The sequence below is a fragment of the Amycolatopsis sp. NPDC059027 genome, from assembly GCF_042739735.1.
Lineage (GTDB): Bacteria > Actinomycetota > Actinomycetes > Mycobacteriales > Pseudonocardiaceae > Amycolatopsis.
This window is the reverse complement of sequence record NZ_JBHYIK010000035.1, coordinates 45,333-97,131: the sequence shown is the minus strand read 5'-3', so window position 1 is coordinate 97,131 and position 51,799 is coordinate 45,333. Positions and strand designations below refer to the sequence as shown.

Annotated in this window: 51 protein-coding genes; 30 read left to right on the top strand and 21 right to left on the bottom strand. The window is 69.4% G+C overall.

Annotation, left to right across the window (positions count from 1 at the left end; genetic code table 11):
• Window positions 1-307: 307 nt before the first annotated feature.
• The 5 genes from ACFWY9_RS24390 (at window position 308) to ACFWY9_RS24370 (ending at window position 5,038) form a co-directional block, all read left to right on the top strand.
• Window positions 308-517 carry a heavy-metal-associated domain-containing protein gene (locus ACFWY9_RS24390; RefSeq protein ID WP_378325722.1) on the top strand — a complete coding sequence of 70 codons (210 nt, stop codon included), beginning with the start codon at window positions 308-310 and terminating at the stop codon, window positions 515-517.
• A gap of 48 nt (window positions 518-565) precedes the next feature.
• Entirely contained in the window at window positions 566-1,477 is a 912-nt protein-coding gene (locus ACFWY9_RS24385; protein WP_378325723.1) for a hypothetical protein, read from the top strand.
• Window positions 1,478-1,502: 25 nt separating this feature from the next.
• Window positions 1,503-3,758 carry a heavy metal translocating P-type ATPase gene (locus ACFWY9_RS24380; protein WP_378340006.1) on the top strand — a complete coding sequence of 752 codons (2,256 nt, stop codon included), beginning with the start codon at window positions 1,503-1,505 and terminating at the stop codon, window positions 3,756-3,758.
• Window positions 3,759-4,005: 247 nt separating this feature from the next.
• Window positions 4,006-4,584 (top strand): hypothetical protein, encoded by a 579-nt coding sequence (locus tag ACFWY9_RS24375; protein ID WP_378325731.1) that lies wholly within the window; start codon window positions 4,006-4,008, stop codon window positions 4,582-4,584.
• A gap of 94 nt (window positions 4,585-4,678) precedes the next feature.
• Window positions 4,679-5,038, top strand: coding sequence for a YciI family protein (locus tag ACFWY9_RS24370; protein WP_378325725.1), 360 nt, complete (start codon window positions 4,679-4,681; stop codon window positions 5,036-5,038).
• A 39-nt stretch (window positions 5,039-5,077) separates the two neighbouring features.
• On the opposite strand, the gene ACFWY9_RS24365 is transcribed toward ACFWY9_RS24370, so the two are convergent.
• From ACFWY9_RS24365 to ACFWY9_RS24350, 4 genes are all read right to left on the bottom strand, one after another.
• Entirely contained in the window at window positions 5,078-5,962 is an 885-nt protein-coding gene (locus ACFWY9_RS24365; protein ID WP_378340005.1) for a sigma-70 family RNA polymerase sigma factor, read from the bottom strand.
• Window positions 5,963-6,114: 152 nt separating this feature from the next.
• Window positions 6,115-7,098 (bottom strand): S1 family peptidase, encoded by a 984-nt coding sequence (locus ACFWY9_RS24360; protein WP_378340004.1) that lies wholly within the window; start codon window positions 7,096-7,098, stop codon window positions 6,115-6,117.
• Window positions 7,099-7,323: 225 nt separating this feature from the next.
• Window positions 7,324-8,337, bottom strand: coding sequence for a S1 family peptidase (locus ACFWY9_RS24355; RefSeq protein WP_378340003.1), 1,014 nt, complete (start codon window positions 8,335-8,337; stop codon window positions 7,324-7,326).
• A 270-nt stretch (window positions 8,338-8,607) separates the two neighbouring features.
• Complete coding sequence (locus ACFWY9_RS24350) at window positions 8,608-9,330, bottom strand: dienelactone hydrolase family protein (protein ID WP_378340002.1); 723 nt, start codon at window positions 9,328-9,330, stop codon at window positions 8,608-8,610.
• Between the two features lie 220 nt (window positions 9,331-9,550).
• Here ACFWY9_RS24350 and ACFWY9_RS24345 point away from each other — a divergent pair, with 220 nt between their 5' ends.
• A complete protein-coding gene (locus ACFWY9_RS24345) occupies window positions 9,551-9,931 on the top strand; it encodes a peptidase inhibitor family I36 protein (RefSeq protein WP_378328314.1) in 381 nt (126 codons plus the stop codon).
• Window positions 9,932-9,957: 26 nt separating this feature from the next.
• Here the strand turns inward: ACFWY9_RS24345 and ACFWY9_RS24340 are convergent, their stop codons facing one another.
• Together ACFWY9_RS24340 and ACFWY9_RS24335 are read right to left on the bottom strand one after the other, a co-directional pair.
• Window positions 9,958-10,629: an MFS transporter gene (locus ACFWY9_RS24340; RefSeq protein ID WP_378328315.1), complete on the bottom strand. Its 672-nt coding sequence runs from the start codon at window positions 10,627-10,629 to the stop codon at window positions 9,958-9,960.
• A gap of 81 nt (window positions 10,630-10,710) precedes the next feature.
• The gene (locus ACFWY9_RS24335) at window positions 10,711-11,079 is read right to left on the bottom strand and encodes a MerR family transcriptional regulator (RefSeq protein WP_378328316.1); all 369 of its coding nucleotides are present in this window, start codon (window positions 11,077-11,079) and stop codon (window positions 10,711-10,713) included.
• Window positions 11,080-11,200: 121 nt separating this feature from the next.
• Here ACFWY9_RS24335 and ACFWY9_RS24330 point away from each other — a divergent pair, with 121 nt between their 5' ends.
• Both ACFWY9_RS24330 and ACFWY9_RS24325 read left to right on the top strand, forming a co-directional pair.
• On the top strand, window positions 11,201-11,521 hold the full coding sequence (locus ACFWY9_RS24330) for a DMT family transporter (RefSeq protein ID WP_378328317.1): 321 nt from the start codon (window positions 11,201-11,203) through the stop codon (window positions 11,519-11,521).
• A gap of 52 nt (window positions 11,522-11,573) precedes the next feature.
• Window positions 11,574-11,954: a DMT family transporter gene (locus ACFWY9_RS24325; RefSeq protein WP_378328318.1), complete on the top strand. Its 381-nt coding sequence runs from the start codon at window positions 11,574-11,576 to the stop codon at window positions 11,952-11,954.
• A 173-nt stretch (window positions 11,955-12,127) separates the two neighbouring features.
• Here the strand turns inward: ACFWY9_RS24325 and ACFWY9_RS24320 are convergent, their stop codons facing one another.
• Window positions 12,128-12,862, bottom strand: coding sequence for a hypothetical protein (locus ACFWY9_RS24320; protein WP_378328319.1), 735 nt, complete (start codon window positions 12,860-12,862; stop codon window positions 12,128-12,130).
• A gap of 580 nt (window positions 12,863-13,442) precedes the next feature.
• On the opposite strand from ACFWY9_RS24320, the gene ACFWY9_RS24315 reads away from it, so the two are divergent.
• From ACFWY9_RS24315 to ACFWY9_RS24250, 14 genes are all read left to right on the top strand, one after another.
• Window positions 13,443-14,636: an MFS transporter gene (locus ACFWY9_RS24315; RefSeq protein ID WP_378340008.1), complete on the top strand. Its 1,194-nt coding sequence runs from the start codon at window positions 13,443-13,445 to the stop codon at window positions 14,634-14,636.
• A 521-nt stretch (window positions 14,637-15,157) separates the two neighbouring features.
• Entirely contained in the window at window positions 15,158-16,573 is a 1,416-nt protein-coding gene (locus ACFWY9_RS24310) for an alanine racemase (protein WP_378340001.1), read from the top strand.
• Window positions 16,574-16,602: 29 nt separating this feature from the next.
• A complete protein-coding gene (locus ACFWY9_RS24305) occupies window positions 16,603-17,580 on the top strand; it encodes an ornithine cyclodeaminase (protein WP_378340000.1) in 978 nt (325 codons plus the stop codon).
• 31 nt (window positions 17,581-17,611) lie between these two features.
• A complete protein-coding gene (gene hisC, locus ACFWY9_RS24300) occupies window positions 17,612-18,754 on the top strand; it encodes a histidinol-phosphate transaminase (protein WP_378339999.1) in 1,143 nt (380 codons plus the stop codon).
• The gene (locus tag ACFWY9_RS24295) at window positions 18,751-19,854 is read left to right on the top strand and encodes a PLP-dependent cysteine synthase family protein (protein ID WP_378328323.1); all 1,104 of its coding nucleotides are present in this window, start codon (window positions 18,751-18,753) and stop codon (window positions 19,852-19,854) included. Before hisC ends, ACFWY9_RS24295 begins: the two co-directional genes overlap by 4 nt.
• Window positions 19,855-19,957: 103 nt before the next feature.
• The gene (locus ACFWY9_RS24290; protein ID WP_378328324.1) at window positions 19,958-21,670 is read left to right on the top strand and encodes an ABC transporter ATP-binding protein; all 1,713 of its coding nucleotides are present in this window, start codon (window positions 19,958-19,960) and stop codon (window positions 21,668-21,670) included.
• Window positions 21,667-23,505: an ABC transporter ATP-binding protein gene (locus tag ACFWY9_RS24285; protein WP_378328325.1), complete on the top strand. Its 1,839-nt coding sequence runs from the start codon at window positions 21,667-21,669 to the stop codon at window positions 23,503-23,505. Before ACFWY9_RS24290 ends, ACFWY9_RS24285 begins: the two co-directional genes overlap by 4 nt.
• A gap of 58 nt (window positions 23,506-23,563) precedes the next feature.
• Entirely contained in the window at window positions 23,564-24,328 is a 765-nt protein-coding gene (locus ACFWY9_RS24280) for a class I SAM-dependent methyltransferase (protein WP_378328326.1), read from the top strand.
• 55 nt (window positions 24,329-24,383) lie between these two features.
• The gene (locus ACFWY9_RS24275) at window positions 24,384-25,364 is read left to right on the top strand and encodes an ABC transporter substrate-binding protein (RefSeq protein WP_378328327.1); all 981 of its coding nucleotides are present in this window, start codon (window positions 24,384-24,386) and stop codon (window positions 25,362-25,364) included.
• Between the two features lie 68 nt (window positions 25,365-25,432).
• Complete coding sequence (locus tag ACFWY9_RS24270) at window positions 25,433-26,434, top strand: FecCD family ABC transporter permease (RefSeq protein WP_378328328.1); 1,002 nt, start codon at window positions 25,433-25,435, stop codon at window positions 26,432-26,434.
• Window positions 26,431-27,186, top strand: coding sequence for an ABC transporter ATP-binding protein (locus tag ACFWY9_RS24265; RefSeq protein ID WP_378328329.1), 756 nt, complete (start codon window positions 26,431-26,433; stop codon window positions 27,184-27,186). The genes ACFWY9_RS24270 and ACFWY9_RS24265 overlap by 4 nt, the downstream gene beginning before the upstream one ends.
• A 109-nt stretch (window positions 27,187-27,295) precedes the next feature.
• The gene (locus ACFWY9_RS24260) at window positions 27,296-28,282 is read left to right on the top strand and encodes an ABC transporter substrate-binding protein (protein ID WP_378328330.1); all 987 of its coding nucleotides are present in this window, start codon (window positions 27,296-27,298) and stop codon (window positions 28,280-28,282) included.
• A gap of 13 nt (window positions 28,283-28,295) precedes the next feature.
• Window positions 28,296-29,393: a FecCD family ABC transporter permease gene (locus ACFWY9_RS24255; protein WP_378328331.1), complete on the top strand. Its 1,098-nt coding sequence runs from the start codon at window positions 28,296-28,298 to the stop codon at window positions 29,391-29,393.
• The gene (locus ACFWY9_RS24250; RefSeq protein WP_378328332.1) at window positions 29,393-30,205 is read left to right on the top strand and encodes an ABC transporter ATP-binding protein; all 813 of its coding nucleotides are present in this window, start codon (window positions 29,393-29,395) and stop codon (window positions 30,203-30,205) included. Before ACFWY9_RS24255 ends, ACFWY9_RS24250 begins: the two co-directional genes overlap by 1 nt.
• A 49-nt stretch (window positions 30,206-30,254) precedes the next feature.
• On the opposite strand, the gene ACFWY9_RS24245 is transcribed toward ACFWY9_RS24250, so the two are convergent.
• From ACFWY9_RS24245 to mpaB, 12 genes are all read right to left on the bottom strand, one after another.
• Window positions 30,255-31,961, bottom strand: coding sequence for an alpha/beta hydrolase (locus ACFWY9_RS24245; protein WP_378339998.1), 1,707 nt, complete (start codon window positions 31,959-31,961; stop codon window positions 30,255-30,257).
• A gap of 271 nt (window positions 31,962-32,232) precedes the next feature.
• Window positions 32,233-32,517, bottom strand: coding sequence for a hypothetical protein (locus tag ACFWY9_RS24240; RefSeq protein WP_378339997.1), 285 nt, complete (start codon window positions 32,515-32,517; stop codon window positions 32,233-32,235).
• Window positions 32,517-33,413 (bottom strand): hypothetical protein, encoded by an 897-nt coding sequence (locus ACFWY9_RS24235; RefSeq protein WP_378339996.1) that lies wholly within the window; start codon window positions 33,411-33,413, stop codon window positions 32,517-32,519. The genes ACFWY9_RS24240 and ACFWY9_RS24235 overlap by 1 nt, the downstream gene beginning before the upstream one ends.
• 166 nt (window positions 33,414-33,579) lie before the next feature.
• On the bottom strand, window positions 33,580-34,254 hold the full coding sequence (locus ACFWY9_RS24230) for a hypothetical protein (RefSeq protein ID WP_378339995.1): 675 nt from the start codon (window positions 34,252-34,254) through the stop codon (window positions 33,580-33,582).
• A 148-nt stretch (window positions 34,255-34,402) separates the two neighbouring features.
• Window positions 34,403-35,134 carry a hypothetical protein gene (locus ACFWY9_RS24225; RefSeq protein ID WP_378339994.1) on the bottom strand — a complete coding sequence of 244 codons (732 nt, stop codon included), beginning with the start codon at window positions 35,132-35,134 and terminating at the stop codon, window positions 34,403-34,405.
• On the bottom strand, window positions 35,127-35,846 hold the full coding sequence (locus ACFWY9_RS24220) for an ABC transporter ATP-binding protein (RefSeq protein ID WP_378328338.1): 720 nt from the start codon (window positions 35,844-35,846) through the stop codon (window positions 35,127-35,129). The genes ACFWY9_RS24225 and ACFWY9_RS24220 overlap by 8 nt, the downstream gene beginning before the upstream one ends.
• A gap of 16 nt (window positions 35,847-35,862) precedes the next feature.
• Window positions 35,863-37,491, bottom strand: a complete 1,629-nt coding sequence (gene mpaP, locus ACFWY9_RS24215; protein WP_378339993.1) for a daptide biosynthesis intramembrane metalloprotease — start codon at window positions 37,489-37,491, stop codon at window positions 35,863-35,865.
• Window positions 37,491-38,750 carry a YcaO-like family protein gene (locus ACFWY9_RS24210; protein ID WP_378339992.1) on the bottom strand — a complete coding sequence of 420 codons (1,260 nt, stop codon included), beginning with the start codon at window positions 38,748-38,750 and terminating at the stop codon, window positions 37,491-37,493. The genes mpaP and ACFWY9_RS24210 overlap by 1 nt, the downstream gene beginning before the upstream one ends.
• The gene (gene mpaC / locus ACFWY9_RS24205) at window positions 38,738-39,937 is read right to left on the bottom strand and encodes a daptide-type RiPP biosynthesis dehydogenase (protein WP_378339991.1); all 1,200 of its coding nucleotides are present in this window, start codon (window positions 39,935-39,937) and stop codon (window positions 38,738-38,740) included. Before mpaC ends, ACFWY9_RS24210 begins: the two co-directional genes overlap by 13 nt.
• Window positions 39,934-41,175: a daptide-type RiPP biosynthesis aminotransferase gene (gene mpaD, locus ACFWY9_RS24200; protein ID WP_378339990.1), complete on the bottom strand. Its 1,242-nt coding sequence runs from the start codon at window positions 41,173-41,175 to the stop codon at window positions 39,934-39,936. Before mpaD ends, mpaC begins: the two co-directional genes overlap by 4 nt.
• A complete protein-coding gene (gene mpaM / locus ACFWY9_RS24195) occupies window positions 41,172-42,023 on the bottom strand; it encodes a daptide-type RiPP biosynthesis methyltransferase (protein WP_378339989.1) in 852 nt (283 codons plus the stop codon). Before mpaM ends, mpaD begins: the two co-directional genes overlap by 4 nt.
• On the bottom strand, window positions 42,020-43,057 hold the full coding sequence (mpaB, locus tag ACFWY9_RS24190; RefSeq protein WP_378339988.1) for a daptide biosynthesis RiPP recognition protein: 1,038 nt from the start codon (window positions 43,055-43,057) through the stop codon (window positions 42,020-42,022). Before mpaB ends, mpaM begins: the two co-directional genes overlap by 4 nt.
• Window positions 43,058-43,341: 284 nt before the next feature.
• Between mpaB and ACFWY9_RS24185 the strand changes: the two genes are divergently transcribed.
• The 8 genes from ACFWY9_RS24185 (at window position 43,342) to ACFWY9_RS24150 (ending at window position 49,441) form a co-directional block, all read left to right on the top strand.
• On the top strand, window positions 43,342-43,467 hold the full coding sequence (locus ACFWY9_RS24185) for a daptide-type RiPP (RefSeq protein ID WP_378328345.1): 126 nt from the start codon (window positions 43,342-43,344) through the stop codon (window positions 43,465-43,467).
• Window positions 43,468-43,552: 85 nt separating this feature from the next.
• A complete protein-coding gene (locus ACFWY9_RS24180) occupies window positions 43,553-43,711 on the top strand; it encodes an LxmA leader domain family RiPP (protein ID WP_378328346.1) in 159 nt (52 codons plus the stop codon).
• An 89-nt stretch (window positions 43,712-43,800) separates the two neighbouring features.
• A complete protein-coding gene (locus ACFWY9_RS24175) occupies window positions 43,801-45,081 on the top strand; it encodes a M16 family metallopeptidase (RefSeq protein ID WP_378328347.1) in 1,281 nt (426 codons plus the stop codon).
• Window positions 45,078-46,811, top strand: a complete 1,734-nt coding sequence (locus tag ACFWY9_RS24170) for an ABC transporter ATP-binding protein (RefSeq protein WP_378339987.1) — start codon at window positions 45,078-45,080, stop codon at window positions 46,809-46,811. The genes ACFWY9_RS24175 and ACFWY9_RS24170 overlap by 4 nt, the downstream gene beginning before the upstream one ends.
• Window positions 46,808-47,815: a class V lanthionine synthetase subunit LxmK gene (lxmK, locus tag ACFWY9_RS24165; RefSeq protein WP_378339986.1), complete on the top strand. Its 1,008-nt coding sequence runs from the start codon at window positions 46,808-46,810 to the stop codon at window positions 47,813-47,815. Before ACFWY9_RS24170 ends, lxmK begins: the two co-directional genes overlap by 4 nt.
• Before the next feature lie 3 nt (window positions 47,816-47,818).
• Entirely contained in the window at window positions 47,819-48,697 is an 879-nt protein-coding gene (locus tag ACFWY9_RS24160) for a T3SS effector HopA1 family protein (RefSeq protein ID WP_378328350.1), read from the top strand.
• Between the two features lie 80 nt (window positions 48,698-48,777).
• Entirely contained in the window at window positions 48,778-48,906 is a 129-nt protein-coding gene (locus tag ACFWY9_RS24155; protein ID WP_378328351.1) for a hypothetical protein, read from the top strand.
• 328 nt (window positions 48,907-49,234) lie between these two features.
• Complete coding sequence (locus tag ACFWY9_RS24150; protein WP_378328353.1) at window positions 49,235-49,441, top strand: hypothetical protein; 207 nt, start codon at window positions 49,235-49,237, stop codon at window positions 49,439-49,441.
• Window positions 49,442-49,446: 5 nt separating this feature from the next.
• Here ACFWY9_RS24150 and ACFWY9_RS24145 read toward each other — a convergent pair whose 3' ends face one another.
• Together ACFWY9_RS24145 and ACFWY9_RS24140 are read right to left on the bottom strand one after the other, a co-directional pair.
• Window positions 49,447-50,139 (bottom strand): response regulator, encoded by a 693-nt coding sequence (locus ACFWY9_RS24145; RefSeq protein ID WP_378339985.1) that lies wholly within the window; start codon window positions 50,137-50,139, stop codon window positions 49,447-49,449.
• Window positions 50,136-51,332, bottom strand: coding sequence for a sensor histidine kinase (locus ACFWY9_RS24140; RefSeq protein ID WP_378328355.1), 1,197 nt, complete (start codon window positions 51,330-51,332; stop codon window positions 50,136-50,138). Before ACFWY9_RS24140 ends, ACFWY9_RS24145 begins: the two co-directional genes overlap by 4 nt.
• Window positions 51,333-51,799 lie beyond the last annotated feature (467 nt).

Below are 51,799 nucleotides of genomic sequence, written 5' to 3'. Positions count from 1 at the left end.
GTGGGTGGTGTGGGGGGGTGCGGGGGGGTGGGCGCGGTTGGGGGTGTCCGGGGGGGCTGTGCCGCTCGCGTTGGTTATGGCCTTCTCGCTTGTGGCCCACCCCCCCCCCATTCAGGGGTGGCAGTCGCGTTGTGACCTAGTGCACGTGGCTACCCCCTGGGGGTACTTGCGCAACGCGTGTCCCCGGGCATAGTGTCCTCTCTGTCAGGTACCCCTAGGGGGTATGAGGACGGGAGGGGCCGGGCATGTGCTGAGCAGTGAAGTCGTGCACCCCGGGAACGCCATCGAGTACGAGAAGGAGCCAGTCATGGCAGGGACCACCACCTACACCGTCACCGGCATGACCTGCGGCCACTGCGTCCGCGCGGTGACCGACGAGGTCGGCGCCATCGAGGGCGTCACCGACGTCGCCGTCGACCTGGCCACCGGCGCGGTCACCGTGAGCAGCACCCGGGAACCCGCGCTCGCCGAAGTGCGCGCCGCGGTCGAAGAAGCCGGATACGAGCTCGCCGCCTGACCCGGCGGCAGTTCCCCTACCCGCGGGCGATGCCCCGCTGAGGAAGACATGAACACAGCAGCGAAGCTCTCCGCCTACGGTGCGGCGCTCGTCCTGGTCGCCGGTGGCGCCTGGGCACTCGGCGCGGCCGTCGGTCCCTTCGCCGGTGCCGCCGGTACTCCCGGCCGCACCGGAGCGCACGGTGGCGAGGACACCGGGCACGGGGACGCTCACAGCGGCACCGTCGCGGAGGCCACGCGTTCCGACCAGCCCGGCGGGCTGGCGTCGTCCAGGGGCGGCTACACCCTCACGCCCACCACCACGACGCTCGCACCGGGAACCACCGAGCCCTTCACCTTCCGCATCACCGGACCCGACGGCCGCCCGGTCACCGCGTTCGACGTGGCGCACGACAAGCGGCTGCACCTGATCGTGACCCGCCGGGACACCGCGGTCTTCCGGCACGTGCATCCCGAACTCGCCGCCGACGGGACCTGGTCCGTTCCGCTGGACCTGCCGTCGGCGGGCAGCTACCGGGCCTTCGCCGACTTCACGCCGACCGGCGGGGAGAGCATGACCCTCGGCGTCGATCTGGCGGTACCCGGCGACTTCCGGCCGGTCGAGCGGCAGCCGTCGCGTGAGTCCTCAGTGGACGGTTACCAGGTGCGCCTTGACGGCGACCTGATCCCGGGACAGCCGTCGAAGGTGACGCTGACCGTGCGCAAGGACGGCCGCCCCGTCACCGACCTGCAGCCCTACCTCGGCGCCTACGGGCACCTGGTCGCGTTGCGCGGCGGCGACCTCGCCTACCTCCACGTCCATCCCGACGGCGCGCCCGGGGACGGCACAACCCCGGCGGGCCCCGGCATCACGTTCCACGCCGAGACGCCGTCGGCCGGAACCTACCGGCTGTTCCTGGACTTCCAGCACGCCGGAACGGTCCGCACCGCGGAGTTCACCGTCCACAGCGGACAGCGCTGAAGCCATGAGCGGGAAGGAGAGTTCGATGACCGCGTCCTTGGCCGGTCCCACTGGTGAGATCGAACTGGCGATCAGCGGGATGACCTGCGCTTCCTGCGCGATGCGCATCGAAAAGAAGCTCAACAAGCTGGACGGCGTCACCGCGACGGTCAACTACGCCACCGAGAAGGCCAAGGTCGTCTACGCCGACGGCGTCCAACCCGAGCAGCTCGTCCAGCAGGTCGAAGCCGCCGGCTACACCGCGACGCTGCCGACGCCGAAAAGCGCTGAACAGTCCGCCGAAAGTGAGTCCGCCGAAGACGATCCGACGCGATCCCTGCGACAGCGGCTGATCGGCTCGGCGGTGCTCTCGGTGCCGGTGATCGCGATGGCCATGGTGCCCGCGCTGCAGTTCACCTACTGGCAGTGGATTTCGCTGGTGCTGGCCGCGCCGGTGATCGTGTGGGCGGCCTGGCCGTTCCACCGGGCGGCGTGGGCGAACCTGCGGCACGGCGCGGCGACCATGGACACGCTGATCTCGCTCGGCACGCTGGCCGCGTTCCTGTGGTCGCTCTACGCGTTGCTGTTCGGCAGCGCGGGTGTGCCGGGGATGACCCATCCGTTCGAGCTGACCATCGAGCGGATGTCCGGCGACGGCAGCATCTACCTCGAGGTCGCCGCCGGGGTGACCACGTTCATCCTTGCCGGGCGGTACTTCGAGGCGCGGTCGAAGCGCCGGGCCGGAGCGGCCTTGCGTGCCCTGCTGGAGCTGGGCGCGAAGGACGTCGCGGTCCTGCGTGACGGCCGGGAACACCGTGTCCCCATCGACCAGCTGGCGGCGGGGGACCGGTTCGTGGTCCGGCCCGGCGAGAAGATCGCCACCGACGGGGTCGTCGAGGAAGGCGGTTCCGCGGTCGACGCGAGCATGCTGACCGGCGAGTCGGTGCCGGTCGAGGTCCGGCCGGGCGACGCGGTGACCGGGGCGACGGTCAACGCCGGCGGCCGCCTGGTCGTGCGCGCGACCCGGGTCGGTTCGGACACCCAGCTGGCGCGGATGGCCAAGCTCGTCGAGGAGGCGCAGACCGGCAAGGCACAGGTGCAGCGGCTGGCCGACCGGGTCTCGGCGATCTTCGTACCGATCGTGATCGCGCTGGCCGCCGGGACGCTGGCGTTCTGGCTCGGCGCCGGCGGAACGGTGTCGGCGGCCTTCACCGCCGGGGTCGCGGTGCTGATCATCGCCTGCCCCTGCGCGCTCGGGCTGGCGACGCCGACGGCGTTGCTGGTCGGTACCGGCCGCGGTGCCCAGCTCGGCATCCTGATCAAGGGGCCGGAGGTGCTGGAGTCGACCCGGCGCGTCGACACGATCGTGCTCGACAAGACCGGCACCGTCACCACCGGTCAGATGTCCCTTGTGGACGTTCACCTGGCCGAAGGCGTTGCGCGGCACGAGGTGCTGCGGTTGGCCGGTGCACTGGAGAACGCGTCGGAACACCCGATCGCGCAAGCCATCGCCCGCGGTGCCCGCGAGCGGACCGGGGAACTGCCCGAGGTCGAGGGCTTCACCAACATCGAGGGTCTCGGCGTACAGGGCATTGTGGACGGACGGGCGGTTCTGGCCGGCAGGACGGCGTTGCTCGAGGAGTGGAGCCAGCAGCTGCCCGCCGGCCTCGCGCGGGCGAAGGCCGACGCCGAGGCGCGGGGCCGCACCGCGGTCGCGGTGGGCTGGGACGGCGAGGCGCGCGCGGTACTGGTCGTCGCGGACACGGTGAAACCGACCTCGGCGGACGCCGTCGTCCGGTTCCGTGAACTGGGGCTGACCCCGGTGTTGCTGACCGGGGACAACGAAGCCGTCGCCAGGACCGTCGCCGCCGAGGTCGGAATCGACGAGGTGATCGCGGAAGTCCTGCCGAAGGACAAGGTGGACGTCGTGCGGAGAATGCAGGCCGAGGGCAAGGTCGTGGCCATGGTCGGGGACGGGGTGAACGACGCCGCCGCGCTCGCGCGGGCCGATCTCGGCCTGGCCATGGGCACCGGCACCGACGTGGCCATCGAAGCGAGCGATCTCACGCTGGTCCGCGGTGACCTGCGCGCGGCCGCCGACGCGATCCGCCTGTCCCGCCGGACATTGCGCACCATCAAGGGAAATCTGTTCTGGGCGTTCGCCTACAACGTCGCGGCGTTGCCGCTCGCGGCGGCCGGGCTGCTGAACCCGATGATCGCGGGCGCGGCGATGGCGTTCAGTTCGGTTTTCGTGGTGAGCAACAGCCTCCGGCTGCGTGGCTTCCGCGGCGTGAGTGCATGAGGTGACCGAGGGATGCCGTTGGCCCCTTGCCGCGAACGCTCCGTCCGGGACGTTGATCGTCTCGAACGGAGCGTTCGCGACAGGGCGTCGCTCGGTTCGCCGGGCGAAAACACCATGATGACAAGGTTTTCGTCCCTTACGACGTCCCTCGATCTGTGCTAATTTCCCTCGAATGCGCGTAGGTTCGGAACACGGTCGTGCGAGGAACATTTTCCGCTGGAGGCGCGTGGCTTTCGCGCTCGCGCTGGTGGTTTCGCTCAGCGGGACGACAACCGTCGCCCACGCGAACACCGTGACGGCCGGGCGCTGTGGTGAGTGCGCGACGCCGTCGATCGACCGGTTGCAGCAATGGCTTGCCAGCGGCGAGGGCACCACTGTACCGGCCACCGGGAGCCTGCTCGTGCGCGAAGGCGACCGTTATGCGGCCAAAGTGGTGTTCCTCAAGGCCGAGTGGCATGTGATCGTCGTCTGGCTCGGCAATCGGTTCGAGGCGCAGGCCGACCTTTCGGCGTCGTCCGGTTTCTGGCTGACCTACAGCGCGACCGACGATCTCTACGTGCAGTTGCGCCCGGCTTCGCACTGGAGCGGCGGCGACAAGTGGCTCACGAAGGTGCCGTCGACGGGCGGGAAGCTCGTGACGAAGTTCTTCGGCTTCGCGCCCGACGCGTGGACCTGGCTGCCCGAGCTGGGCAAGCCGTCTTACTCGTTCGCGTCGGCGCTGCGCGAGGCACGCGGCCTGGTCTTCGTCGGCAAGACCCCGAACACGCTCGACTTCCGCGGGCTGCGCATCGACGGCTACACGCCGCCGTGCCGCGACGTCCGCTGATCGAAGAATCCGCGTCCCCGGCGGTCACATCGTCGCGTCGTCCGGGCTCATGGGTGTGTGCGCCGAGCACACCAAGCCGATGAGGAGGACGACGATGCAGTTCGTACTGGTCATTCACCAGGGAAGCTATCCGTTGCCGGGTACGCCGCAGGCCGAGACGGTTTCCGACGAGGACGTGAAGGCGGCTTACGCGGACTGGGCCGCGCTCAGCGCGATGGAGAACTGGAAGGGCGCTCCGCCGATGGGGCTGCCCGCGGACGCGACGACGGTGCGGGTGGAAAACGGTTCGGCCGTCACCACCCAGGGGCCGTACCTGGACGGCGAAAACGCGGTCGGCGGGTTCGCGGTGGTCGAGGCCGAGGACCTCGACGCCGCGATCGCCCTCGCGGCTCGCGTCCCGCAGGCGAGACTCGGCGGCGCGGTCGAGATCCGGCCGTCGGCCAAGTACTGGTGAGGCCCGGGCCCGGCGTGTCACGCGCGCCGGGCCCGGCGTTCACCACCCGGGCTGGTCGAGTACCGCGGCGGCGAGGCGGCGGACGCGGCCGGGGTCGCGGAGGACGTCGATCCGGACGATCCGGTCGCCCGCGACGGTGAAGGCCATGACGGAGAACGGCTGCCCGTCCTGGGTGATCACCGCGCCGATCATGCCGTTGACCAGAGCGGGACGCAGTTGCCCGCCGCGCGGGGCCTGAGCCTGCCCTGCCACGGTCGCCGCGCCCCGGACGACGGTCGGCGGGCGACCGGCACCGAAGTCGGTGCACAGGACGACGTCGGGATCGAGGATCTGGACGAGGGCGTCGAAACCGCCGGACCGCGCGGCCGCGTAGAAGGCGTTGACGACCTTTCGCTGGCGCGTCAGATCGGGGTCCGCCTCGGGGATTTCGGCACCGCTCACACGGCGTCGTGCCCGGCTGGCGAGCTGCCGGGTGGCCGCCGGCGTGCGGCCCACGATGCCCGCGATGTCGTCGAAGGGCAGCTCGAACATGTCGTGCAGCACGAACGCGAGCCGTTCGGCCGGAGTGAGCCGGTCGAGCACGACGAGCAGTGCGAGGCCGACCGAGTCGGCCAGCAGCGCCTCCTGCTCCGGATCGAGGTCACCGTCCGGAACGACCACCAGATCGGGCAGGTGCGTGTCGAACGGGGCCTCCCGGCGGCGCCGCCGCGTCCGCAGCGCGTGCAGGCACTCCCTGGCGACGACCGTGGTCAACCAGCCACCCAGATTGTCGATCTCCCCGGCGTCGGACCGGCGCAGCCGCAGCCAGGCGTCCTGCACGGCGTCCTCCGCCTCGGCCGGCGAGCCGAGCATGCGGTAGGCCACCGCCCGCAGCCGGGGCCGGTGCTGCTCGAACCGCTCGGCCAGCCACTCGTTCTCGTTCATCGATCACACCATCCCATCACCCAGGCTCTCCCGGATGAGCCCGCCGCGACGGCGAATGTGACAGCCCGCGGGCGCGCAGTGCCGGTAAGGCCACCTTGAGGGCGTTGGACCCCCTCAAGGTGGCCTTACCGGCATCTGGGTCCTCTGTGGACTCAGGACTGGGGAAGGGTCACGCCGTATCGCTTGGCGGACAGCGTCGTCGGGAAGAAGCACGACGTCTGGGTGTCGCCGCCGGAGAGGGTGCCGAGGCCCTTTCCGCCGTCGTAGGCCGGGCCGCCCGAGTCACCGTGGTCGGAGTGCGCGGTCGTGCAGAACTCGTGGTAGACGGTGTATCCCTCGGCTTCGAAGGTGTAGTCGACCTTGGTGACCTTGCCCGAGGTCACGCCGGACGTCCGCCCTGCCCGCTTCATCTGCTCGCCGACCGTGGCGTCGGCGAACGAGGTGATCTTGGTGCCGTCGTTGATCTCGCTCGGTCCTTCGCCCGACGCGTTTTCCACGATCATGTTGTCCTCGGTGGGGAACACCGCGTCGACGGTCTTGCCGTCGTTCCACGGCCCGCCGCCGCCGAGTACCTCGCAGTGGCCCGCGGACAGCAACAGCTTCTGGCCGTCCTTCTCCACGTTGAACCCGTTGGAGCAGGCCGCTTGGCCGTTGCTGATCTCGTCGCCGCCCCTGATGAACAGGGACATGGCGCCGGGATGGTGCTCGACGCGCACCATGTCGCCGTACTGGATGACCGTGTCGAGCAGAGCCCGCCGCTGTGCCTGGGGAGTGGCGTCGTAGACGTCGACGACGACCTGGTTGTGCGCGATGTCGAGACCCCAGCCCGCGCTGGGCACGCTGCCGGCGGCGTCGAGGCGCTGTTTCACCTGGGTGAGCTGGTTCAGGCTGTAGCGCACCACTTTCGCCGTCAGACCGGAGGCCCGTACCTTGGCCGCGTCGGCGTTGTTCACCACGGTGACCACGGAATTGCCCGCGTCGTCGAGGTAGTGGCCGCCGGTGGCGGTGCCGAGGCCGTCCAGCACCGCTGCCGGGGTCATCGCGGCGGACGCCGCGGGCAGGGCGGTCATGCCGAGTGCCAGTGCGCCGAACGAGGCGACACCGAGGACGCCGAGCCGGGAACGTGTCGATCGCATGCTTACCTCCTGAGCGGAACATGAGCGAAACGGATCGCGCGGATGAAGAGCCCGCGTTCGGATCGAGGCCATGGCTTCAGCTCAGGAGATGCGGTCCGTTTCGCCGTTGAAACGGGCCGCGATCGCCCTGAGGTGAGTTATTCTCGAACATTTCCGACGCGTTCGACACCGACGAAGGTCGTGGCCTCGCGAGAACGTCTCGCAAGGCCACGACGTGGTGGGCGATCAGGCCAGGGACAGCCCGTAGGACTGCAGTTCCAGTGTCAGCGGGTAGAAGTAGCTGGTGACGCCGTCGCCGCCGGACAGCGTGCCGAGCCCGGCCGAGCCGTCGTAGGCCGGGCCGCCCGAGTCGCCGTGGTCGGTGTGCGCGGTGGTGCCGAACTCGTGGTTGAGCACGCCGACGTCGAAGTTCACCGACTGGTCGACCGAGGTGACCTCGCCGCTGCCACCGCCGGTGGTCGACCCCTGTTTCTGCATTTGCTCGCCGACGGTCGGCTCCCCGGCGCTGGTGATGGGCTGACCGGTGTTGACCTCGCCGGGGCCGGTGCCGTTGGGGCGGGTCAGCAGTCCGGAGTCGGCCCCGGGGCAGTCGCTTTCCACGATCTGGGCGCCGGAGACGTCGCCGCCGCTCCAGGTGCCGCCGAGGTTGGTGCAGTGCCCGGCGGTGAGCAGATAGGGCGAGCCGCCCCGGGTGACGTTGAAGCCGAGCGAGCAGCGGTTCGTGCCGTTCTGGATCGCGTCGCCACCGGCGATGTACAGCTCGAGCTTGCCGGTCCTGTGCTCGACGCGGACGCTGTCGCCGTACTGGGCCGCCGCCGCGCGCACAGTGTCCGAAGTGGACTGTGACGCCGCGGAGTAGATCGTGACGACGACCTGGTTGGCACGGGTGTCGATACCCCAGGCGGTCTGCGGGACGCCGCGGATCCGGTCGAGCGAGTTCTTGACGCCGGTCAACGCCGCGAAACTGTGCTTGACCTTCTTGGCCGTCAGCCCTGCCGCCTCGACTCTGTGCGCGGAGGCGTCGTCGAGGACGTTGATCACCGCCTTGCCGTGTTCGAGGTAGTAACCGCCGGAGGCCGTGCCCAAGGTCTGCGCGACCTGCGAGGCGTGACGGACCGATGTCTGCTGCGGCTGGGCGAGGTTCGTCGGACGCGCGGCTGCCGGTTGTGCGCAGACACCGCCGATCAGGGCGGCGGTGGACACCGCGGCCAGCAGGGTGAGGGATTTCCGGGTCGACACGAGTTGCTCCTCTTCGCCAGGTGAGGCGCTGATGTGACGAGGAAACTGTCGGTTCGGCAAGCACTGACCACCAGCGACTAAAGTCGGTGATCAATTTGACGACACCGGCGAAAACGCCCGAATAGGCATTTCGGCGCATGAAACGACGCGTCGGCGAATACCTATTAGTCAAACCCGGTAGGGGAAGAACATCCTCGGTCGCCGAGCGAAACATCCTCGGTACCCGCTTCCCCGGCGTGCCCGGCGGGGAAGCGGGCGACCGGTTCGCGCTCAGGCGAGGACTTCGTCGAAGAGGTCGAGCATCGCTCGCCAGGATCGTTTCGCCGACGCTTCGTGGTAGACGATTCCCGGCATCGGCGCGTTGGCCGGATCGGCGTCCGGGTTCGTGAAGCTGTGCTGGGCACCGCCGTAGAGATTCATGCGCCAGTCCACCCGGGCCGCGCGCATCTCCTCCTCGAACGCGACGCGCTGGTCGAGCGGGATGATCGGGTCGTCCGCCCCCATGCAGACCAGCACGCTTCCGGTGATGTTCGCGGCATCCCCTGGCGTCGGTGTGCTCAGGCTGGCGTGGAAGCCGACGACGGCTTTCAGGTCCTTGCCGGCCCGGGCGAGTTCCAGCGCCACCGCGCCGCCGAAGCAGTAGCCGATCGCCGCGACCTTCGCCGGATCCGTCCGCGGTTCGGCCAGGAGCACGTCGAGCCCGGCCGCGCCGCGCGCCCGGGTCAGCGCCTGATCGCTCTGGATTTCGGTGAAGTGCCGGAGCATTTCGTCCCGGTCGGTGAGGAGCCGTCCGCCGCCGTAGTAGTCCAGCGCGAACGCGACGTAGCCGAGTTCGGCCAGCCGCTCGGCGTTCGCCCGCTGGCGATCGCTGAGGCCGTTGCCCTCGTGCGCGATCAGGACAGCGGGCCGTTGGTCCGTGCCGTCGGGCAGTGCGAGCCGTCCCACCATCGTGACTTCGCCGACGATGTATTCGATGTCCTTCGTGGTCACCATGACCCGAACGTAGCGAACCCCGCGGTCCCCGGGCACCCGATTCGCCCCTGACGGTCAGCCGTTCCGAGCCGATCGCGATCAGGTGACCCATGGGCCGGTGAAGCCGCCCGTTTCCGCTGTCGGGCACGGGTCGAGTCGAGCAGCCTTGGCGTGGGGCCTCGATCCTCAGAAGAGCTTCCCCTGGCGCGGTCGTGACCGCGGACACGAAAGGAAACGGCGAATGACTCCGAGACAAGCCACGGCCTCCGCAGCGGTTCTCGCACTCGTCGGCGCATCAGTACTCACGGGAACGGCCGGAGCCGCGACAACCGCGGAGTGTCCCATCGGCGCCTTCTGTGTGTGGACGAACGCCAACTTCACCGGGCACCGGTTCGTGTTCCGGGGAGACGACCCCGAGTGGGAGGACGGCCTCGCCAGGAACGATTCCTCCTGGGTCAACCACGCGGACTCCAAGCCGGGTGTGGCAGACCACGTCAAGGTGTTCGACGGGGAGAACCGCACCGGTCACGTCACCATCTGCCTTGCCCCCGGCCAGAAGGTCTCCACCGACAAGGCAGCCAACGACCGGGGACGTTCCCACGCGTTCACCAAGCACTGCTGACCACCGGGCCGCGGTCCGCTGTCGCGTCAGGCGGGCGGCGGACCCTGCGGCGGGTACGGCACACCGTGGGGCATCGGCGGGGCCGGTGGCTTCGCCGACATCAGCGTGACGATGCCGGTGACCGCGGCGGCGACGAGCGCGACGAACACGAACAGCGCGGCTATCAGGTACACGATGCGGAAGCTGAGGGCGTCGGAGATCAGTCCGCCGAGGAACGGCGCGATCACCAGGGCGAGAACACCGAGGCCCGCTGTCACCCCGGCCGCGGCGGCGCGACCGGTGCGGAGCCGCCGGATCAGCGCGGCGGTCACGCCGAGGGCCGCACCCGCGCCGAGTCCGTTGAGCACCCGCCCGACCAGGAGCAGTCCGCTGTCCGGGACGAAGGCGACCAGCAGCACGCCGAGGAGCATCAGGCAGATCGCGGGCACGGTCACCGAGGTCGGGAAGCGCGCGCCGAGCAGCAGACCCGCGGGGAAGGCGAGCACGGCCGCGACGAGGTAAGCGACGAGGCCGATCAGGAGCAGCGACTGACTGGACATCCCCAGATCGGCCTGCAGCGCCGAAACGCCGTCGAAGCGGTAGATCACGGTGAGCAGGAACAGGCCGATGAGCGCGGCGAGCCCGGGTCCGATGACCAGCCACCAGGGTGGTCCTCCGGCCGGGCGTGGGTCGTTCCGCATGGGCGGCGTCACGTACATGCGCACACCGTATAGCGTCCGGCGATGCGGAGAGGCCACATCGCTGAGAAGCCGTCTCCTAGGGAAACCTCATCGCGGCGGTCATGGGTTTCGGACGCGCGCGTCCGGAAGAGCGACGTCGCTTCGTAGTGCCCGCAGGGTTTCCAGCTCGCGCTCGATGTCGCGGCGCTTGGCCTCCAGACGGTCGACCTCCTGGGCGAGCAGCCGCTCCATGACTCCCGTGCGTTCCTCGGGCGGCGCCTCCAGACACGGCAGCAGCTCGTTGATGGTGCCGCTGCCCAGGCCGGCGGCGAAGAGGTGCTGGATCATCACGACGCGCTCGATCATCGCGGTGTCGAAGTCCCGCCACCCGCCGACGGTGCGCTGGGACCTGATCAGCCCCTGCTGCTCGTAGTACCGCAGCGAGCGGGTGCTGACACCACTGGCCTCCGCCAGCTCACCGATCCGCATGAAGTCCTCCTGCTCCTGTCCCGCGGGCTCCCGTTCTTGCACTTGACACCGGTGTCAGGTTCCACGATCGACAGGCCGGCGCCCACCGGGGGTGCCCTGGCGAATCGATCAGAGGACCATCATGCACTGGCTCTACCTCGGCATCGCCGTCATCTTCGAGATCACCGTAGCCGTCGCCGCCGGCAAGGCCCAAGGCTTCACCCGCCCCGTCTGGACCGTGGCGACGCTGGTCAGCGGTGGCGTCGCCACCTACTTCCTCAGCCTCGCGCTGCTCACCTTCCAGGTCGGTGCCGGCTACGCCATCTGGACCTCCATCGCCGGCGTCGGGATCGTCGTCCTCGGCGCGCTCCTCTTCGGCCAGCGCCTCGGCTGGCGCAAGCTGCTGGGCATCGCCGTCGTCATCGCCGGGGTCATCGGCCTCCAGCTCAGCGGAGCGGCCTGAACCCCGCGGCAGTCCGGACAGGCCAACGACATCACCACGAAAGGAACCAGACATGAACAACTCCACGACCCGCACCGGCACGCGTGCGCGAGCATGGCTCGTCCTCCTGCTCGCCGGCGTCTTCGAGGTGGGCTACGCACTTTCCGTCGGCGGCAGTCACGGCTTCACGGTGGTGCCGTGGTCTCTCGTCGCCGTCGTCTTCTTCCTGCTGACGCTGTTCGCTCTCAGCGTCGCACTCCGTACCATCGACGTCGGCATCGGCTATGCCGTCTGGGCCGGCATCGGTGCCGTGGGAGCGGCCGTACTGGGGCCGGTGTTCTTCGACGAGAGCCTCACCCCGGCGAAGGCCTTGTGGCTGACCGTGATCATCGCCGGCGTCATCTGGCTGAAGCTCGCCGACCGGCCCCAGCGCGCCGAACCGAGCGCGGCGTAGCGGGCCAGTGTGCATTCGGCATCAGCAGCTCTCAACAGAATGTGGGGCAGCCGAGGCGCGTTACGTCCACTGTAGACAGACGGCGGGTGTGGCCCGAAGGGAAAGCGTGGCACGGGCCGGTGTCGTGCCCACCCTTTGCGGCACGACACCGGCTGTTCGGAGAAACCTGTCTGTCAGGGGATTACGCGGTTGCGCAGGTTGCTCGGGTAGGGGCCTTCGCCATGGATACGCAGTTCGTTGGCGACGTCGAAGGTGTAGAAGGGGTGCGAAGTGAAGTAGCCGTTGAGGTCGGTGATGGTGCTCATGAAGCAGATACCGTCGGCGCCGCCAGCCGAACGAGGACCGTTGCACAGGCTGAGCGTCGGGTATTTGAAGCCGTCGAGCGGTCGGAGACCGGATCCGCCGGGGCCGGGAACCGGGATGTGCCCGATGAGGCCGCCCGGGTCACCGGGCCAGTTGGACTCCTGCGACTGACGACGGCCGTCCGAGAACAGGATGCCCTGCATGTTCCGCCCGGGCGGCTCGGTCTCCAGCACGGTACCCGCGACGAGCGCGCCGAGGCTGAACCCGGCGATGTACACCTTCGTGCCGAGGTCACAGTTGAACTTCACGTAGAGGTCGTGCAGAGCGGTGCGCAGGTTCGCGACGCCGGCGTCGACGTCGGCGTAAAGGTTGATGTCGGTATCCCTGTTGGGGTACGGGATGCGGACCGGATTCACGCCCGCGGGGGCGTGGTCCAGCATCTCGTGGCCCCCGTCCCGGTAACCCGGAACCACGAACATGACCGGTCCGCACGCGTTCGCCGCGCGGGCCGGGGCGGCGTTCGCGGTGGCGGTTCCTGATGTGGCGAGCAGACCACAGAGCATCAGCGCAGCCGTCGCGGCGCGCCACCTTCGCCTGAAATGCATGATTCCCCTTCGCTTTCTGCTCGTGGTGAGCAATCCGTGGACGTGCCGCACAAGGGTGATCCCGGCCGATGAAATTCTCATGAAATCGTCCCGGTCATCCGGTCCCTTGGCTGCTCACCCCTCGGCCGGCGGACCGAAACCATATCCAGAAGTCCACCTTGACCTCGCAGGCCGGTCACGACGAAAGCTTGTGGGGCGGAATAATCTTCACCTGTTTCAGTGACGTCGTTTCACGCCAAGCCGGACTGGAGTTTCGCGTTGGCGCCCGCATTTCACCGAGCACCCGATGGGGATGCCTTACAGCGGGAACGCCGGGTTGTCCAGGGTGCCGGATACCCCAAGGGCGGTGTCGGCGCGTGTCAAGGCGACTTCGGCGGGCTCGCCGGAGACCGGGACGGCGGTGATCTCCGCCCCCGGCGGCGAGCGGGACGAGAACCACGGCGACGCCGGCGCGAACGGAAAACGGGACCTCCAAGGTCCACCTGGCCGGTCCGTCGCCTATGATGACAATGGTTTTCGTTATCAGTTCGGGAGGAATGCCGTGCCGGTCACCGTCTCACCCGCCTCCGCACGCTCCATCCTGCGGGATGGCGGGTTCGTCCGGCTGTGGACCGGCACCACCGCCTCCGGGCTCGCGACCTGGGCCTTGCCGTTCGTGCTCGGGCTCGCCGTGCTGCACGGCGACCTCGGTCCGGTCGGGCTCGGCGTCGTGCTGGCCACGCGCACGGCCGGGTTCATCGCCGCCGTCCCCGTCGCCGGCGTGCTGGCCGACCGGTATTCGCGGCGCGGGGTGGTGTTGTGGTCCGGTCTGATGGCGACGGCCGCCACGCCGGTGATCGCCTTCGGCCTCGGCCGGTCGGTGGTGCTGATGGCGATCGCGGCCGTGGTGTCCGGCGCCGGCCAGGGCGCGTGCCGGCCGGCGTTCCAGGCGCTGACCGCCGAGGTGGTGGACGAGGGGCGCCGCCAGCAGGCCAACGCGGCGACGTCGCTGGCGGTCCGGGTGACCACGCTGGTGGCGCCCGGGCTGACCACGCTGCTCGGCGCGTTCCTGCCGGTGCGCGTGCTGCTGTTCGGCATGGCCGCACTGTGGCTGATCGCCGCAGTGGTTCCGCCGCGAGGGAAAGCGTCCGGCCCGGCGCCGGCGCCCGCCCGTGCCGGATTCCTCGCCGAGTTCACCGAGGGGGTGCGGGAGGCACGCCGGCACCCGTGGTTCATCGCCGGTCTGGTCGCGCTCACCTCGATGCTGGCGTTCGGATACTCGGCGAGCATGGTGGTGCTGCCGATGGTGAGCCGTGACCGGTACGGCACCGAGGTGGTGCTCGCCGCGGCCACCACCGCGTACGCGATCGGCGCGCTGCTCGGCGCGGTGCTCATCGCGCGCTGGCGGCCGCGCGCTCAGGGGTGGGCCGCGCTCGTGAGCCTTGCCTGCTATGGGTTCGCGCCGCTGTCCCTGCTGGTGCCGGTGCACCCCGCGATGGTCGTGGCGGCGTACGTGATCGCCGGGCTCGGCGTCGAGTTGTTCAACGTGCCGTGGTTCACCGCGACGCAGCGCGAGGTGGCGCCGGACAAGCTGGCCCGGGTGTCGTCGTTGGACTTCCTGCTGTCCTACGGTCTGGCACCGGCCGGCCTCGCCCTGATCGCCCCGGCGATCGAGACCTACGGCGCCACTCCGGTGCTCGCCGTGTGCGCGGTGAGCTGCTTCGTGGTGCCGGTGGTGGCCTGCCTGGTGCCGACCACTCGCGGGTTCACCAAGAAGCCTCAGCCGGCCGATTAGTGCGACGTGCTGTCGCCGAAGAGATGCCAGCGAACGCCGAGCGGTTCCTGAAGCAGACAATCGTTGGGGTGTAACGCTTTCGCGGATGCGACCTGCGGTGAACCTGCTGCGGACGGAGTGTTTTCGACTTCTGGAAAGTCGTCGACTTGCTGGTCCAGGTAATCCTCATGGTGCGGTTAGTGCCGAAATATGACGAGTCGGCAATATGTGAATGTGACAAATGGTTGACAAGTACCAAGGGGAGCCATGGTTTTCGCGGTAGGCGCATCGCTTCCGAAGGGGAATGTCGACCGGTTACCCGTGTTCGACTCCCTGCCGGACAGGCCTGCTGTCCAGGAGAGGGTGCTGGCGGATTCGGTGTGAACAATGTTCTGACCGACTTGCAATCCGGGGTGCGACGTCTCACTCGAACCGCTGTCTGACATCGACACGGCAAACCCGGCTCCACTGCGCTGCGTTGGGCGCCGGCGCGCGTGGGTGTCGTCAGCCTCACGCAGCTGTTGCAAATGATTATCGTTTTCATGTATAAGGATGGGGTGCTCATGCCGCGACAAGGACAAGGGTCTCTGCTGACCGGAGTCCAGCCGTTCCCGCTCACCGCCCTTCGGCATCCCGCCGTCACCACCCTCCTGGAGGATCACCGAGCCCTGCTGGCCGACCTGCTGGACGGCCTGGGGTCACCACTGCATGTCGTGCTGCCGGAAGTCTTCGAGGAGAACGTCGCCGGCCTCCGGCAGGCGTTCATCGAGTCGGGCGCCGACGTCGACATCCTGTTCGCCAAGAAGGCGAACAAGGCCGACTGCTACGTCTCCTCGGCTGCCGCTCTCGGTGCCGGAATCGACGTCGCCAGCAGCGCCGAACTGGTCAAGGCTCTGGCAGGCGGGGTGCCCGGACATCGGATCGGTATTTCCGGTCCGGAGAAGGACGACACCCTGCATGCTCTCGCCGTCCAGCACAACTGCCTGGTCGCGATCGACTCGATCAGCGAGCTTCGCAGGTTGGCCGCGACAGCGCGGCTCGCGGACCGGCGGGTCCGCGTGCTGCTGCGATCCCGGACGTCCGGTCAACCGGGCAGCCGCTTCGGCATGGCCGCCGCCGAACGCGACGCGGCCGTCGGCCTGTGTATGGAACTCGCGGGCCACGTTCGATTCCAGGGATTCTCGTTTCATTTGAACGGTTACTCTCCCGGGGAGCGCGCGATGGCGGCGAACGAGATGATCGAGCACTGCCTCGATGCCCGGCGGCGGGGTGCGCGGTCGGCCGAACTGGTCGACATCGGCGGCGGGTTACCGATGCGCTATGTCGAGCCGGGACTCTGGGACGAATTCCTCCGGCAGAACGAGCCTGCCCACTACCACGGGACCAAGGCCTCCAGGGGTTTCTCCTTCTATCCGTACGGAGGGCACTCTCCCGCTGAGGCGGCGCGCATGATCATGAGTCACCCGGTGGACGGTGACGAGAGCTTGTCGGCGAAGGCGGCTCGCAACGGCATCCGTTTCCTCGTCGAACCCGGCCGGTCGCTGTTGGACCAGGCCGGATTCACCGTGTACCGCGTGCAGCAGGTCGAGGACCGGCGGGACACCGACGGGTACGCGATCGTCACCGTCGCGGGCAACAGCCTCAGTCTGAGCGAACCGTGGTTCAACACCGACTACCTCCCGGATCCTCTGCTGATCTCCGCCGAGCCCGCCGCCGACGAGGTGTTCCCGGCCTGCGTCGCGGGTTCGACCTGTCTGGAAAACGACATGGTGACCTGGCGGAAGATCGGGTTCCCCCGGCCCGTGCGGCCCGGCGACCACCTGGTCTATTTCAACACCGCCGGCTATCACATGGACTTCCTCGAATCACGGTTCCATGACACCGCGCTGCCGTTGAAAGCGGTTATCCGGCTCGGCGACGGCGGAGCATCGCCCCGTTGGCGACTGGATGGCATCTGAACCCGCTCAGAACAAAGGAGAAGTCTCGAATGTCACAGAGCTACGCCGCGCCTGGGCAGCTGTGGTTGTTGCCGCAGTCGCAGCAAGAAGGCCTGGACTTCGACTACCGGCAGGTGCTCGAAGTCGTGGAGCGGGCCTACCGCGCAGTGCGCGAAAACGGGTCGGACAGCCCGGTGAAGACGGTCATCGAGGACCCGGACGATCACTCGCTGAGCTATTCGATGGTGGCCAGGGACGCCGCCAGCGACACCGTGTGCTTCAAAGCCGTCTACGAGTTCGATCCAAGCCGCCGCCGGGACAGTTACCGGTTTCATTCGTTCATCTTCATCGCCGACGACACCACCGGGGCGCCGATCGCGCTGATGGACGTGGTGAAGCTCGGGCCGCTGCGGTCCTCGGCCACCAGCGCGTTGTTCGCTCGCGCGGCCTGTCCCGACGCCCGCAGCGCGCTGGTCGTCGGCACCGGCGTCCAGGGGCAGATGGCATTGCCGATGCTGCTCGCCGCGCTTCCGGATTTGGAGCGGCTGCAGGTGTTCGGCACCTATCCCGACGGTTTGCGCGCCGTTCAGGAGAGTGCCGGAGGCCGCGAGGTCGAGATCGTGGACGACCTCCGGAAAGCCGCGGGCGAAGCGGACATCCTGATCGGCGCCTCCGGTCTGTCCGTGACGGAGGTGGTCCAGCGCGAGTGGGTGAAACCGGGATCGATCTCCGTGCTGCTCGGCTACGGCGTGCACGACGTGTTCCACGGCGCGGACTACCGGATCGCCACCAACACCACCCAGATGCACGTCACCTGCGGCAAACTGCGGGCGGCGGACGGCAGCCTGCCCCCGGTGGACGCCGAACTGCCGGACATCCTGCTCGGCCGTGCGCAGGCCCGGCGCGATCCCGGCGACGTGGTTTTCGCCTACAACAGCGGTATGGCGGTCACCGACGCCGCGCTGGGCCGGTACATCGCCGATCTGGCGCTGGCGGCCGGGCGAGGGGAAAGGGTCGGCTTCTGGTGAGCACCTTCACCTCTGTCGCGGTGATCGTCTCGTGAACCACGTCCTCGAACCGGAGACTTCAGCGTCCTTGGTGCGCCGGGAGGTGGCGGGCCTGCCCGCCTACGATCCCGGCGCCGACCCGGACGAGGTGGCCGCCTTCAGCGGCGCCGCCCGCGTTATCAAGCTTTCCAACAACGAGAGCCCGTTCGGTGCCTCGCCCGCGGTCGCCGAAGCTGTGCGGCTGCGCCTGGCCGGCGGCGTCTCCCGCTATCCCGACCCCACCGGCAAGCGGCTGGCCGAGGCCATCGGAAAGAGCCTGGCCGTGCCTGCCGAGCGCGTGGTGCTCGGCAACGGTTCGGAGAACATCCTGGAGTTGGTGTGCCAGGCCGTACTCGACCCTGGCGACCTGGTGATCACCCAGGCGCCGGGGTTCAGCCTGCACGAGATCTTCCCGCGCATGATGGGCGCCCGGGTCGAGAAGGTCCCGGTCACCGCCGAGTTCGGGTTCGACGCGGCCGCCTGGGGTGACGCGCTGGCCGCGGGCCCGAAACTCGTTTTCCTCGCCAACCCGTGCAACCCCACCGGCGCGATGCTCGATGTCGGGGAACTGGAACGCGTTGTGGCCGACACCCCCCAGGCGGCCCTGCTGGTGCTCGACGAGGCGTACTGCGAGTTCGCCCGTCCGAACCCGGCGTACCCCGACGGGCTCGCGGTGCTGCGCGGGCAGGACCGGCCGTGGATCGTGTTGCGCACCTTTTCCAAGGCCTACGGCCTCGCGGGCATCCGGGTGGGGTTCGGCGTCGCCTCCGCCGCCGAACTGGTCAAGGCACTGGACCGGGTCCGCACTCCCTACAACGTCAACCAACTGGCACAGGACGCCGCCATCGCCGCGCTGGGGGACCACGCGTACCTGGCGGAAACGGTGCGCCGCACCGGTCTGGAACTCGCCAGGGTCACGGATCGGTTGCGCGGCAAGGGCTTCCGCGTGGCGCCGTCCTCGGCCAACTTTCTGTTCATCGATACCGGCCACCACTCCGACTGGGTGGCCCAGGAATTGCACCGCGCCGGAATCATCGTCAAGGCGTGGCGAGAGCCGGGATACGAGAACTTCATCCGAGCCTCACTGTCGACCCCCGAAGACAACGACGTCTTCGTGCGATGTCTGGCGGAGATCCGCGCGAAGGGAACGCGATGATCAAGGACAGAGTATCCGACCTGATCGGGCGGACGCCGCTGCTCAGGCTGGCGGTGGCGGAGGGGGCGGGAACCGTTCTGCTGAAGCTGGAGCAGTTCAACCCCACCGGCACCGCCAAGATCCGGATGGCCAGGAACATGGTGGACGAGGCCGAGGAGCAGGGGCTGCTCGCCCCTGGCGGGTGGCTGGTCGAGGCCACCTCCGGCAACACCGGGCTCGGCCTGGCGCTCATCGCCGCCGAACGCGGCTACAAGTTCACCGCTGTGGTGGACAACCACTCCAGTGTCGACAAGCTGCGCGGGATGCTCGCCTACGGTGCCGAGCTGCACAACATCGCCGGAGACCAGGAAGGGCTGGCCACGGCCGAACGCTACGCCGGGGCTCGCCGGTTCGCGGCCGAGCAGGGCGCGTACCTCACCGCGCAGGACTGCAATCAGGGGAATCCCAACGGCTACCGGCCGCTCGCCCTCGAGTTGTACGACGACTTGGGCGAGGACATCCATTACCTGTACGGGGCGGTCGGCACCGGTGGTTCGCTCAGCGGCACCGGCCGAGTCCTGCGGGAGCGTGTCCCGGACCTGAAGGTCATCGGTGTCGAGCCGGTGGGCTCCGTCAACTTCGGCGGGGAACAGGCGCCTTACCACCAGTCCGGTACGGGGACGCCGGAAGTCTCGGAAATCTGCGATGTTCTCGACTACGACGTGATCGACGAGGGGAGCAAGGTCAGCGATGCGGAGGCCTTCGAGACTTGTCGTTACCTGGCAAGGAACTTCGGCATTCTGATCGGCGGCTCGGCGGGCGGCGTGGTCTACAAGGCCTTGGAGCGCGCGCAGAGCGTGGGGCCCGAAACGACCATCGTCGTGCTGGTGTGCGACGGCGGCGAGCGGTACCTGGACACCGTGTTCAACGACGAGTGGATGGCGGCCAACGGTTTGTTCGACGCGCAGGTCGTCGACAGGATCGCCTCGATGCTGCGGCGCCCGCCGGTCGGCGGAATCGGAAAGGCACCTGACGAGCCCCGTTTACTCACTACTCTACCTGTCCACCCGCAAGTGGCGGGAAATGAACATTATCGTTTCGAACAAACCTCTCCACGCTGAAGGCCGCCGGGGTAAACGGCAGTCGCAACCGGTGGGTCCGTGGATTTGTTCGTAAGCGATATTTTGTGGAGGTGTGGCCGTGTGGTCGACAATGAGGTTGTTCGTGAGCTTGCGTCCGCGGGCCTGGGCAGGGATAGCCGGTCTTGTCGTGCTGACGTTGCTGGCGACGGCGACGTATGTGGGTCAGGGCTTGCTGATCGCGAATTTGTTGTTCCGGGTGTTTTCGTCGGTTGACGCCGGTGGTCTGCTGACATCTCTGGCCGCGATCGGCGTGCTGCAGCTGGCTCGGATCGCGCTGGTCGTGGTGCGCGACTGGTGGGCCCCGCGGGTATCGGCGCGGGTGAAGGAGGCGGTGCGCGAAGGGCTGACGCTGAAGCTGATGGAGATCGGGCCCGGGCAGGCGCAGCGGATGCGTACCGGTGATCTGCAGTCGACACTGGTCGACTCGGTGGAACTGCTCGACCCGCTGCTGGGGCGGTTCGTCCCTACGGTGGTGGCGTCCGTGCTGGGGTCCTGCCTCGCTTCGGTGTACGTGATCGCGGTCGACCCGGTGGTGGGCCTCGTCGTGCTCGTGTGTGCTCTGCTGGCGCCGCTGTCCAAGTTGTTCGGGGAAAAGGCGATCAGGGAACGGGGCAGCCGCTGGATGGTGTCCTACCGGGGTATGTACTCCGAGAGCCTGGACGCGGTGCAGGGAATGGGGACGCTCAAGGCGTTCAATGCCAGTGGCAGGCGCGGCCGGGAGATGGTCGAGCGTGGTGACGCGTTCTGCCGGGATTCCATCGGCCTGATGGTCGCGTGGTGCGGTACCTCGGGTATCGCGGCGTTGATGGTGCCGATCGGCACGACGGCCGCGGTGGCACTGGGTTCCTGGCACGCCGCCACGGGCGTGGTGAGTGTCGCGGGACTGTTCACGATTCTGATGCTGACCCGCGAGACCTTCCGGCCCATGCAGGAGCTGGAGGGGGCCTACCACGCGGCGTACCACGCCATCCCGGCCGGCCAGGCGATCGCCGATATCCTTCGCCTCGAAGCGGACGTGCCGGATACCGCGGCTGCGGCCCCCGCCCTGCGGCAGAACCCGCCCGGTCTGGAGTTCCGCGATCTCCGGTTCAGTTACCCGACCCGGAGCGCACCGGCGCTGGACGGGTTCGGCCTGGTGGTCGCGCCGGGTGAGCGGGTGGCCATCGTGGGCCGTTCCGGCGCGGGCAAGAGTACGTTGCTCGGGTTGCTGATGCGGTACTTCGACGCCGATGCGGGCTCCGTCCGTGTCGACGGCCGTGACATCCGCGAGTTCCCGCTGGCCGACCTGCGATCACTGGTCGGCGTCGTGGCGCAGGACACGTACCTGTTCCACGGCACGGTCCGGGAGAACCTGCTGCTCGCGAAACCCGATGCCACCGAAGAGGAGATCGCTCGCGCGGTGACCGCCGCACAGGCGGCGGACTTCATCGCCCGCCTGCCCCAAGGCTTCGAGACGGTCGTCGGTGAACGCGGCCTGAAACTGTCCGGTGGCGAGCGTCAGCGCATCGCGATCGCCCGTGCGCTGCTCAAGGACGCTCCCGTGCTCGTCCTCGACGAGCCGACCTCGAGCGTCGACGCCGCCAACGAAGCGGAGATCACGCAAGCTCTCGGCGACCTGACCCGCGGCCGGACGACGATCGTCATCGCGCACCGCCTGTCCACGGTGCGCGACGCCGACCGGATCGTGGTGATGGACTCCGGCCGGATCGTCGAGTTCGGCAGTCACCCGGATCTCGTGGCACGCAAGGGCCTCTACGCCGAACTCGTCGCGACCCAGACTGGAGCGCCGGAATGACCTCGACCCTCGACATCCACACCCACGGACATGGGCACGGCCACGGCGTCGAAGACGGCCACGGCGGCGCGCCGGTGCCACGCCGGTCACTGGTCGCCAGGCTGAGGAGCCTGATGCCCCTGCTGGGCCCGCATCGCGGGCTCATCACGGTGGCCTATCTGGCCGGTGTGCTGCACCAGCTGCTCCTGCTCGCCTCGTCCGGGATCGGCGCGTATGTGGTGGCACGGGCGGCCGCGGGCGCCTCGCCGGGCCAGCTCACCGGCTGGCTGATCGCGCTCGGCTGCCTGATCGTGCCGCTGGTCGTCCTGAACATCGCCGACAGCACCTACGCCCACGTCGCCGCCTTCCGCGCACTGGCCGACACCCGGGCCAAGGTGTTCAACGCCTTCGAACGGCTCTCGCCCGGTTACATGCTCGAACGGCGTTCCGGCGATCTCGGCTCGGCCGCCGTTTCCGACGTGGAGCAGATCGAGCTGTTCTTCGCCCACACGCTCAGCCCGCTCGCCGTCGCGTCGACCGTTCCGGTGGCCACCACGGTCGCGCTGTGCTGGTTCCACTGGTCACTCGCCTGCGTTCTGGTTCCGGTTCTGCTGCTGATCGCCTCGGTCCCGGCATGGTTGCGGCGTCAGGCCGAACGACATGGACACGAACTGCGCGACTCCCTCGGCCGGATGAGCGCCGACAGCACCGACACCTTCCAGGGCCTGCGCGAGCTGGTGAACTTCGGCGCACACGCCCAGCGGCTCGGCTTGCTGCGCAAGCAGAGCGTCCGGCTGGCCAAAGCGAAGTCCGGGCACGGACGCCGCAGCGGCATCGAGTACACCGCCACCGACACCATCGCCCTCCTGGGAATCCTCGCGGTGCTCGTCCTGGGCGCGCGGCTCGTCATCGCGGGCGAACTCGACCGCTCGCTCTTCCCTGTCGCTGTCGTGCTCGCCGGGATGGCGATGCTGCCAGTGCTGAAGGTGACCGAGGTCGCGCGCGAGTTGTCCATTGTCGCGTCGTCGGCCGACCGCATCAACACGCTGCTCGACGCGCCGGCTCCGGTCTCGGACCTGGTCAGCCAGGCGCCGGCGGGCCCGGTCGTGCCGCATGTCCGCTTCGATGCCGTGACCTTCGCCTATCGGAGCGACTTGCGGCCCGCCGTGCGCGATGTCGGTTTCGAGATCCGCCCCGGCGAAACCGTCGCGCTGGTGGGCCACTCCGGTGCGGGCAAATCGACCTGCGCCAACCTGCTGCTGCGGTTCTGGGACGTCACCGCCGGCTCGGTTTCCGTGGGCGGACACGACGTTCGCGATTTCCCCCAGGAGGATCTCCGCCGTCTCATGACGTTGGTGCCGCAGGACACCTTCCTGTTCAACACCAGCCTGCGCGACAACATCCGGCTCGGCCGTGCCGATGCCTCCGACGACGAGGTCGAGGCCGCCGCGCGGGCCGCACAGGCCCACGAGTTCATCACGACGCTGCCGGACGGATACGACACCGTCGCGGGCGAACTCGGCGCGCTCATGTCCGGCGGGCAGCGGCAACGGATCGCGATCGCGCGGGCCCTGCTGAAGGACGCGCCGATCCTCGTCATGGACGAGGCGGTGTCGAACCTCGACGCCGCCAGCGAGCAGGCGGTCACCCAGGCGATGGACGAAGCCCGGCACGGCCGCACCACCCTGGTCATCGCCCACCGGCTCTCCACCATCCGGACCGCCGACCGGATCGTCGTCATCTCCGACGGACGCGTCGCCGAAACCGGAACCCACGAGGAACTCCTCGCTCGCAACGGCGCCTACGTCGAACTACTCGCCTCACAACTCGAAGGATTCGTCGGGCAGGGTTCCTGACCGACGGCGGCGTTCCGGCCCGGCAGCACCAGAACCTCACCAGAAGAAGGAGCAGACTTTGGATTCGGTAACCGCGAACACCACCGGATTTCTTTACCGTAGCCCGGAACTGTACGATTCGATCTATCGGTTCGACGAAACCGGCATCCGCCTGACGAGGATGACTCACGAGCTGCTGGCCCGGAACGGGAAAACGCCGCCGAGTTCAGTACTCGACCTTGGGTGTGGCACTGCCTACAAACTCGCTTACCTGAACGAAGCCGGCTATGAGTGCGCCGGCGTCGATTACCTGGAAGGGATGGTCGCCTACGCCCGTGACCAATACCCGGACATGCGATTCGAGGTGGGCGACGTTCGCGATGTCCGGGTTGGCCGGAAGTTCGATGTGATCACCTGCCTGGGGTGGGTGATCGAGAACGTGCACTCGTGTGCGGACATCGCGAGGGTGATGGAGACGTTCGCGGTCCATGCGAATCCCGGTGCGCTGCTCGTGCTCGGTACGCACAATCCTGTCGGTGACTTGTCCGCGCTGGGGGCGAAGAGCAGTTTCGCCATTGAGCGAGAGGATTTCAAGGCGACGGGCGAAGCCTCGTTCACCGTCGACCGTCGTCGGCAAATCCTTACCCGGCACCTGAACTGGTCGCTACCGGGAGGTGCCGCGGAGGAGGAAGTGACGAGTTACCGTCTCTTCTTCCCCATGGAGCTGGAGTACTATTTGACGTCGCATGGATTCGGCGACGTCGTGATGTATGACAACATCGACCTGAACCCGTCGGATCTGGAGGGTTCCATGTTGTATGTGACCGCGACCTATCAAGGGTGAAATCGGTCGTCGGGTCAGGTTCGTTGATCGTTCGCAGTTGTTTGGGGAGTCATCAATGTTGCATCGCCTGCGCCTGTGCGCCCTGGCCGGCCTCCTGGTGGTGACCGCGGGCTGTAGCGCGGGGAAACCGGACGTCACGGCCGGCGGCACCGCCGTCGAGAACTGCGGCGTGCGGGTGCGGGTGGATCAGCCGCCGCGGCGCGCCGTCGCACTCGATCAGGAGACCACCGAGACGCTCCTGGCGCTCGGCCTGCGCGACCACATCGCGGGGACCGCCGTGCGGTCGGGGCCCGTGGCGGAGGAGTACCGCGCCGAATACGCGACGATCCCGATGCTCAACCCCAAGGAGCCGACCGGAGAGCAACTCCGCGCCGCCGACCCCGACTTCGTCGCCAGTGCGTATCCCAGCCGCTTCACCCGTGAACGGGTCGGCACCCGGGACGAGTTGGCCACCCTCGGCGTACCGTCCTATGTGAGCGCGGTGGGCTGTCCGAAGTACCAGCCGGACAAAACCCCGTTCGAGCGGCTGTTCAGCGACTACGAGAACTTCGGCACGATCTTCGGCGTCCGCGAACGAGCCGCCGATCTGATCGGCAAGCAGCGCGCGGTGATCGCCGAGGCGGAGAAGGCTGGCGCGGCCCGGAGGACCAAGCCGACGGTGGCCTTCCTGTACTCCGTCTACAACGGCACGCCGCATGTGGCGGGCGGCAGCGGGATGCCCGCCAACATGAGCCGCGTCCTCGGCGTCACGAACGTCTTCGACGACGTCGACAGCAACTGGCCCGAGGTCAGCTGGGACCAGATCGCCGCCCGCAACCCGTCGATCATCGTGCTCGCCAACTTGCCCGACCGGGGCGAACAGGGTGACACCGCCGACGAGAAGGTCCAGCTGATGCGCGCCAACTCGGTGCTCTCGCAGGTGAGTGCCGTCCGCGCCGGCCGGTTCGTGACCGTCCCCGGCCCGGAACTCGACGCAACGGTGCGCAGCGTGCACGCGCTCAAGCTGATCAACGACGGTTTGGCGGCGCTGGGTTGACGACTTCGGAGAACCGTGTCCTGGCCCCGCCCCCCAAGACTGACGGAGCCGGGACACGGCGCACCGCGATGCCGACCTGGATGCTGTTCGTCATCGGCCTGGCCGCGCTGGCGCTGTCCGTCGGGATCGCCACCTGCGTGGGCGCCAACGGTGTCGGCCTGTCGGAACTGGCTCGCGCCGTCGGCACCCGCCTCGGGCTGCCGGTGGAGCCGCTGCCTCGGCTGCTCGACTCGCTGATCTGGCAGCTCCGTGTCCCCAGGGTGCTGCTGGCGGCACTGATCGGCGCGATGCTGGCCGTGTCCGGAACCGTGTTGCAGGGCCTGACCGGCAACGCACTGGCCGACCCGTACCTGCTCGGCGTGTCCAATGGTGCCTCGGTGGGCGCTGTGTCCATGACGCTGCTCGGCCTGGGCGGGAGCGCGCTCGGGTTGTCCGGCGGGGCGCTGCTGGGCGCGTTGCTGTCCTTCGGCCTGATGATGCTGTTGCTGCGCGGGGGCATGCGGACGGTCCGCATCGTGCTGACCGGCGTTGTCGTCGGCCAGCTCTTCGCCGCGCTGACCTCACTGCTCATCATGGCCTCGGCGGACGCGGAGACCACCCGCGCCATCACCTACTGGCTGCTGGGCTCGATGACCTCCGCCCGCTGGGACTCGGTCGTCGTCTGCGCGATCGCCTGCGCTGTCGGAGTGGCGGCCTGCTGGAACCGGTCCCAGGCACTGGACGCGTTCGCGTTCGGCGAGGACACCGCCGAGTCGCTCGGGATCAGCGTGCGCGCGACCCGGATCGGCACACTCGTCATGACCGCGCTGCTGACCTCGGTCGCGGTCGCCTCGGTCGGTGCCGTCGGCTTCGTCGGCCTCATCGTTCCGCACGCCGCCAGGTTCATGGTCGGCCCCCGGCACCGGGTTCTCACACCGTTCGCCGCCATCATGGGCGCGCTGTTCCTGGTGTGGACCGACGCGCTGGCCCGGGTCGCCCTGGCGCCGAGGGAGGCGCCGGTCGGCGTCATCACCGCCGTGATCGGCGTCCCGCTGTTCCTTCTCATTCTGCGCAGGCGGGGAGAGCTGTGAGAATCGATGTGGAATCCCTGAGCTGGGGCGTACCCGGCAAAAGGATTGTCGACGACGTCGCACTGAGCGTCGGCACCCGCGAAGTACTGGGCCTGGTGGGGCCGAACGGGTCCGGCAAGTCCTCGCTGCTGCGGTGTGTCGCCGGACTGCGCAGGCCCGCCCGGGGGTCCATCCGGTACGACGGTGCGGACATCTCGGACTGGGACAGCAAGCGCATCGCGCGTCGTGTGGCCTTTGTGGACCAATACACGGAGACCGAGAGCGACCTTCGCGTGGCCGACGTCGTGGATCTGGGCCGCACCCCGTTCCGCGCGAACTGGCGAAGCCGGGACCAGCGCGACGACGCTGTGGTGGAGGCGGCGCTGGACCGCATGGGCCTGACCGAACTGCGTGCCAGGCACTGGAAAACCCTCTCCGGCGGGGAGCGTCAGCGCACGCACATCGCTCGCGCGCTCGCGCAGCAGCCTTCGGCCATCCTGCTCGACGAACCCACGAACCACCTCGACATCCGGCACCAGCTCGATCTCCTGCGCCTGCTGGCCGCGGCCGACCAGACCGTGGTGATCGTTCTGCACGATCTGGCGCTGGCGGCACGGTTCTGCGACCGGCTGGTGCTGATGGACCAGGGCAGGGTCGCGGCCTCCGGTGTCCCGCTCGATGTGCTGACGCCCGCGCGCATCCGGGAGGTGTTCACCGTGGACGCGGAAGTCGGACTCGACCGCTGTGGCGACGTCCGGGTCCACTACCGATGACGTGCCCAGCCCGCCCCGGCGGAAATCCATTCGCTTCCACCGCGGTCCCTTCTGTACTCACAGGCGTCCTGCTAAGGTCTGGTTAGTGAAAACGAAAACGATTATCACTGTGCTTTTCTCCGTAACGACGCTCGCGCTCGCGGGTTGCGCCGGTGCCGGTTCTTCCGACGCGGGCAGACAGGGAACGGCGGCGGGCTACCCGTTCACCATCAAGAACTGCGGCACCGACGTGACCTACAAGGCCGCGCCGCGGCGAGTCGTCACCTTGAACCAGACCGCCGCCGAGATCCTCATCCACCTGGGGGCAGGCGACCGGATCGCCGGATCGGGGTACGAGATCTTCACGACGCCGGAGGAGATCTCCGCGCAGTACAAGAAGATCCCGATCCTGTCCGCGCACGGGCAGGAGATCAAGCACGAGAAGCTGCTGGAAGCCCAGCCGGACTTCGTTTACAGCTCGTTCGGGAGCTTTCTCACCGCGGCGCGTTCCGGCGATCGCGCGGAGCTGCACAACCTGGGCGTGCCGACCTACGTGACCGAGTTCGACTGCACCGAGCACGTCAGCGTGCCGGGCGCGGGTTTCCCGATGCTGTACGAGGAGTACCGCCGGCTGGCCAAGATCCTCGATGTGCCGGCCGCGGGGGAGAAGCTGGTGGCCGAGCAGCAGGCCGTCGTCGGCAATGCGCTCGCCGCCGTCAAGAAGCGGGACAAGCCGTTGAAGGTGATGTGGTTCTACTCCACGTACGGTGGCACTCCGTGGGCGGCGGGTCCCGGCGGTCTGCCGCAGCATGTGTCCGATCTGGTCGGAGTCGAGAACATCTTCGCCGATTTGTCGACCAAGATGGCCGAGGTGAGCTGGGACACGGTCGCCGCAAGGAATCCCGACGTCATCATCCTGGGCGACCTGACCCGCGGCGAACCCAACGACACCGCGCGGGAGAAGATCGACCTGCTCAAGAAGGACCCCCTGACCAGCAAGCTCGGTGCGGTGGCCGCCGATCGGTTCATCACCGTCCCGGGGGCTCACATGGATCCCGGCTACGGCAGCGCGTACATGGTTCCCGCGCTCGTCGAAGGCCTGAACAAGATCCGATGAACGGCTTACTGCCATGACGACGAGTTCAAAAAGGACTGTCGGGCGCGCCAAGAATCCGGGCACCGGTGGCGAGACGGCTCCGGTGCGCCCGCGGCGCGCCTCGACCGTGGCGCTCTTCTTCGTGGCCACGGCCGGGCTGCTGGTGTCGGTCGTCGCGGCGTCCCTGCTCGGGAGCGCGAACATCGGTCTCCTTGACGTCGTCTCCACGATCCTGAGGCATGTCGGCCTGGGCGGGATCGCCCCCACTCCGCCACTGCCGAAGCTGCTGGACGCCCTGATCTGGGAGTCGCGCTTTCCGCGGGTGCTGCTGGCCGCCGTCGTGGGCACGGCACTGGCGGTCTCCGGCGCGGTGCTGCAAGCGGTCACCAGGAACTCGCTGGCCGACCCTTACCTCCTGGGCGTGTCCTCCGGCGCCTCGACCGGCGCGGTGGCCGTCCTCCTGCTGGGCATCGGCGGGAGCATCTCCCTCTCGACAGGGGCCTTCCTCGGCGGCCTGGTCTCCTTCGCCGTGTTGCTGGTCCTGCTCGGCGGGGGCCGCGTCGCCAGCCCCTCCCGCGTGGTGCTCACCGGCGTGCTCGTGTCCCAGTTCTTCGCCGCGGTCACCTCGGTCATCCTCATGGTCAGCGGGGACGCGAACTCCACCCGCGGCTTCACCTACTGGCTGCTCGGCACCCTCGCGGGCGCCCGGTGGGAGGGGGTGACCGTCACCGGCGTGATCATCCTGATCGGGGTGCTTGCCATCCTGTTCTTCGCGCCCGCCCTCGACGCCTTCACGTTCGGCTGGGACTCCGCCGCCGCACTGGGGATCAATGTCACCGCGGCGCGCGTCTGGCTGATGGTGCTGACCTCGGTCATCACGGCGGCCGCCGTGGCGGCCTCGGGCGCGATCGGGTTCATCGGGTTGCTGATCCCGCACGTCGTCCGCATCCTGGCGAGCCCGATGCACCGCTCGCTGCTTCCCCTTGCCGCGATCACCGGTGCCATTTTCCTTGTCTGGGTGGACACGTTCGCGCGCACCGCGTTCTCGCCACACGAACTGCCCGCGGGCGTCATCACCGCACTGCTCGGCGCACCCGCCTTCGCACTGGTCCTGAAGCGGCTGGGGTCCTGATGGGTCGCATCACCGCCTCCGAACTCTCCTGGTCGGTCAAGGGGCATCGGCTGCTGGACAACATCGAGATGGCGGCCCACGATGGGAAGATCGTCGGGCTCCTCGGCCCCAACGGCTCAGGGAAATCCACCCTGCTGCGCCTGCTCGCCGGATTGCGCGGCCCGGACACCGGAACCGTCCGATATGACGACACCAGCCTGCGTGACCTCGGCCGCCGTGCGCTCGCCCGGCGGCTCGCCGTCGTCGAACAGGACGTGACCGCCCACAACCACGTCAGCGTCCGCCAGGTCGTGGAACTCGGCCGCACACCTTTCCGGGGACGCTTCGACGCACTGACCGACCACGACCGGCGGATCGTCGACGCGGCGCTGGAACGGGTCGACGTCGCCGACAAACAACACCGGAGCTGGCACACCCTCTCCGGAGGCGAGAAACAGCGCACCCAGCTCGCCCGCGCCCTCGCCCAGGAGCCCCGCGAAATCCTCCTCGACGAACCCACGAACCACCTCGACATCCGGCACCAGCTCGAACTCCTCGATCTGCTGGGAACGCTGGATGTCACCTGCGTCGTCGCGCTGCACGACCTCAACCTGGCCGCCCGCTACTGCGACCACGTCGTCATCCTCGATCACGGACAGGTGGTCGACGCGGGAACCCCCGGGACCGTGCTGACCGCCGAGCTGATCGAGTCGGTCTACGGCGTCAACGTGCTCATCGACCGCGAACCCACCACCGGCGCTCTCCGCGTCACCTACCTGGCTGCCGTGAGGGAAACGACTGCCAGGAAAGCGATGCAGGACGATCCGCGGTAGGTGGCGGCCGTTCGACGCCACCCACCGCGGAGGTTCGGTGCGGAACGGGTCAGAGGTTGAGCTTTCCGGTGGCTTCGGCGGTCAGCTGACGGCTGTCCACCGACGGGTTACTGGCCGCCTTCGCCCGGTCGGCGTCGGCCTTGCCGTCGGCGGTCGGCACGGGGAGCGGCTTGTGCACGTGGAGGGCGCTGTCCCGCGGCGGGGTGACTCCGTCGAGGTAGTAGCTCTCCACGAGGTTGTCGATCTCGGGCACGCCGTCGAGGTAGACACAGTGGTCGCCGACGCCGTCGATGTGCACCAGCCGCGAGTTCTCGAACGACCGGTGCGCCGCGACCGCGCCTTCGTACGGCGTCGCCGGGTCGAGCCGGTTCTGCACCATCAGGATCGGCGGGAGCCCCTTGCCCGTCGGGGCAGGCAGGGCGATGTCGGCGGGCTGTTTCCAGGTGTCGCAGATCTGGCCGACCCAGCTCCAGCCCATCAACGGGTAACGCAGGCCCAGCGCGGTGGATTCGATGAGGCGTGACGCGCGCGTGCCGTGCCAAGCGGTGTCGTTGCACATGATGGTGTTGAACACCGTGCTCTCCGCTTCCTTCTCCTTCGCGTCATCGGCGGGTTTGCGCGCCGCGTCGAGATCGGCCCGCAGTTGTTGCTTGCTCTGGATCCCGTCACCGCCGCGGCTGTCGAGGGCCTTCTTCAGTGAACCGAGGGCCTTGCCCAGCTTCACGAACTGCTTGTCCGCGGAGTACAGGTTGAGCGTGATCAGGCTGTCCAGGTCGACCGCCCCGAGCTTGCCCAGTTCGGGGTCGTCGATCGGTTTCGCGGCCAGCGCGGCACGCATCGATTCGTACGCGGCGGTGATCGCGGCCGGCGTCGTCCCGAGGTGGAACACGTTGTCGTACTTCGCCGCCCACGGCCGGAACTCCACGTCGAACCGCCGCTGGAACCCCATCGGCTGCGTGCTCCACGAGGTGTCGAGATCGGTGGTGAAATTCGTGTTGGCGTCGAGCACGAACTTGTCCACCCGCGCGGGGAACTGGGTCGCGTAGTGCGCGCCCATCCAGGTTCCCGCCGACCACCCGAGCCAGCTGATCTTCTCCCGGCCCAGCAGCGCGCGCAGCAGGTCGACGTCGTCGTCGGTCTGCTCGGTGGTGATCGTGGTGCCGAGTTCGCCCTCGGCACGCTGGCAGTCGCGCTGGTTCTGCTCGTTGGCGTCCTGGATCGCCTTGATGTTGGCCGGGCGCCGGTCCCGCGGGTCCAGCTCGGCGCCGTTGTCCAGGGCGCCTCCGCAACTCACGTGGGTGCTCTTCCCGACACCGCGCGGGTCGAAGCTGACGAGCTCGAAGCTGTCCAGCATCCGGGTGCGCTGGTTCTTGCCGAAAACCAGCGGCATGGTCAGGCCCGGTTCGCCGGGGCCACCGGGGTTGATCACCAGGCTGCCGCGAGGGGCGCCCTTGTCGTTGCGGATCCGGCTCACCGCGACCGTGATCGTCTTCCCGTCATCGGGGTGGTGCCAGTTCTGCGGTACGGTCATCGTCCCGACCTCGTAGCGCTCGACGCCGGGCTTTCCCTTGAGGGCGTCGGGAATCTCGCCCGGTTTGAACCCGGGTTTCCAGTCGATCTTCTGCTCCAGGAACCGCTTCGGCACGACCGGCTGTCCGGGCGCTTTGACGGGCGCGTCCGCCAGTGCCGGAGCCGCGCCGGCGACCATCGCGCCCACCACCGCCGCGACGACGGGGAGCACGGTCAGCTTCCTCACCACAGTTCCTCCAGCTCCCCGCCCGGAAATTCCCAGCCGGTGGACCATCTCGTGCCTGCTACGCATCCGGACACCCTGACACGTGCTTTGCCGGCTACGCCACATTTCGGCCGGCAGGACAATCCGAAAGTCGGGCACTCTTCAATCAAACGATGTAGCCGCCGAAGATGAAAAGTTCTTCACTTCAGTGGAAAGCACGGCGAGCCGGTGGAATGAATTCGGCAGGCGGTCCCGTCACGACACGCCCGAGTCCTGACGGGACCGCGGCCGGCTAATCGTGCGTGGTGGCCCTGCGCCAGACCGCGTCGTGGAGTATTCGGACAGCGCCGGAAACACCGTGGCTGACGACTCCCTGGGTGGCCGGCTCCGGCGTGAGCCACCTGAGCACGAGCACTCCGGTCACGACGACTTCCTGGCCGGCGAGGTCACCCCAGTCCGTGAGCCCGTCGACGTAGATCGGTGGCTCCTGATCTCGGACGAGTACCGCCCCCGCGTGCGCGTTGCCCGCGGTTCCCCGCAGGGTGACCGCCTGTCCGGCCCGGTCGTCGCCTGCCATCAGTCTGTTCCGGCGAAGGCCACGCTGAAAACCTGCTCGTCGAAGTCGAGCAGCGGCCTCGAATAATGCTTCAACGTGCTCTGGTAGACCTCCATTCCCGGCTCGGAGTGGTTGGCGTGCCACCACGAGCCGGTCTGCTGGTCGAACCATCCGTAGTCGAAATTGACGTAGCCGGGCTTCGCGCGGTACCGGTAGGTGCTCATGTCGACCTGATCGGTAGCCGGATCCGGCCGGTACACCTTCCTGGCGTGCTCATCCGACCATTGGGGGTTCTGCTTGGAGTAGAACCGCTTCGAGAAGATCACGGCCTTCAGTTTGGCCGTGCTGATCCAGCGGGGCAAGGCCTTGGCCACGTTCTCGAGCCGGTTCAACAGCGGGTTCGCACGCACCGCATCGTCGTATTGCCTCGGGCTGGGATGCTTTTGGACGATCTCGTTCAAGGCGTCCCGTACCCGCTCGGCGGTTTCGAGCCTGCCGAACGACAGATACAGGGGTGGGTTTCCGACATCCTCGCGATCGAGGTTCACCACGGTGACCCCGATACATCCGCGAGCGAGGTCGTGACGCTCGCCGGCGGTCATCCGGCGATCGTGAAACCGTTCCCATGCCGCGATGTAGTGCGGAACGGTCCAGGTCCGGGACGCGACACCGTGCCGCAGCGGCGGCGCGATCGGCGATTCGGCGGCGGATGCGGTTTGTGCCGTCACCGCCATGACGGGCGCCATGCCCAGCAGGACCGCGATGGCGACCGCCGCTCTGAGAAACCACCTGTGCACAGGTTTCCCTTTCGTGGGTTGGATTTTTCGTCGGGTTACTCCGATAACGACGACGAGAAGATTCCACAGAGCCACGGTGGCCGGGCGGGAACTGTGATCGACCTCTCCGGGCAGGTCCATCGAATGGCCCAAGCGACCGGCCGGGTATAGCAGGATTCGCTTATTGCGATCAAGTCATCCGGCGTAGGGAAACCAAGTCGAACCCAACAAATTTTCGAGGTTGTGCAAGGCGTGTCAAGGACGGCGAACCGCCGAACAATTCACGGATGGCTCGCACGATCCGGGCTCAGAGGACGTCGCGGGTGTTCAGGACGCGCTCGGCGACCACCGTGAGCACCAGGAGCCAGCCCGCGAGTACCGCGAGCGCCGCCGGGGCGGGAAGCGGTGGCGACGTTCCGGCGTAGGCCAGGGAAAGCTGGCCGCCCAGCGGGAGCAGGCGGCCGATCGCCGGTGCCGCGCTCAGTGCGGGGATCGCGGCGAGCAGGGAGACCAGCGCGGCCAGCGGCGCGAGGACGTAGTGCCGCACCAGTGAACCGACCAGCAGCCCCCAAGGCGCGGCGAACGCCGACGCCCCCATGGTGCCCAGCGTTGTCCACAGCAGCGTGGTGTCCACTGTGGATCGAGAGGTGAGCACGGCAAGGACGGTGCCGTACAGGCCGATGACGGCGCCGCCCGCCGCGGAGGTCGCGACCTTCGCGCGCAGGACGTGCGCGCGGCGGTTCAGCAGGACGCAGCGGGCGAAGACGCCGTCGCGGTGTTCCAGCGCGAACCGGATCGCGCCGTACAGCGCGGCCATGACGGCGGTCTGGATCCCGGCGGCGGCGATCCGCTGGTGAGGGTCACCGCCGCCGGAGGACTGGACGACGCTCGCGACAGCGGTGAACGTCACGAAGCCGAGGCAGCCGAGCAGGACGTAGTCGCCACGCAGCCGCAGCCATTCGGCACGCAGCACGCCGCTCATGCGATCGCCTCGCTTCGCGAGACTGTGTTTCGCGGGACACCCGCACCCGGTCGGCCGTCGCGAGTGGCTGCGCGATTGTTGCTCACGCCGGCCTCCGTGTTGAATCCTTCTTGGCGCATGACATCGATGATTCGCTCGCAAGCGTCGCTCATCGCACCTCCCGGCGCCGGAACAGCACCCAGCCGAGCCACGACGCCGCGGCCAGCACCGGCAGGTACACCAGGAAGCCGAGCGCGGGCGGGAGGACGCCGTCGATCGGGGTCCGGATGATCCCGGCCAGCGCGGTCGCGGGCAGGAACCGCGCCACGTCCGGATAGTTGAGCAGCAGCGGCAGTTCCACGCCGAGCGGCAGCAGGATCGCGATGCCGGTGCCGACGTAGTAGTTCGGCACGATCCAGCCGACCGCGACGCCCCACGGCCCGGCCAGGGTGCACGCGGCGACGCAGCCCGCGAGCATCTGCCACGTCCTGGCGTCCATGGCGAACGAGCGGGTGTCGGCACGCAGCACGAGGGTGACGATCACCGCCCAGCCTGCCGCGCCGACGATCCCGACGGCGAGCCCGCCGGCGGCGCCCGCGACCAGTTTCCCGAGGTACACGTCGGCGCGCCGGTTGGCCAGCACGGTCCGCACCACCGACTTGTAGTAGTACTCGCGGGTCACCAGCCAGCAGCCGAGGAACATCGCCGCGACCGGGCAGGCCGCGAGGAAACCGAGCAGCAGGTGCGTGCCGGTGGCAGCGTCGACGGCCTTGACGTCCACTGTGGACTTCGGCGCGTTGGCCAGCAGCAGCGCGGGCATCAGGAGCGCGTAGGCGAACACCGCCAGCATCCAGAACCCGCTGCGTGCCTTGAGGATTTCACTGCGGACCGCGTCACGCACCGGGCACCCCCGCGTCCACGAGCTCGAAGAACCGGTCCTCGAGGTTGTGCTGTCCGTGGCCGGTGAGTTCGTCGAGCGTCCCGGCGAAGATCGTGCCGCCGCGGATGATGACGACCTCGTCGATGGTCTGGGCGACCTCGGCGAGCTGGTGACTGGACAGCAGCACGGTGCCGCCGTCGTCGGCGAAGGACCGCAGGAACCGGCGCAGCCAGCGCACGCCTTCGGGGTCGAGGCCGTTGGCGGGTTCGTCGAGGACGAGGAGTTCCGGGTCGCCGATCAGCGCGGTGGCCAGGCCGAGCCGCTGCTTCATACCGGTGGAGAACTTCCCGACGCGCCTGCCGCCGACCGAGTCGAGGCCGACCTTGGCCAGCACCTCGTCCACCCGCCTGTCCGGCACACCGGCCGCGGCCGCGCAGATCCGCAGATGCTTGGCCGCGGTCATCCCGGTTTCGAAGCCGACGCCGTCCATGTGCACGCCGATCCGCCGCGCGGGGGCGGCCAGCCCGGCGAACGAGGTGCCGAACACGGTGGCTGTTCCCGACGTCGGGCGCAGCAGGCCCAGCAACCCACGCAGCGACGTGCTCTTGCCCGCTCCGTTGGGGCCGAGGAGGCCGACGACACGTCCTGATTGGACAGTGAAGCTCAGGTCGGAGACCGCGGTCGTGCGCCCGTAGCGCTTGGTGAACCGGTCGAACCGGACGATCTCGTTCATGGTGGGGGTTGTTCTCCTAACCGAAGAGGGGGGCCAGCACGGGCCGGAGGTAGCGGCGGCCCGCCCACGTGCCGAGCGATACGGACCCGGTCTCCACGTGGGCGAGCCCGGATCTCTCTGGCAGCCCACCGGCGTCCACTGTGGACAGGGGGAGGGTGAGGGCGTGGCCGGGAATGTCCGAGCGCAGCGGCAGCAGCGCCGAGACGGGGACCTCCGCCGGGGTCGCGGTACCCGCGCCGATCTCGGCCGTGCCCAGCGTCGTGGTGAAGAACAGGCCACCGCGTTCCAGCACGACGCGTTGGCCGGGCCTCAGCTCCGTCACGTCGGTTCCGGACGGCAGCACCAGCCGGATTCCGGCGGCGTCGGCGACGTACCCGGCCGGAATTCGGTAGGGCACGTGCACCAGGGTCGCGACGGCGACGAGCGCGGCGGCGCCGGTCACCACCACCGCGGCCAGCCGGAACCACGACGCGCCGCCACGCCGCGCGTCGGCGAGCACTCCGAAAACCGTGGCCAGCAAACGATAAGCGAGGTACACGGCGAGCAGGCACACCACGATCGCGCCGGCGAACCCGGCCGCCAGCATCACGTTCGTCCACCGCGTCAGCGCCGCGGTCAGGATCACCACCGGGAACGCCGCGCAGAGCATGCCGTAGGGCACGGCCCAGCGCAGGTGCGGCAGCTGCCGTTCGGCCGCGACGCCGAAGAGCCGCCGCGACCACCAGCCCCGCGCGTCGCGGATCGCCTTGTCCCGCAGGTGCGGGACGTCCACGGCGGCCATCAGCGCCAGGTAGCCGTCGAGCTTGATGAACGGCACCAGGTTCAGGACGCCGATGAAATAGCAGGCCAGCGCGAAACCGACCACGGTCGTGCGCGTGTCGCCCGGCGGCAGCGGCAACGCGATCGCCGCCGCGACGCCGCCGATGACCGCCTGCGCGCTCACCCCGGCCAGCGCGATCGCCACCCGCTGCCGGGGACGCGGCAGCCGCCAGCCGTCGGTGACCTCGCAGAAACACGCGGGCGTCAGGTAGAACAGCATGACGCCGAGCCAGCCGGGCCGGCCGCCGTGGTGGGTCAGCGTCGCGCCGTGACACAGCTCGTGGACCACGGTGGTGGCGACGAGCCCGATCCAGATCCAGCCGAACGCGGGCAACGTCATCGGCGCGGCGACCGCACTCACGACGACGTCCGGTTGCAGTGCCAGCGCGAGCAGCCCGGCCGCGCCCAGCACCGCGGCGGTCGTCACCACGGCGCGGCCGGAGAGCCGGGAAAGCAGGCCCCGCAAGGGATCCAGCACCCGGGTGGCGCGGATCAGCCGTAGCTGCACCGCCGCGGGCGGAAGCAGGACGACACGGCGTTCGCGGGGCGCCACGGCGTTCCGGTCCGTGCCGAGCAGACCCAGTTCGCCGAACTTCGCGAGCGCGCCCCGGACCAGCTCATCGGTCCACTTCGTACCCAGCTGGGTGGCGAGTTCGTCACTGCCCCGGACGCCGTCGAGCGCGCTCAGCAGCCTGCCCGCGTCGGCGCCCACGCGCAGCGGGTTCGTGCCCGGCCGCTCGACGATCCACGCGCCCGCGTCGGTGATCGGCCGGTGCACCACGACCCCGGGCGCGAGGTGCGGTGCGGCCTCGATCGGCGTGCCCATCAGATCAGCGGGTGCGGGAACGTGGCGTGGATTCCCGTGGTCAGGCCGTGGCGGCGGCGTACGGCGTCGATCCGGTCATGACGCCACCCGAACGACGTCGTCTCGTCCATGCGCAGCGGCTGATAGCCCGGCGCGATCACCTTGACCACCCGCCAGCCCATCGCCCGGTGGGCCTCGGGGAGACGCCCGGTCAGCTCGACGGCGGCGGGCCGGGCACCGTCGGCGATCATCCCGCGCACCAGGGTTTCCGGCGACACCGGAGCCGCCGGGACGTCGCGGATCCGGGCGGTGCGCACGGGCAGGTCACGCAGCCGTCGCTCCAGTTCCGCGACGGCGGGTTCGCTCAGCCACAGCCGGGCGCGGTCGATGTCGTCGCGGACCGCGTGCACCGGGGCACCGCCGATCGTGTCCGCGATCCCGAGCAGCGCGGCACGGACCTGGAGCGCCTCCTGCAGCGCGATCAGGATCGCGCGGCCCCAGTCGGGATGTGCCTTGACGCCGACCGCGGCCAGCGTCCGGCCGCGGGTGCGGTCGACCACGGCGGCGAGTACACAGTGGACACCCGGTAGCCCGGTCGTGACCTCGACCAGATTTACCGTCAGCCCGGCTTCGCACGTGGAAGTCCACAGTGCACTGATCTGACGCCACGGCTGGGTCCGCGGTGCCGCCGCGAGTTCGGCATCCGGATCGAGCGCGGTCAGCCCGGCTTCGGCGGCCCAGGCGACGGCGACCGCGTCCCGCTCGATCGTCTCCAGTAACGCGCCACGCAGTGCGAAATCCAGGTCACCGCCCGCCGCGGCGCCGGACGGTGTCGGGTCGAACCACCGGGTGGACGCCGGGTAGTCGACCAGACCGGCGGGCAGCCACACCGGTTCGCCGGAGCCCAGCCAGCGGCCCTCGTACCAGGTCATCGGCTCACCGGCGGCGGAAGGATCGCCCAGCGACTCCGCGGCGAAGTCGAGCGTGTCCGGTGCGGCCGTGGTGCCGACACGGCGGCGGGGACCGCCCGCGCGACGGGGCAGCAACGCATACCGCTCGACCGCCTCGCCCGCGGCACGCACCGTGGCGTCGGTCCGGCTGGCCCCGCACGCGCCGACCAGGTGCAGCGGGTACTCCGCCTCGGCGGCACCGCGCGCGCCGAGCCCGCCGATGTCCACCGCGATACTCCACAGTGGATGGTCGGGCGGGGACGGCTTGGCGACCTTCCAGCCGGAGGTCAGCCCGCGTGCGGGGTCCAAAGTGGCCATCACGTCGAGCACGGCGACACCTCCCTGGCGGCTTCGCGATACAGGGCCTCGAGTTCGGTCACCGGCAGCCCGGCCAGCATCGGCAGCGGGCCGCCCCAGCTCTCGACGGCGTTGGCCGCGGCTCGCGCGCACGCTTCGCCCGGGACGACGGCGGTTTCGATTCCCCAGCGGCGCACCAGTTCGGCGACCCCCTCGACAGGGTCGTCGCCCAGGCCGGGAACGGTGCGGGTGATCCAGTGCCAGATCTCGGCGAGTCGTTCGCAGTGGCCGTAACGCCGGTTTCCGGAGGCGATGCGAGCCCATATCGGCGGCAGGACGCTCGCGGTCGCGGCGATCTTGCCGGTGCCCAGCACCGATGCGAGTTCGTTGGCCAGGTACCAGTGTTTCGCCGAGAACGGCTCCCGCCGGGCCAGCGCCCAGCCGGTGTGCGTGATCGCGCCGAGCGTCGCGGCGGCAAGCCGGGTGTCCGGTCCCGTTTCGCCTCGCGCCAGCCGCTCGCCCACGAGCATCAGCCGGGTGGTCAGCGTCTCGGCTTCCGCGTCGCCGAGTTCGTCGGGCCGGTCGTCGCCGATGACCGGGCCGATCACGCGCAGGAGAGCCTCGAAAACGCCTTCGCGAAGCAGGCGCGACGGCAGGGTCGCGGTGAACCGCGGGTCCAGCACCGCCAGGTCCGGTCGCAGCGCGGCACCGGTGATCAGCCGCTTGCGGTCCGACAGCGTCGTGCACGCGACCTGGCTGACCTCGGTTCCGGTGCCGATCGTGGTCGGCACGAACACCCGTCGTGGCAAGGGTTTCCGCGCTGTCGTGGCAGGCAGGGACACGACCCCCGCGCGACGTCCGCGGACAGCGACGGCTTCGAGAGCGGGCGGGTCGGCGTGACCGAGACACGCGAGTTTGACCCGGTCGAGGACGCTGCCGCCGCCGAAGGCGACAACCGTCGACGGCGCCTCGGCGGTGAGCACGTGGGTGAGATCCGCGATCGACGCGGCGTCGTCGTCTGTCGCGCGCAGGCGCACGAGGGATCCGGGGGAGACGCCGAGCACCGCCACGAGGTCGCGCAGATCCGGTGCGGCGTCGGCGAATCCGGAGTCCACCACGACCAGGCAGCGACGCGGCCGCGCGAGTTCGGCGACGGCGGACGGCCACGCCTCCGGCCCGGCGTGCAGGACCGGGGCAGCCCGGCGGACGGTGGCGGTCATGCGGCCGCCCGGTCCGCCGCCGCGTCGAGTCCGATGCGCAGGCGCTCCTCCAGCTCGTCGAGGTCGGCGTCGGTGTAGGTCAGCGCGGGGACGAGCTGGATCGCGCCCGGCCCCGGCTGCACGAGGACACCGGCGTGCCGCGCCTCGGTCACCACGGCGCGAACCCTCTCCGGCGCCGGGTCGGTGAGGGTGAGCGAGCGGAAGCATCCGACGCCGTCGCTGCCGGACACCAGCGGGTGCTCCGCGAGACGGGCCAGTGTTCCGTCCAAGAGCGTGCCAAGCCGTGCTGCCCGCGTGCACGCGTCGAGCCGTCGCATCTCGGCGATGGTCGCTTCGATCGCGGCACAGGTCGGCGGCGTGCCTGCCTGGGTCTCGCCGTGCACCAGGGTCGCGTCGGCGTCTTCGAAGGCCTGGCAGATCTCGTGGGAGACCACCACGGCCGAGGCCGCGCAGGTGCCGTTGGTCAGTCCCTTCGAGGTGATCAGCACGTCGGGCCGCGTGGGCCAGGCCTCGGACGCGAAAAACCGGCCCGTGCGGCCGAAACCGGTCGCCACCTCGTCAGCCACCAGGAGAAATCCGTGCTCGCGGCGCAACTCGCCGAGCGCGGCGAGCAGCCGTTCGCCGAGCGGATGGGCTCCCGAGCCGAGGACCGGCTCGACGACCACGGCCGCGACCCGGTGTCCTTCACGGGCCAGCAGCGCCGCGAGTTCGGTTTCGTCGTGAGGGGAGACGTGCCGCACCGCGCGCTGGTCGACACCGTAACCGGACTGGCCGAGATCCTCGCCGGTGAGCCCGAAACTGCCGTAGGTGAGCCCGTGGTAGCTGCCCTTGAGCCCTACGACGACGCGGCGCCGCGGTCCACCGAGTAGCGCCTGGTAGTGCCGGACGAGCTTCATCATGACGTCGTTCGCGGCGCCGCCGGAGGTGGAGAACAGCACGCGGCCGAACGTCTCGGGGCCGCACACCTCCAGCAACGCCGTGGCCGCGCGAACCGCGGGTTCGTGCCCGGCGCGAAACAGCGAAAGGTACGACGCGCCGCTGAGCGCGTCCGCGACGGCGCCGGTGATCGCCGGGTTGCCGTAGCCGAGGTTGACGTTCCACAGCCCGCTGGTGGCGCACAGCGCCCACCGGCCGTCGGCGAACCGGACCCGGACACCCTCGGCGGCCACGGCGTGCCGGTCGGCCCGGCCGTACTCGCTCGGCGGCACGAAGGATTCCCACAACGGATACCGGTTCATGTGCACGCCTCGCAGGTCAGCAGCACCGGATACTGCCCGGGCTGGGCCGCGCCCGGGGTCGCCCGCAGCAGATCCGCGCCTTCCTTCCGGTCGATGACGCGCAGGCCCGCATCGGCCAGTTCGGCGGTCAGCCGTGCGGAGTCCACGAGGTACACCTCGCTGACGAACAGCGTCCGATCCGTCGTCTGTCCGTTGTGGACACGCTCGCGGAGGAGACTCGTGGTGCGGATTCCGCGCGGCGCGTCGAAGTGCTGGAACAGCGTGATCACCGTGTCGCCGGGCTCGTCGGCGTACGTGACCATGCTGACGCGCTCGGCCGATCGCGCGGTCAGCAGTTCCGGTCCGAAGTCCATGGTGGACACGAGGAACCGTCCGCCGGGTGCGAGCGACTGCCGCACACGCGAGAACAGCGCCGCGCGGCTCGCTTCGTCGAGCAGGCACACCGAGGACGTGCCGAGCACGACCAGCCCAAAGGTGGCTTCGAAGTCCATAGTGGACATATCGGCTTCGATGGTCTTGAGTGTTCCCCGTGCGTGCGGCTGCTCGGCGTGCCGTTCGGTCAGCAGCCGCAGCATGACGGGAGAGGAGTCGGCCGCCCAGACGTCGTGACCGCGCGCGAGCAGCGGCAGGGTCAGCCGGCCGGAGCCGCAGGCGAGGTCGAGGACAGGGCCGGTGACCTGCCGGGCGGCGCGCAGCAGTTCGCCGATTTCCTGGGTGTCGCCGCGGCTCAGCCGGTCGTACTCGACGGACCCTTCCGGCCCGTACAGCGGCAGTGCCGCCAGCCCGGTGCCGTAGATCCGGGCGAGCTGTCCGGCGGTACCCGGCGCGGTGATCGTCGTGGCCGTCATGACGTCGTGACCGGTGTGCGTGGGGTGGTCAGCCGCGTCGTGAGGCCGGTGAGCGCTTCGGTGGCCACGTCGGCGGTCAGCCCGAGGTGCTCGACCGCGCGCCGTGCCGCGGCGGCCACGTCGCCATTGCTGACCGAGAGCAGCTCGACGAGCCGGGCGGCGTCCTTGCCGACCTCGAACCAGCGGCTGTCGCCCGGCTGGTAGAGCAGCGTCCGGTCCTCGGCCCAGAGCAGGAGTGGCGCGGTGGCGTCCTCGGGCAAGTCGAGTGGCAACCCGTCGACCAGTCGTCCGCCGAACCCGGAGACTCGGTACGAACGAGTGTCGCCCCGGCGCAGCGAGCGCAGCGCGTCGAGCGTGGTCAGGTAGCGCGCCAGCCACGGCCGTGCGGCGTGTGCCTCGTCGGTCAGCGTGGCGTCCAGAACCGCCGCCAGTGCTTTCTTTCCTTGTGTGTCAAGGGAATCCCACGTCCGCGGCGGCGCATCGATGGAGCCGATCACCGGGCCGGACGGTCCCGCGCGGAACTCGCCGGTCTCCGTGACGTGCACCCGGTCCAGCGTCGGCGAGGCGCGGGGGAGGCCGAGCGCGCACTGGTCGGCGAGCACGACCGACGGATGCACGAGCTGCTCGGCGAACACACCCTCCCGCCGGGCCAGCTCGGCGTCCTCCAGGAAGACCTCGAAGTCGTGTGGCCCGGTCACCCGCACGACAGTCGGGCCCGCCACGGCCTGATAGGCGATCGACAGGTAGTCCTGGGTGTGCACGAAGATCTCGTCGCCGATGACGATTTCGTCGCCGGGTTCGGCAAGGGAGCCGTCGTAACCGATCGCCCGCGGGTCGGCGCCGGACGGCGCGAACACCACGTCGCCAGGCTCGGCGAAATCGTCCAGAATCGTCCCGGCGTGTGCGGCGGATTCGAGAAACCAGACCCGGTGCTCAGCCGCGGGCTGATGACCGGAAATCCAGCGAATCAATGCTTCACTGATCAGCCGATGGCTTTTCCTGGCGTCGGAAAGGTGCCTTTCAGTACTGCCCATGACTATCCCCCTGGTTGCTGGCCTTATCCGCACGGCCGGAAAGAACAAAGCGACGGTAACCCGGAGTAGTGGCGGCTGCTCAAGCGAATGTGACGCCGATCACTGATTACGAAACGGGTGAGCGTGGTACACAGATTGGCGCGCTCCGTGACGTCAATCGTTCGATTGACGCACGCTTCAACCGTGCGATTTACCCCTTGGCAACCGGTAACGACTTTCGGCGTATTGTCGCTGGTCGAACGGCATGCCTAGGCTTCGCCGAACGCTGAAAGGGGGTGGATAGCGTGGAAGAACTCGATCTCTCGTTCCAGGAACTGGAAACCGTGAGCGCGCCGAGTGATGACGATTTCTGGGGTGGAGTCGGTGCCGGTCTCATCGCGGCCGGATTCATTGGTGCGACGCTGACCTGATTGCGCGTCCTTCGCATCGTCGAAATTATTCCGAGTTTCACCGGGGAAGTCCGGTGAACCGTGTCCGAAATACAGAGGAAAAGATATGGAAACGCGTGAACTGATGAACGGTTTCGGTGCCTACACCGACGCCGCCGAACTGCAGGTCTCCGCCGCCACCGAGGCGCCGGCCAGCACCCCGTGGTGCCTTGGCCTGATCATCGCGGGCACCGGCCTCGTGGTCTCGGGCGACTCGAAGCACTGAGTCCGCCGGCTGGTGCCCGTGCCCCGCGGCCGGGCACCAGCCACCGCGTCCCATCCGACGACACATCCCACTCGGCGAGGTCATGGTCCATGAGTACCGGGAAAACGCTGGAGCGGTCGGCTTCCGCCGTCGTTCGCACCGTGCTGGGCAACGGGCTCACGGTCGTAATCGCGCCTGATCCCGCGGCCGGCGACGTGGCGCTGAGCGTCAGCTACCGCGTCGGTTTCCGCGGCGAGCCGGAGCACACGGCCGGGTTCGCGCACCTGCTCGAACACCTGATGTTCGAGGGCAGCGAGAACGTCGAGCCGCTGCTGCACGGGCAGCGCGTCCGTGCGCTCGGGGGAGCGGTCGACGCCCGGACGCATCAGGACTACACACAGTACTTCCAGAGCGTGGCGGGCGAGTACTTCGAGCTGCTGTGCTTCCTCGAAGCGGACCGGATGCGCGCGCCGAAGTTCACCGAACGCGGGCTGCGCCGCCAGCTCGCCGGGATCGGCATGGAGATCCGCCAGGCCCGCTCACGGCCCTACGGCGGTTTCCCGTGGCCGGGGCTGGCCCCGCTGCTGTATCGGAGTTTCGCCAACGCCCACGACGGTTACGGTGACACCGGCGCGCTGACCGGGATCACCGCCGCCGACTGCCACGAGTTCTTCCACCGGCACTACGCGCCGGCCAACGCGGTGCTCGCGGTGGCCGGGAACGTCGAACCGGACCGCGCCCTCGACCAGATCGCCACGTGGTTCGGCGGCATCACGGCCCGCCCGGCGCCACCCGCGCCCCAGCTCGCGGAACCCGCCTTGGCCGCGGACAGCACCGCCATTCGCCACGACGCGCGGGTCAGCCGTCCGGCGCTCGCCCTCGGCTACCGGCTGCCCGATCCGCTGACGCCGCAGTACTTCGCGCACCTCGTCCTCGCCCGGTACCTCAAACACTTCCTCGGGCCCAAACTGTCCACTTCGGACGCCGTGGCGGCCAGTGACGCTTCGTGCGGCTTCTTCGGCGCGTTCGACGCGCTCGCCCCGGACACGATGATCGTCACCACCGTCCACGACCCGGCGATCCGGCCGGACACGGTACTGGACACTGTGGACAGTCTGCTGAGTGTGGCCGCGGATGGTCTCGACGAGACCCGGGTGGCCGAACTGCGCGCGTTGGTGCGCCGGGACCACGACCAGCGCCAGGCCGCGGTGCTCACCCGCGCCCGTGCGCTCGGACGGTTCGAAGCGTTGTTCGGCGCGGCGGAGCGCTACACCGGCCTCGCCGCGCAACTCGACGAGATCGGCGTGGACGACGTCGCGGAAGCTGCGGTCGCCGTCGCGGCGCAGCACCGCGCGGTGCTGCGTGTCGTGCCCGAAGGGAAAAGACGATGACCAGGACGTCGCTGCCGATCCTGCGGGAGCTCGGCCGGGGACCGGCGCTGGCGGCGGTGATGGTGCTGTCGGTGGCCTCGGCCGCGTGCACGCTGGCCATGCCGTTGATCGTCGCCGACCTCATCTCGGCGGTGCGGACGGACGCGGGGCTCGTCCGCCCCGCCGTCCTGCTGGGCGTGACCGCGCTCGGCGGCGCGCTGGCCGCGACCGCGGCGTCCTACCTGCTTGCCCGGATGGGCGAACGGCTCGTGCTGCGCCTGCGGGTCCGGCTCATGGCGCACATCCTGCGGCTGCCGCTGCGCGACGTGCGGGCCACCGGCGAAGGCGACCTGGTGACGCGGGTGACCGCGGACAGTCTCCAGCTGCGCACGATCACCGACCTCGGCATCGTGCAACTGCCGGTCTCGGTACTCACCACGGCGGGCACGCTGGTGATCATGGGCCTGCTCGACTGGGTGCTGCTGGTGATCACGGTCGCCGCGTTCCTGGTGGCCGGCGTCGTGATCGCGGTCGTCGTGGCCGGGATGCAACGCGCGCAGCTGTGCCACAGCCGCGCCCTCGGCGAACTCGGCCATCGTTTCGCGACGGCGCTGGCGGCACTGCCGGTGGTGAAGGCGTCCCGGGCCGAACGGCAGGTCACCGACCGGCTCGGCACCTCCGCCGACGAGACCGCGCGTGCCGCGATCACCGCCGCGCGCCTGCAGGCCGCGGTGAATCCGGTGCTCAGCCTCGGCCAGCAGATCGCGCTCGTCGCGGTGATCATCGCCGGGGGCGCCCGGCTCGCCGCCGGATCGCTGGACATCGCCGGTTTCGCGGCGTTCCTGCTCTACCTCATGCAGCTGATCGCCCCGGTGATCATCATGGTGATGGCGGTCGGCAGGCTGCAGGCCGGGCTTGCCGCCCGGTCCCGGTTCACCGAGGTACTCGATCAGTCCACTGAGGACGGTGGTGACCCGGTGGCCGCGCCTGCCCCGCTCGACGCCGCCCCGGCGGTTCGGTTCCAGCACGTCGAATTCGCCCACGGCGAACGGCCGGTGCTGCGCGGGATCGACTTCGAGGTGCCACGCCGCGGGCTGACCGCACTCGTCGGGCCGTCCGGCGCCGGGAAGACGACGGCGCTGTCGCTGGTCGAGCGGTTCGTCACGGCCGACGCCGGGCGGGTCGAGGTGCTCGGCCGCGACGTCACGAGCTGGCCGGTCGGCGCGCTGCGAAGCCGGATCGCCTACGTGGACCAGTCGTTCACGTTGCTGGCCGACACGGTCCGCGCGAACCTGACGGTCGGGCTGACCGAGCCGATGCCGGACGCCCGGCTGCTCGGCGTGCTCGGCACCGTCGGCCTGCGGGAGCACGTGACGGCGATGCCGGACGGTCTCGACACCGAACTCGGCCGCGTCGCGGACCTGTCCGGCGGACAACGGCAGCGGCTCGCCCTGGCCAGAACTCTCCTTTCCGAAGCCGAAATCGTCCTGCTCGACGAGCCGACGTCCCAATTGGACGGAGTGAACGAGAGCCTGCTGCGCGACGTCGTCGACACCCTCGCGGCCGACCGCGCGGTCCTGGTCGTGGCGCACCGGCTGTCCACGATCCGGCACGCCGCCCGGGTCGTCCTGCTCGAAGACGGCCGGGTGACCGACCTCGGCGGACACGACGAACTGCTGGACCGCAACGAGTCGTATCGCGCGCTTGCCGCCGCCCAGCGGCTGGACCGGCCGGTCGGGGCTGCGTCGTGAGCCCGTCACCACAGCTCACCGCGCTGCTCGACCGCGCGGGCCTCGGCCCGTTCGTCCCGGACGGTCTCGCCCGCCTGCCCGGCCGCAACGAGAACTGGCTCGGTACCACGGTTTCCGGCACCACGGTGTTCGCCAAACGCCTGATCGGCCCGCCCGGCGAGGCCGCCGCGCGGATGCGCCGTGAGGTCGCCTACCACCGCAACGCCCGCGGCGGCCCGCGATGCCTGGCCTGGGACGAAGAATCCCGCGCGCTGGTGCTCACCGCCGTTCCCCTCGCGAAGACGGGGCTGCGGCTGGCCGAGGACGGCGAATTCGACCGTACGCTGGCGTACGAGGTCGGCACCACGCTCCGGTCGCTGCACGGAAGCACCGGCTGGCCCGCCGAACTGGACGACACACTCCCGGCGATGCCCTCGGCCGAGCTGCTGCGCGGGCTGCCGCGGGCGGTGTTCGACGAATGCTGTGCCGCCGAACTCGAGGCATGGCGGCTGCTGCAACGCGACGACGCGCTGATCGCCGCTGTCGGCGGGCTCTTGGCACGGGAGCGGGACGTGGTCCGCGTGCCCAGTCACGGGGATCTCCGGCTCGACCAGATCCTCGTCGGCACGGGCGGCGTGTACCTCACCGACTGGGAGGAATTCCGGTACGCCGACCCCGCCCGCGACGTCGGCCGGTTCGCCGGGGAATGGCTCTGGCAGGCGGTTTCCGGCCTGCCCGCGGCCGCCGCCTCGACCACCGAGGCGGTCGTCGAACACGGCGCGGCGCGGATCGACCGGACCCGGCCGATCGTGGCCGCGTTCTGGTGGGCCTACCAGGGGACCGACGCGGACGAGGCGCTCGCCGTTCGGGCGACCGCCTTCGCAGGCTGGCACCTGGTGGAACGCATGATCGCCGGGGCTGCCGGGGCCACGCGGCTGAGCGCGGTCGCCAAGGCCGCCGCCGGGATCGGCCGCAGCCTGCTGTGCGGGCCCGAGGCGTTCGTGACCACCGTGGGCCTGGGATAGCCGATGGACGTCGCGAAAAGAGTACTCGACGCGCTGGCCGCCGTGTCCGTCCACGGGCAGGAGGCGATGGCCGGCGGACGACGGGTGACCGCGTCCTCGCCCGGCGGGCTCCGCATGGCGTTGGCGGACGCGCTGTACGAACAGCTGCACCTCGGTGGCTTGTCGTCGGGACGTCCGGTGCGCGACCGCGAGTTCGAGCGCACGCTGATCGACGCCGCGGGACCTCGCACCATCCGGGTACCGACCACCGTCCACGCCGTCGAAGGCGGGCGGATGCTGGCCGACCGCGACGGCGTCCGGGTGTGGTTGCCCGCCGAACCGGGGGCCGCGCCGGGCGAGCGGATTCCCCTCGCGGTGAACGCGATCCGGCCCGCGTTGTCGCCGGGATTCCTCGTCGTCGACGGCCAGGCCGCCCGGTCGCCGGAGTTCCCGGGCCGTCGGGTGTACGTCCACCTGACCCGGCCGCCGGACGCCCCGCGGGTGCTGGCCACCGTCCTCGACGCGCTCGACGTCGCCGGGGTGCCCTACCGCGTCAAAGTGCTTTCCACGCCGGATCTCTACCCGCGCACGGACGGACTCGTCGTCTACTTGGGACACGACGCCGGACCGGAGGTGATCGGGGGCGCGGTGCGCGGCCTGCCCGGGCTCGGCGCGACGACGTCGGTGTTCGCCCGTCCACTGTGGCCCGGCGTCGCAGTGGCTGACGAACCAGCCGATCCCCGTATGCGGGGGAGAAGCTTCGGCGAGCACCGGGCACTGGTGTCCGCGACGGCTTTGCTGCACAGCGCCGAATCCGGCGTCCCCCGGGAATCCGCGCTACGGCGGGAATTCCGGCTCGCCCGCATCGACCCCGGCGAACCGGGAAGGAATGTCCGGGAATAGCGCCCGGCCTCGATTTCCGCGCCGCCCCGACCGCGCGGAAGACCTGTCCGTAACGGAAAACCGAAAGGAGGTGAGCAGGAATGGAAATGGAGACGCTCGACCTGTCGCTGCAGGAGCTGGAGACCACCACCGCGCCCGACTGGGGGCGCAGCGAGTGGCTGGACATCGCCGGTGCCGCCCTCGGCCTCGGCGCCATCGCCATCACCTGATGGTGGGTCCGGATCAGGAGGAAACCGGGGAAGGGGGTGACAACATGGAGAACCTCGACCTGGCCTGCCAGGAGGTGGAGGTCGTGTCCGCGCCCAACGACTTCACGTCGGGCCTCGCGCTCGGCGTCGGGATCGGCGGGCTCGTGATCGCCATCACCTGAAATCGGTGTGCCGCGGCCTGACTCGCGGCCACCGGAAAAGACAGTACGCTCGGTGGCGGAGATCGACGCGGCGGTGGGTGGCGCGGCGGGGAGACCCGTGCCCACCCACCAGCCCACCGGGCGGACCAAGTGCCGATGAGAATTCGACGTGGGAACAAGGAGAAGACGTGTCCGAAGCGAGCGAAGGAAACTCCGCCGCACCGGCGCTGGTCACCGCGAGCGCCGTCATTCCCGCCGCGCTGCTGTTCGTGCTCAGCGCGGTCGTCGACCTGAGCGGCTGGCCACTGGTCGTCGCAGCGGTCGTCCTCGTCGCGGCCGCGCTCGGCCTCATCGCGCTCGGCCAGAGCATGCGGCAACGACGGGCGCGCCGCTAGCGCGTTCACCTGAATCGGTCGTGCAGCCCGGGCCGGACCAGCCCCGATTCGTAGGCGGCGATCACCACCTGGGTACGGGAGGTCAGGCCCAGTTTCGCCATGAGCCGGTGCAGGTGCGTCTTCACCGTCGCCTCGGAAAGCCGGAGCGCGGTGGCGACCTCCATATTGGACAGTCCCTGCGCGACCTGGACCAGTACCTCGGTCTCGCGCTCGGTGAGCCGCGCCAGTGCCCGGCAGGCGGACGGTTCGGCGTCGTCGTCCGGCGTGACGGCGAACTGCTGGATCAGCCTGCGGGTCACACTCGGCGCCAGCAGACCCTCACCGCGCGCGACCGCTTGGACGCCCTCCACGATCCGCTCCGGCGGCGCGTCCTTGAGCAGGAAACCCATCGACCCGGCCCGCAGCGCGCCGTAGACGTACTCGTCGATGTCATAGGTCGTCAGGGTCAGCACCGCGGGCGGATCGGGCAGCGCCATGATCCGGGCGGTGGCCTCGACCCCGGTCATCTCCGGCATCCGCACGTCCATCAGCACCACGTCCGGCCGGTGCGACTCGGTGGCCGCCACGGCCTCGGTCCCGGTGGCCGCCTCGGCGAGCACCGTCATGTCCGGCTGCGCGTTGAGCAGGCTCACCAGCGCGACCCGCACGAGCGGCTGGTCGTCGGCCACCACGACGCCGATGAGGTCGTCCGCGGTCACGACGCGATCCTCGGCAACGTCGCGGTGACCCGGAACCCGCCCGCCGGATCGGCCTGGGTCCGCACCTGGCCGCCGTAGATCGCCGCCCGCTCACGGATCCCGATCAGCCCGTGCCCCGGCCTGCCCGCCTTGTCCGACGGCGCGGGCCCGCCCGGGATACGCGGGCCGCTGTCGGAGATGTCGATGCTCAGCTCGTCGGGCGCGTACCGCAGCGCGACCCGCGTGCAGGTCGGCCCGGCGTGCTTGAGCACGTTGGTGAGAACCTCCTGCACGATCCGGTACGCGGCCAGATCCTGGCCGGGCGGTAGGGCATAACGCTCGCCGTCCTCGGTCATCTCCAGGTCGAGACCGGACGAGCGGGCCGAGGCGAGCAGATCGTCCAATTTGTCCAGTCCGGGTGCGGGGGCGGTGCTTTCCTCGGACTCGTCGGGAACCCGCAGCGCGCTGACGACGTGCCGCATCTCCGACAGCGATTCGCGTGCCTTCTCCTCGATGACGCGCAGTGCGTCGCGGGTGTGTTCGGGGTCCTGCGGCAGCAGCGCGCGGGCGACGCCTGCTTGGAGCGCGACGAGACCGAGGCTGTGCGCGACGATGTCGTGCAGCTCGCGCGCGATGCGCATCCGCTCCAGCGTGGCGACCTCCGTGGCCAGTTCCTGCTGCGCCTCTTCGAGCAGGATCACCGCGTGGTGCAGCCGGGCGGCGTGTTCGCGGCTGCGGCGCACCGTGAGTCCGAGTGCCAGGCTGATGATGACCAGCGTGATGGCGATGAGGTAGCCCTGCAGCGTGACGTGGCCGGGCCCGGCGATGCTCCACACGATGTCCCAGGACAGCGGCAGCAGACCGGCCACCAGTGCGTGCCGCGGCCCGCGGAGCACCGCGACGGTGTAGAACGCGACCAGCATCGCCAGCGTACTGGCCGGGCCGGTGGCCTCCAGGATCTCGAGCGCGATGCCGCAGCCGAGCGTTACCGCCACGACCGGCCACGGGAACCGGCGGCGGGCCAGCAGGCTGAGCACCGAGGCCGACCCGATCGCGACCACCCAGGCGACCGGTGCGGGGATCGTCCAGCCTTTCCCCACAGCGAGCCCGATGGTGATCACGTGCAGTAGTAGCAATCCGACGACCATGGCGGAGTCGGCCACGACCGGCCGGGTGACCCAGGTGCCCGCGAATCGATTCCACCAGTTCGTCATGCCTACCAGTATCCAAGGTGGAGGCCGTCTTACCCAATCGGGGCGGTCACTCTCCGTCAGCTTCGCAGGGTCGCGAATGGCACATGGGGGACGTTCAACGCCGTCAATGTCCCCTTCGCGACGCCCGGCCCACTGGGCCCTCGGCATGCACCCGGCCGAATCCGTAGCGCCACGGTGGGGGCACTCGCGATCTTGGTGACCGTGCTTCCGTAACTGGACAGTTCATTCTTGTCCATGGGCCGAAAACGCGACGGTGGAGTGTTCGGCCGTGGTGTTTTCCGGCAGATACCGATGAACGCGCCGTACCACGACGCTCAGTGTCACACCGGCGTCGGCGATTCCGCTTCCTCGGCGTGCCCCAAGAGAAGGAGCCTGACGGATCCCCTGTCGTTCGGCTCGTGCTGATCGAGTCGGGCGCGCGGGTGGGGGGCCGGCGGGGCCGCGGGGGGGGGGGGGTGGTGATTTTT

Excerpts from the sequence above, each read along its gene's own strand:
- ACFWY9_RS24390 (WP_378325722.1), top strand. The coding sequence starts at position 308 with ATGGCAGGGACCACCACCTACACCGTCACCGGCATGACCTGCGGCCAC.
- ACFWY9_RS24385 (WP_378325723.1), top strand. The coding sequence starts at position 566 with ATGAACACAGCAGCGAAGCTCTCCGCCTACGGTGCGGCGCTCGTCCTG.
- ACFWY9_RS24380 (WP_378340006.1), top strand. The coding sequence starts at position 1,503 with ATGACCGCGTCCTTGGCCGGTCCCACTGGTGAGATCGAACTGGCGATC.
- ACFWY9_RS24370 (WP_378325725.1), top strand. The coding sequence starts at position 4,679 with ATGCAGTTCGTACTGGTCATTCACCAGGGAAGCTATCCGTTGCCGGGT.
- ACFWY9_RS24365 (WP_378340005.1), bottom strand. The coding sequence starts at position 5,962 with ATGAACGAGAACGAGTGGCTGGCCGAGCGGTTCGAGCAGCACCGGCCC.
- ACFWY9_RS24360 (WP_378340004.1), bottom strand. The coding sequence starts at position 7,098 with ATGCGATCGACACGTTCCCGGCTCGGCGTCCTCGGTGTCGCCTCGTTC.
- ACFWY9_RS24350 (WP_378340002.1), bottom strand. The coding sequence starts at position 9,330 with ATGGTGACCACGAAGGACATCGAATACATCGTCGGCGAAGTCACGATG.
- ACFWY9_RS24345 (WP_378328314.1), top strand. The coding sequence starts at position 9,551 with ATGACTCCGAGACAAGCCACGGCCTCCGCAGCGGTTCTCGCACTCGTC.
- ACFWY9_RS24340 (WP_378328315.1), bottom strand. The coding sequence starts at position 10,629 with ATGTACGTGACGCCGCCCATGCGGAACGACCCACGCCCGGCCGGAGGA.
- ACFWY9_RS24335 (WP_378328316.1), bottom strand. The coding sequence starts at position 11,079 with ATGCGGATCGGTGAGCTGGCGGAGGCCAGTGGTGTCAGCACCCGCTCG.
- ACFWY9_RS24330 (WP_378328317.1), top strand. The coding sequence starts at position 11,201 with ATGCACTGGCTCTACCTCGGCATCGCCGTCATCTTCGAGATCACCGTA.
- ACFWY9_RS24325 (WP_378328318.1), top strand. The coding sequence starts at position 11,574 with ATGAACAACTCCACGACCCGCACCGGCACGCGTGCGCGAGCATGGCTC.
- ACFWY9_RS24320 (WP_378328319.1), bottom strand. The coding sequence starts at position 12,862 with ATGCATTTCAGGCGAAGGTGGCGCGCCGCGACGGCTGCGCTGATGCTC.
- ACFWY9_RS24310 (WP_378340001.1), top strand. The coding sequence starts at position 15,158 with ATGTATAAGGATGGGGTGCTCATGCCGCGACAAGGACAAGGGTCTCTG.
- ACFWY9_RS24305 (WP_378340000.1), top strand. The coding sequence starts at position 16,603 with ATGTCACAGAGCTACGCCGCGCCTGGGCAGCTGTGGTTGTTGCCGCAG.
- ACFWY9_RS24295 (WP_378328323.1), top strand. The coding sequence starts at position 18,751 with ATGATCAAGGACAGAGTATCCGACCTGATCGGGCGGACGCCGCTGCTC.
- ACFWY9_RS24285 (WP_378328325.1), top strand. The coding sequence starts at position 21,667 with ATGACCTCGACCCTCGACATCCACACCCACGGACATGGGCACGGCCAC.
- ACFWY9_RS24275 (WP_378328327.1), top strand. The coding sequence starts at position 24,384 with ATGTTGCATCGCCTGCGCCTGTGCGCCCTGGCCGGCCTCCTGGTGGTG.
- ACFWY9_RS24270 (WP_378328328.1), top strand. The coding sequence starts at position 25,433 with ATGCCGACCTGGATGCTGTTCGTCATCGGCCTGGCCGCGCTGGCGCTG.
- ACFWY9_RS24255 (WP_378328331.1), top strand. The coding sequence starts at position 28,296 with ATGACGACGAGTTCAAAAAGGACTGTCGGGCGCGCCAAGAATCCGGGC.
- ACFWY9_RS24250 (WP_378328332.1), top strand. The coding sequence starts at position 29,393 with ATGGGTCGCATCACCGCCTCCGAACTCTCCTGGTCGGTCAAGGGGCAT.
- ACFWY9_RS24240 (WP_378339997.1), bottom strand. The coding sequence starts at position 32,517 with ATGGCAGGCGACGACCGGGCCGGACAGGCGGTCACCCTGCGGGGAACC.
- ACFWY9_RS24235 (WP_378339996.1), bottom strand. The coding sequence starts at position 33,413 with ATGGACCTGCCCGGAGAGGTCGATCACAGTTCCCGCCCGGCCACCGTG.
- ACFWY9_RS24230 (WP_378339995.1), bottom strand. The coding sequence starts at position 34,254 with ATGAGCGGCGTGCTGCGTGCCGAATGGCTGCGGCTGCGTGGCGACTAC.
- ACFWY9_RS24220 (WP_378328338.1), bottom strand. The coding sequence starts at position 35,846 with ATGAACGAGATCGTCCGGTTCGACCGGTTCACCAAGCGCTACGGGCGC.
- mpaP (WP_378339993.1), bottom strand. The coding sequence starts at position 37,491 with ATGGGCACGCCGATCGAGGCCGCACCGCACCTCGCGCCCGGGGTCGTG.
- mpaC (WP_378339991.1), bottom strand. The coding sequence starts at position 39,937 with ATGACCGCCACCGTCCGCCGGGCTGCCCCGGTCCTGCACGCCGGGCCG.
- mpaD (WP_378339990.1), bottom strand. The coding sequence starts at position 41,175 with ATGAACCGGTATCCGTTGTGGGAATCCTTCGTGCCGCCGAGCGAGTAC.
- mpaM (WP_378339989.1), bottom strand. The coding sequence starts at position 42,023 with ATGACGGCCACGACGATCACCGCGCCGGGTACCGCCGGACAGCTCGCC.
- mpaB (WP_378339988.1), bottom strand. The coding sequence starts at position 43,057 with ATGGGCAGTACTGAAAGGCACCTTTCCGACGCCAGGAAAAGCCATCGG.
- ACFWY9_RS24180 (WP_378328346.1), top strand. The coding sequence starts at position 43,553 with ATGGAAACGCGTGAACTGATGAACGGTTTCGGTGCCTACACCGACGCC.
- ACFWY9_RS24175 (WP_378328347.1), top strand. The coding sequence starts at position 43,801 with ATGAGTACCGGGAAAACGCTGGAGCGGTCGGCTTCCGCCGTCGTTCGC.
- ACFWY9_RS24170 (WP_378339987.1), top strand. The coding sequence starts at position 45,078 with ATGACCAGGACGTCGCTGCCGATCCTGCGGGAGCTCGGCCGGGGACCG.
- ACFWY9_RS24160 (WP_378328350.1), top strand. The coding sequence starts at position 47,819 with ATGGACGTCGCGAAAAGAGTACTCGACGCGCTGGCCGCCGTGTCCGTC.
- ACFWY9_RS24155 (WP_378328351.1), top strand. The coding sequence starts at position 48,778 with ATGGAAATGGAGACGCTCGACCTGTCGCTGCAGGAGCTGGAGACCACC.
- ACFWY9_RS24140 (WP_378328355.1), bottom strand. The coding sequence starts at position 51,332 with ATGACGAACTGGTGGAATCGATTCGCGGGCACCTGGGTCACCCGGCCG.